Raw genomic sequence first — 57671 nt, 5'->3', positions numbered from 1 at the left:
TCGCGCCGATCATCTGGTCCTGGTCTACCCGGTTTATTGGTGGTCGATGCCGGCGCTGCTCAAGGGCTGGATCGACCGGGTATTCGTCTCGGGATGGGCCTTTGACGCCGACCCCGAACAGGGCCTTGTCAAGAAACTCGGCCGGTTGAAGGTGCATCTGATCGCACTGGGAGGCGCCGATGCCGCAACCTACGCCAAGCGTGGCTATCGCGAGGCGATGCAGGCCCAGATCGGCCGAGGCATCTTCGGTTATTGCGGTGCCACGGTTGCAACATCGAAATTGTTCACAGCGGATCACCCGGACTTCGCGTCTCTCCCTCGCACGGCAGCCCAATCCATCATCAAGCACCTGCCATGATGACGGAGCTGTCCAGTCGTGTGCCGAATGGGAACGAAGTTCAGGGAAGCGCGCAGTTGCGATGACGTGCAGCTGATGGACTGAGAGGCTGCCCCGCAACCGCTACCACCGTCGTTCAGCGAAGCGCCTCGGCCATGCGCAGCAGCATCGCGGCCACGGACTGTGGATCGAGCGGAGCCGAAGCCTCTCGCAGCCGCGCCTCCGCGCCGGCGACGATCCCGGTGGCCGCCGCCAGCACCTCGCGACCGCGATCCGTCAGCTCTGTCGTCTGGACCCGCTTATGATCGGGGTGCGGTGCCCGCACGATAAAGCCTGAACGCTCCAGCGCGACGACGATCCCCTGCATCGTCTGCGGGGTGACGAACGAACGGCGCGCCAGCGCCGCGTTCGAGGCGCCCGGCTCGACCATCAGAAAGTTCAGCACCGCATATTGCGGCGTCGTCAGCCCAATCCGCTGAAGCGCAGCGTCCATGTGCGTGCGCAGCGTCTGCTGCGCCATCTTGAGCGCGAACCCGATGGTGGCGAACGGATCATCCATCGCCGCAGCCGCTTCCTGGCTTGACATGTCAGGGCCCTTATATAGGTGTCAGCCCACTGATAACCTGCTGCTCCCTGAAAGGAAAGCAAGCCATGGCCCATCTGATCGGCCCCGACTTCATCAGCATCCAGACGCATGACCTCGACACGGCACGCGCCTTCTATAACGAGGTCGTCGGGCTGAAGCTCGCGGCCCACAGCCCGCCGGGTGCCGTCGTGTTCGATACCGGCCCGGTTTCGTTCGCCGTCCGCACGCCAATCGCGGAACTGAAGAACACGGATGCACTGGGCGAAGGCGTCGCCCTCTGGTTCGGCTGCGACGATGCTGATGCGCTGCACGCCCAACTGGTCGAGCATGGCACACCCATCGTCTTCCCGCCCAAGGACGGGCCGTTCGGGCGCTACTTCGCGTTCCGCGACCCGTTCGGTTACACGATCACGGCGCATACGGCCGGGTGAGGTCGAAGATGGCACGGGAGCAAGAAGCGGGCGGAAGCCTCCCGCGCCTGTTCGTCACCGGCTCGACCGGCGAACTCGGGCGCATCGTCATCGGCAAGCTGCTGGAGCGGGTGCCGGCAGACCGCATCGTGGCAGGCGTCCGCTCACCCGATCACGCGGTGGCAAAACAGTTCGCCGCGCAAGGCATCAAGGTTCGCGTTGCCGACTATACGCAGCCCGACACGCTGTCGGCCGCCTTCGCGGGCATCGGCAGGCTGCTGCTGATTTCGTCCAGTTCGACGGGCGATCGCGTGACCGAGCATGGCAACGTCATTGCCGCCGCCAGGTCGGCAGGCGTGACGCTGCTCGCCTATACCAGCCTGCTCCATGCCGACACCTCGCCCTTGGGGTTGCGCGAGGATCATCGGAGAACGGAAGCGGCGCTGAAAGCCTCCGGCATCCCGTTCGTGCTGCTGCGGCATGGATGGTATATGGAGAACCACATGGCCTCCGTGCCGCCCGCGCTTGCGTACGGCGCTGTGCTGGGGTGCGCTGGCGAGGGTCGTTTCTGGACCGCTGCGCGCATCGACTATGCCGAGGCTGCTGCCGTGGTGCTGGCGAGCGACGGTCATGCCGGCCACACCTATGAACTGGCCGGTGACCAAGGCTATACGCTGGCCGACCTTGCCGTGACGATCGCGGAGGTGGCCGGCAAGCCGGTGGTCTACAAGGACATGGCCGTGGCGAACTTCAAGGGCGCGCTCATCGGCATGGGCCTGCCCGACGAGGTGGCCGACCTCATCGCCGACGCCGACGTGAGCGCCTCGCGGGGCGGTCTGGAAGACGATGGCCGCCAGTTGAGCGCGTTGATCGGCCGCCCGACCACGCCGCTCCGCCAGATGGTCGAGCAAGCAATCTCCGGGGCCTAAGTCCGCGACGGGCGGGGGAGCGTGTCGCTCTCCATGCGCGCGTTCCCACAACGATGGTGTTTCGGGAACGGCTAATGAGCCCGCTTACCCCCCGAGGATCGACGTAGGCAGCAGCTTGTTATACCTGGTCATACGCGGCATGGGCTGGGTATGAACACGCGCAAATGTGTCACCACCTCATTGGGTACCGAGCTGCACGATGTCGCCGAGCGGATGCTTGCGTCTGGTCGCTGCGGCAATCTCAGCGAGGTCGTTTGCGCCGGTCTGCGGCTGCTCGAACGCGAGCTGCAATTCATCGAACATCGCAACCACATGCGACCAGCCCAGAGCGCATAAACCGTGGAAACCAACGAGATTACCCGGCTTCGGGCCGAGAACGCCGCTCTTCGTGCCGAGCTTGACGCCGGCAGGCACTTGCGAGTTATGGGCGACGCGGCACCCATCCTGATCTGGGAGACGGACGCCACCGGCGTGACCTTCGTCAACCAGCATTATCTCGACTTCTTCGGGGTCAGCTTCGGCGAGATCAAGGAGATGGGCTGGTCCTCCTTCGTCCATCCCGACGATCTCGAAGGGTACGTGGTCGCCTATGTCGAGGCATACACGTCGCGCCAGCCCTATGCCTATGAATGCCGGTTCCGCCGAGCCGATGGCTGCTACCGCTGGCTGCGCAACACCGGCCGTCCGGTGGGTGCGGATCGGCTCGCCGGCGGCAGCGTCGATGTCACCGATCTGATCGAGCTTCAGTCGGCTCTCAAGGAGAGCGAGGAACAGCTGCGTCTGGTCAAGGAGACCGGCCGGCATCTCGTTATTCTGACGACCGACGCGGCCGGGACGATCACGAGCTGGTCGCTCGGTGCCGAGACGGCGTTCGGCTGGTCGGCCGATGAGGTGATCGGGCAGAACGCTGCCATGCTCTTCGTCCCGGAGGATCAGGCGACCGGTGTGCCGGAAGAGGAGTTGCAGGGAGCGGCACGCGACGGCTGCTCCAATGACGAGCGGTGGCATCTGACCAAAAGCGACGGACGAGTCTTCCTGAACGGGTCGGTCCATCCGCTGTTGGCCGATCCCGAGGGCCGCAGCCGGGGCTTCATCAAGGTCGCCATCGACGACACGCGACGCCGCGAAAGCGAGGAGGAACTCCACACGCTCAACGCCGACCTGGAACGCACGGTCGCCCATCGGACGCAGGACCTGGAAGCCGCCCGCACCAGCCTCGAAGTCGCGCTTGCGGCGGCCGATATGGGCGGGTGGGATATCGATCTGGCGACCGGCGACGCCCGGCGGACGCTGCGTCACGATCGCATCTTCGGCTATAAGGCTCTGCTCGCCGACTGGAACGTCGAGGCGTTCCTGTCGCACGTCCAGCCCGGACACCGGAACCGGATCGCGACCACGTTCGAGCAGGCGGCCGAGACCGGCAACCTCGAGTTCGAGTGCCCGATCGACACCGTCGACGGCGACGAACGCTGGATCACCGCCAAGGGCCGGATGGCCTATGACGATGCCGGCACCCCGATCCGCATGTCCGGCGTCGTGTTCGACATCACCGAGCGCAAGGAAACGGAGGCCCAGCTCGCCCAGGCGCAGAAGATGGAGGCGGTGGGCCAGCTCACCGGCGGGGTGGCGCACGACTTCAACAACCTGCTGACCGTGATCCGCGGTTCCGTCGACCTGCTGCGGCGCCCCGGCCTCTCGGACGATCGACGGGCCCGCTACATCGACGCGATCGGCGAAACGGCGGATCGTGCGACCAGGCTTACCGCGCAATTGTTGGCCTTCGCGCGTCGACAGGCGCTGGCGCCCGCGACGTTCGACAGTGGTGCCAGTGTCGAGGAGGTCGGTACTATCGTGCGGACTCTGGTGGGCGCGCGCATCACCTTCACGATCGCAACGCCGGACGAGCCCTGCTTCGTTGTGGCCGATCGCGGCCAGTTCGACACCGCCGTCATCAACATGAGCGTCAACGCCCGCGATGCGATGGACGGGCAGGGCGATCTTACGATTTTGGTAGCGCCAGTGTCTGGGATACCCGCAACCCGCGCTCATCCCCCCGTGAGCGGGGACTATGTCGCCATCACGATCCGGGACACCGGCAGCGGGATCGATCTCAAGAAGATGGAGCGCATCTTCGAGCCCTTCTACACCACCAAGGGGCCGGGCCACGGCACCGGGCTGGGGCTCAGCCAGGTATTCGGGTTCGCCAAGCAGTCTGACGGCGACATCCGGGTGGAAAGTGTCGTGGGGGAAGGGTCGACGTTCACCCTCTACCTGCCGCGCGCGCGCCATGCCGAAGCGGAGATCGAACAGGAGGCGAAGCCGGAGCCCTTCGATGGCGAGGGTGCGCGTGTCCTCCTGGTCGAGGACAACGAGGAGGTCGGCGAGTTCGCCGCCCAGGCGCTCAAGGAGCTAGGCTACCGATGCGTGCTCGCCACGAACGCGGCGCAGGCGCTAAGCCTGCTGCGCAAGGATCGCAGTCAGTTCGACGTGGTGTTCTCCGACGTTGTCATGCCCGGCATGAACGGGCTGGAGATGGGGCAGGAGATAAGGCGGCTCCATGCCGATCTGCCCGTGATCCTCACCAGTGGCTACAGTCACGTGTTGGCGCAAAACGGCCAGCACGGCTTCGAGCTGCTGCACAAGCCCTACTCGGTCGAGCAACTTTCGCACGTGCTTCGGAAGAGCGTGCGACGGAGCAAGGCCGACTGACCGGATGATCGCGGAGACGAAGGTCAGCGACAGGACGAAGGCGCAGGCGAGCGCCACCATCAGCGTGGTCGCCATCGGCGAGAACGTCTTGCCCTGGACGCCGGGAAAGGTGAGCAGCGGCACGAAGACGAGGAAGATGATGAGCTGGTCGTAGACGGTCGGCCGGATCATCTCCCTGGCGGACGCCGTGGTGGTCTCCAGACGCTCCTCAAGCGTCACGAGGCGCCCTTCCTCCTGTTGCCGCTCGGTGAGGTGGCGTAGCGCATTCTCGACGATGATGACGGCACCGTGGACGATCACGCCGAAGTCGCCGCTGGCGTTCGGGTTGCGGATCACGATCCTCGTGCGCGACACGTCCGAACAGGCCCGGGCCGATGCGGTTGCGAAGGTTGACCAGATGGCCGCCGAGGCAAGCAGGGTGGATGAGCGGCGCCGGACTCCGGCAGCGGGTCAGCAACGGCCGCTCGATCTTCACGCGCGTGGCGAGGTGACCGGCGACACCCTCTACACCGCGCCAGGCCGCAGTGACCGCGGGGCGAACGACGTGGCTGGTAGGTCCGGCTGTCGAAGTCGCTAAGTCGCTTCGCCGGTGTCGCGACCCCGGCATTACACACATCGTGCTGTCCGACACGCCCTATCGGCGGGGATCGTACGGAAGGGCGGTCAATTGTTGTCGCTGCTGCGCGATGTGCCGGCGCGCCCTTCGGTGCGAGCCTGCTCCAGCCCGTCAGGTCGCCTGATGCTTTGCCTGCGTAGCCACAGGGCAGCAGGCAGCAGGCAGCGGGCAGCAGGCAGCAGGCAGCAGGAGGGGTCTGCTCGCCGGCATCACCATCGCGGGCTACTGGCCCCTTTGCGTCTGCCTGGTTCGACGATATCCACGGCTGATGCTGCGTCGGCGGCCACAGCGACCATCTGAAACCGACGAAAGCCACGGAGAATGCGTGTGAAGACTGCAATTGTAACCGGTGCCACCTCCGGCATCGGCGAGGCCACGGCACGGGCATTGGCGGGCGCGGGCTGGCAGGTGATCGCCACCGGCCGCCGCGCCGATCGGCTCGCCCCGCTGAAGGAAACCTATGGCGACCTGATCCATCCGGCCGTGTTCGACATACGCGACGAAGCCGCGCTGGCGGATGCGCTTGCTGCCGTGCCCGAAGCCTTCCGGGAGATCGACCTGCTCGTCAACAATGCGGGCCTGGCACTCGGTACGGTTCCGGCGCAGCGGGCCGACCTCGATCAGTGGCGGACGATGATCGACACCAACGTCACCGCTTTGGTGGCGATCACGCATCGGCTGCTCCCCGGACTGATCGAACGTAAGGGGGGTATCGTGAACATCGCGTCGGTTGCCGGCACTTATCCTTATGCGGGCGGCAATGTGTACGGCGCGACCAAGGCGTTCGTGCAGCAGTTCACGCTCAACCTGCGCGTCGATCTCCACGGTACCGGCGTGCGCGTCAGCGCGATCGATCCTGGTATGGTCGAAACCGAGTTCACATTGGTCCGCACCGGCGGCGATCAGCACGCGTCGGACACCTTGTATACGGGGGCCGATCCAATGACCGCCGAGGATATCGCCGCCACCGTGCTGTGGATCGCGAGCCTGCCGCCGCACCTCAACGTCAACCGGCTGGAGCTGATGCCCGTCAGCCAGTCCTTTGCGGGGTTCCAGGTCGCGCGCGCCTCCTGAGCCCTCGTCCGGGATCAAGGTTTTGCCGCTGACGCTCGGCACGGTGCTGTTCAGCGGGCGACCGACGAGGCGACCCTCCCACCGCATCATCGACCCGGACGCGCAGCAACAGCAGGTCGGGCGCATTCGCTGTTCAGCCTCTACTCGACCTGACAGCCTGGTGCGGCGAGGATGGGCGGGGTCACGCCGCACCTCCCCCCCGCACGCCGATAGCCGTTTGCGGCGGCGATCGTTTCGTAATGGGTCGCGCAACCTGGCTGGCGGCGATCAACTGCGCGGTATCCTGCTCATGGGTGGTCCGCAGCCGCGATTTCAGCAGCGGGCTTGTCTGGCTGCGCTGAAAACCCGAGGCGGCGGGTGTTGGCTGACCACCGGTCCTTGCCGGTCACAGGCCGGCCACGCGAGTGGCTGAGCGGTTTTGCGCGAGAAACCGAGCGCGGGACTGGCATCAGCCGTCTTCGGGCTCTTCCTGTCGTTCGTGCGACGGCTGCTCCGCGCCGGCTTGATGTCATCTGCGGCTAAAGCGCCATGGCAGCGCCGGGTACGGTTTGCAGGCGTTCGATGTCCTGCCGTGGCGGGGCACCGAACAGGCGTCGATATTCGCGGCTGAACTGCGAGGGGCTTTCATAGCCGACGGCGAAGCCCGCGGTGCCGGCCGTCGCGCCGTCCGCCAACATCAGGCGGCGCGCCTCCTGCAACCGCAACTGCTTCTGATATTCGAGGGGCGTCATGCGCGTGATCGCCTTGAAATGCGCATGGAGCGAGGAGGGGCTCATGCCCGCTTCCGCCGCAACTTCCTCGATGCGGATCTGTCCGTCGAAGCGTCGGCGGATCGCGGCAATCGCGCGGCTTACCTGGTTGAGGTGGCTGCCCGCAGTGGCGACGTGGCGCAGCATCGGTCCGTGCGGGCCGGTGAGCAGCCGGTAGAGGATCTCGCGCTCGATCAACGGGGCGAGTGCGTCGATGGTCTCGGGCCGGTCGAGCAGTCGTACCAGCCTGCAGGCGGCGTCGATCAGGTCCGGGTCGCCGGGGTAGGTGCCCAACACCGGCAGGTCGGTGCGCGCCACGGTGACGCCCTCCGCCATCATCAACTCGGTCAGGAGCGCCGGATCGAGGTCGATCTTGCAGCAGAGATAGGGCCGGTCCGGGCTCGCTTCCAGCACATGCCCCACCAGCGGCAGGTCGACCGAGACGAGCAGGTAACGCGATGCATCGTAGATCAGACTGTGCTCCCCGATCGAGACCCGCTTCGACCCCTGGGCAATCAGGCACAAAGATGCTTCATATACGGCGGGCGTCGGCGTGCTGGGTCGATCGGCGCGGATCAGCGACACGCGCGGCATTGCCGTGCTGCAAATACCCGATCCCCGCACCTGGCGGGCGATGACCTGCGCGAATTCGGCGATCTTTTCCATGGATGCGGTGATCGACCAGCTTGGCCGATCCCGCAAGCGGGCGGCATCCGGATCTGGAGGATCGTGCAACAGGTTCAGACGATCGCTCTACTGCCTGCCGCTGCCGGTGCGCCATGTGGATGTCGTCACACTCCACGTGAAAGGAAGCATCATGACGCGGATCATCGACAAGGTCGTTCTGGTCACCGGCGCATCGAGCGGCATCGGTGAAGCGACCGCGCGCGAACTGGCGACGGCGGGCGCGCGCCTGTTCATCGGCGCACGCCGCGGCGATCGGCTGAAGGCGCTGGCCGACGAGCTGGGCGAAACCGTCGCCTGGCGCGAACTCGACGTGACCGACGGTGCCGACTTCGACGCCTTCGTCGAAGCGGCTGAGGCGCGGTTCGGGCGGGTTGACGTGCTGGTCAACAATGCCGGCGTGATGCCGCTCTCCCCGCTGGCCGCGCTGAAGCGCGACGAGTGGAAGTGGATGATCGACGTGAACATTCACGGCGTGCTGAACGGCATCGCTGCGGTGCTGCCGTGCTTCGTTGCGCAGCAGACCGGGCACGTGATCAACGTCGCCTCCGTGGCGGCCCACCTCGTGCTGCCGACGGCCGCCGTATATTGCGGCACGAAGCATGCGGTGCGCGCGATCACCGAGGGTCTGCGGCAGGAGCATGACGAGATCCGCTCGACCCTTATCTCGCCGGGCGTCACCGCGACCGAACTCGGCAGCGACATCACCGATCCCGCGGTCGCCGCGGCGTTGAAGGACTGGCGGCGGAAATCCCTCACCCCCGACGCGATTGCGCGCACAATCCGCTATGCGATCGAGCAGCCCGATGGCGTGGACATCAACGAGGTGATCGTGCGTCCAACGGCCGCGGATATGTGAAGCCTACATGCTTGCTCTGCACGCCAGCCTCCGACCTCACCGACGGAGGGCTGGCGCTTGCCGGAGCGTTCGCCGGAAGAGGGTGGGTCGGCCTTCGGGTAGAATGTCGCCTCCCCCATCCGCGCCGCCGGGCCCAGCCTCTTCCGCCTGTCTCGCACTGCGCTCCGGAGCGGTCACCGCCCCGGAATGCGGGGATCATGCCGAGGCGATCGCCTTGTCGACATCGGCCGCGCTGTAGTCGGCCAGTGCGCGATGGTGGACGCTCGATGCGATGATGAAGCCGACATTCACTTTGGGGAAGTTGGCAGATCCAGGCATGAGCGGCCCAGAAAGCGATGGCCCTTTGAAGGAGGCTCGCGCGCGGTCGGATGCGCTGGCAGGAGCGTCAACAGCCGCTTGCTTCTCCCTCGACCGCCTCCGCGAAGGTCTTCCTGAAAAGGCCCGCCGAGAAGGGCTTGATCAGTATCGCGGATGAGCGCGGCAGGGACGGGATCCGGTCGGGCGTACCGGTAATGTAGATGACGGGTATTTCGCCCAACTCGTCCCGGATCTTGCCTACGGCTGCGGGCCCGTTCCCGTCCAGCAGGGTGACGTCGGCGGTGATGAGGTCGGGCTGGCGGGACAATGCCGAATGGACCGCCTCGTCTTCGGTGGCCGCTATGTCGACCGTGTCGACGCCCTGTTCTTCCAGCAAATCCTGGATGCCCAAGGCGATGAATGGTTCATCTTCGATGATCAGCGCATGGCACATGGTGACAATCCCCGTACAAAGCCGGGGCATCCGGCTCCTCCCGCGCTACAAAACGCCGCGCGCCTGCTCCGGGTTTCGGTAACAAATTGAAAAACCGTCGCATTCCGCAGCATGGCGGACGGCCCTTACGTCCACAGCGGCAAGGTCTTGCTCTTCCGAAGGCTTCGACGGGGGGCCCGGTGCGCAGCGGGCGCGATGTCGGTGATCGGGAGCCGTCCGCTGGGTCGGTGTTGCCAATAACATATTGAAAGGAAACAGTATCTACTCGCCGCCGCTAACAAGCCGGTAAGGATGGCCGGTGCATGTGACACGGATGATCACCTCCGAAGCGTTTGCACAACTGCACCGGCATCAGGCGGCCATCCTGGAGACTTTCGGTCACGCGATCCGCCTGGTCGAGGGCGAGCCCCAGCTTGTGCAGAGATCGCTCTCGATTGCGCGCTGGACGTTGGCGCAACAAAGCCGGGAATATCAGCTGTTCAAGCGTACCGAGATCTTCGAACCCACGATCCGCTACGGATCGGCCGAACGCGCCAGCCAGGCGAGCGAGTTGATGTGGCTCTGCACCGGGCGGCACGAGGCGTTGATCGACTATGTGCGGCATTGGACGAGCCGCGACGTCGTCGGCGAATGGGTGATGTTCAAGGCCGCGACGTGCGAGTTGGCTGTCACGCTGCGCCAAGCCCTCGCCCAGGAGCGCAAGGACATTACGGGGCTTCTCGCGGGCTGCGCGCGAACCCGGCAACTGGGGTGAGGGAGGCAGGCGCCGGCTCGGCTGGCTGCGATCCGGATCAGCGGTCGGGATCGCCGCCCACGCGCCTGCGGAGTTCATCCTCGCTGACGATCTCCAGCCCGGATCCGGCGGCACGCAGCTCCTCTGCCCGCCGGTGGGGGGCGCTTGCCTGGACGTAGTTGCCGAAAGGCTGGTTGCCGTCGATCACCAGCATGGTCGTGGTCGTCCCGACCGATGCCATGATGCGCGCTCCCGCTCGCGCCAGCCAGTGCGCGAGGTTTCCGTCGCGCGACCCGCCGAGGATCGCCACGCGCTGCCCACGCAGCGGCCCGTCCGGCGCGGGCTCGGGCGCGGGGCCGCTGCGGTCGTTTGCCGGCTTAAGCCAGCCAGCCAGATCGATCCCGGTATGGTCGATCGCCCGGACGATCACCATGCCGGCCGCGCGCGCGTCGCTGAGCGCATCGTGATGCTTGTGACGCAGCCCCAGGAAGCGAGTGAGCACGTTCAGCCGATGGCTGGCGAGGTGGGGCCATGCCCGCTTGGCGACGCGCACGCTGTCCAGCCAAGTCGTGTCGATAGTGCGTCGCGCATGAACATGGCAAGCGGCCGCCAGCGCGCCCTTGTCGAACAGGGAATGCGCCACCGTGACGCGGCCGGAAAGATGCCCGTGGACCACGTCGTGGATGTGGGCAAAGGTCGGCTTGCCCGCGACATGGTCGCAACTGATGCCATGGATCCGGGTGTTGAAGGGCGAGAACTCGTCGCACGGATCAACCATGGTCTCGTAGGCAAAAACCTCGCGACCGTCGCGAAAGCCGACGATGCCGATCTGGCAGATGCTGCTGACCCGCGCACAGGCGGTCTCCACATCGACGACCACGAAGTCGACGTCCGGCGTTGCACAGACACTGTTCTGGATTGCGGCCTGCACAGGCTTGAGGAGGTTCATTCCGCGCAACATACCACGTCCGGCATGTTGTGCCATCCTGACCAGGTGAGCGGCAGGCAGGGCGGCAAACGATGCCCGGGCGTGTCCGGGACGGCCCCGGATCAGGCGGAACGCAGGCCCATCAACGACGCACGGTCCATCACCGGCGCGTCGGCCAGCAACGGCAACGGGCGTGCGAACAGATAGCCCTGGCCAAATTCGCAGCCCAGTTCGCGCAGGCGCAGCCGCTGCGCCTCCGTCTCCACTCCCTCCGCAACGACCGTCTTGTGCAGACCTGTGCCCAGGCCGATGATGGCGCGCACGATCGCCTCGCTTTGCCCGCCGTCTTCGAGCAGGCCGAACACGAACGATCGGTCGATCTTGAGCGTGTCGACCGGAATCTGTTTCAGGTGGATCAGCGAGGCATAGCCGGTACCGAAATCATCAAGCGCGATACGCACGCCGGCTTCATGGAGCAGGTGCAACGCCGACGTGACATCCTCCGCCGGCAGGCCGAGCACGATCCCCTCGGTCAGCTCGATGCAGAGGGCCTCGGGCGGGATCCTGGCGGCGCGCAGCTTGTCGATCAGGCGTTGCGCGGCGGCGGTGCCGCGCAGCTGTGCTGCCGTGAAGTTAACCGACAGGAAAGTGGCGGCATGGGGCCGATCCTGCAATGCGGCGATGGCGAGAGTCAGCACATGTTCCTGCAACTGCTCGCCCATCCGACCCTCGGCCAGGATGTCGCCGAAGATCGCCGGCGTCAGCAGACCGTGGTCGGGATGTTGCCACCGCAACAGTGCCTCATGCCCGATCATCCGCCCGCTGCCCAGATCGACGATCGGCTGGTAATGCAGGCTGAACTCGCCGCGCTCCAATCCGGCATGGGCATCGCGGATGAAGGCTGCATCGCGGTCGATCATGGCGCGCAGGCTGGGATCATAGGCATGCCGCTGCTGCCGTCCGGCGCGCTTGGCGCGGTAGAGGGCCAGGTCGGCATTCTTGTAGAGGGTGTCGATGTCCGTGGCGTCGCAGGGAAAGCGCGCGGTGCCGATGCTGAGCGATAGCCACCAGGTACGGCCAGCATGATTCCATTCCGCATCCTGGATGCCGTCCAGGGCGCGATCGACCTGCTGCGCGCGCTCGGGCCGGTCGAGAGGGAGCAGCACCGCGAATTCGTCGCCGCCGATGCGCGACACCTGGCCCTCCGGCCCGGCCGCGGCCGCCAGGCAGGCGCCGACATGGCGGATCAGCGCATCGCCGCCATCATGGCCGAGCCGGTCGTTGACGGCCTTGAGGTGGTCCACATCGATCAGGAACAGCTTGAATCCGCTGGCGGCAGTGCGCTCCACCAGCGCCTGCAGCCCGATCTGGAACGCCGCGCGGTTGCCCAGCCCGGTCAGGAAATCCTTGTGGGCGGCACGGCGCAGCGTGTCGCTCTCAACTGCAGTCGCATGGGCCGCCTGTTCGGCGCAATCACGCTCGTGGCGGAGCAGGCGGAAGCGGTCCGCAATGGCCAGCGACAGGACCATGGACTCCAGCGCGATGCTGGCGAAGGTCGCCATGTCGACCAGGTCGCTCTTGGGCAGCCAACCAAAATTGCGGCCGAGCCTCAGCAGGAAAACGCAGATGACCGGCATCCACCCGGCCATGTAGAACCATACCGTGCGGCTGCCGCGCCGGATCGCATAAGCCAGGCAGGTCGCCGCGGACATTGCACCGCCGAGAACCGCATAGTTCATCCAGCGATCGGTCCGGCCGGCCGGCAGCAGGTGGTCGGCAGATGCCAGCAGCCCCAGCACGAGACCGGCAATGGCCAGGCCGATGCCCGTCCGCCGCAGCCAGCGCGGCAACATACCCGTTTCCAGCACGGACAGCAGGAACATGTTGCCCGCGCCGATCATGATGCCCACCAGCACGAAATTGGCCCGCACCGCCCATGGCCCCACGAAGCCGGGCAACAGATAGGCGGCGGCATTGGTCCACGTCAGGCCATAGACCAGGGTGGACGCCGCCCAGATCAGATACCAGCACTGGAACGCGTAACGCTGCCCCGTATAGATCAGCAGGTTGTAGGCGAAGGCCGAAAGCAGCGCGCCGACGAACAGACCGATCAGCAGCAGCCATCGGGCGTCGTCATGCGCGGCCTGGCGTGGGGTCGCCGCCGTCACCTTGCGCATCAGCCTCAGATCGTCGAGCCGGGAAAAGCCGATATACAAAGCGGTGAGATCGGCACCGGGCGCATCCACAGTGAAGCGCAGCAGCCCGCCCGGCGACCAATTGCGCGCAAGATCCTCCGCGCCACGCACGATCCGCTGGCTGTCGCCGTCGGCGGACACGGCTATGATGGCGATCCGGTCGAAGCGGGTCTGATCGACCAGCAACTGCCAGCCGGGAGGAAGGGCGCGCAGGGCAGATACGCCGTCGACCCGCAGCCACGTCCAGCCGTCGCGGCCGCCGGCAGGGGAGGGCTGACCTTTGCAGGCGAAGCGCAGGCCCGCCAGCGCGGCGGGAGAGGGGATGGCCAGACCCGGAGACGTCGCGACGCAGGTCGACGAACGCAGATCGATGCCCGCCGCATGCGCGGCCGACCAGGGGCCCAGCAAGAGCACCAGAAAGCCGCACAATAATCGCCAGACCAGCATCGCATTCCCCCCCGAGAACAACGTGGCCCCTGCACAGCAACCAATAACAAGTGCTTAACGCCGGCTCCTTCCTAGAGCATAATCGGCCCCGGCGCGAGTATTCCAGCCCTCATCCCCCGTTAGGCTGCCCAGACAGCCAACACGGCCTTTTCCCGGGCGAGTGGCGCCACCATCTAGGCGGGGAAGGAGCAGGATTTGATGGCGACCTACCAGAAGACCGACGAAGCGATCGCGCGCCTGACGCCCGAGCAGTTCCACATCACCCAGCGCAGCGGGACCGAGCGGCCGGGGACGGGCGAATATCTCCACAACAAGCAGGTCGGCATCTACGTCGACGTGGTGTCGGGAGAACCGCTGTTCGCCTCAACCGATAAATATGAATCCGGCTGCGGATGGCCGAGCTTCACGCGGCCGGTGGAGCCCGTCAACGTCACCGAACTGCGGGACGTGAGCCACGGCATGATGCGCACCGAGGTGCGTTCGGCGCATGGCGACAGCCACCTCGGCCATGTCTTCGATGATGGTCCGCGCGACCGCGGCGGGCTGCGTTATTGCATCAATTCGGCCGCCCTGCGCTTCGTGCCGCGTGAGGCGATGGAAGCCGAAGGCTATGGTGCCTACCTCGATCAGGTCGGCGGAGCCGCCTGATCCCGGTTGTTTCAACCGTGCGGCGGCGCCTTCCGCTGCACGGTCGATGAAAAAGTTTGTAATGGTTTGATCCAGTTGCCGAATTGTTAACAACCCTCAGCTATTTGCTCCGGAATGCCCGAGAACATCCATGATGCCGAAGCGGCCCGGTTGGACGCGCTGCGGCAGTTGAAGCTGCTGGACACGCCGCCGAGCGAGAGCTTCGATCGCATCACCCGCATGGCGGCGCAGATCTTCGGCCTGCCGATCGCGGCGGTGTCGCTGACCGATAATGACCGGCAATGGTTCAAGTCCCGGGTCGGCATTTCCCACGATCATATCGCGCGGTTCAAGGCGCCCTGCGCCGACGTGGCGATGACCCGCGAACTCGTGGTGTTGTCGGATCTGCCCAACCATCCCGATTATGCCGGCAGCAGGCTCGCCGGCGATGGTGTCCGCTTCTATGCCGGCGCGCCGCTGGTGACGCGCGACGGCTATGGCTTGGGCGCCCTGTGCGTGCTCGGCACCGAACCGCGTGAGATTACCGACCAGGAGGCAGCGTCGCTCCGCGATCTCGCGGCGATGGTGATGTCGCAGATCGAGCTTCAGCATGCCTATGGGCGGGTCGATCCGGTTACGAACCTGCCCAACCGGGTCCAGTTCCTGGAGGATCTGGACGATCTTGGGCGGGATCAGGGCGGTGAGCGGATCGCGGTCCTGGTCGATCTGGCCCATGCGGAGGAGGTGAGCCACCTGATCCGGGTGATGGGCGCGGCGCGGCTGGACGACATGATCCGCGGCGCCGCGCGCGAACTCCGCTCCGCCTTGGCCGGGAGCGTCCTGTATCATGTGGCAGCGACGCAATTCGCCTTTCTGGCACCGCCGGGGGCGGCCATGTCCGATTACCTGACCTTGCTGAGACGCGAGATCAGGGCGATGGGCCGGCGGTCCTCCTTGCGCTTCGTCACGACCGCCACGGTGGGCGTCATGCCCTTCACATCGGGCGGCACCACGCCCGCCGACGTGTTGCGCGGTGCACATAGCGCGGCGCAGGACGCGCGCGACGCCGGGTCCGAACTGGCGGTTTATTCGTCGCAGAGCGATGCCTTGTACCGCCGCCGGCTGCGCCTGATCGAAGCGTTCGGTCGTGCGCTGGAAAGCGAGGATCAGCTGTCGCTCGTCTTTCAGCCGCGCATAAACCTGTCCGACGGCGCCTGCATCGGGGTGGAGGCGCTGCTGCGCTGGCGGCATCCGGAACTGGGCGTCATCTCGCCCGCGGAGTTCATCCCTTTGATCGAACGCACCGGCCTTGTCCGGCCGGCGGCCGAATGGGTGCTGGACGCGGCGCTGGGCCGGGCCGGCGAGTGGTTCCGCGCGGGCCATCGCCGGGTCATGTCGATCAACATTTCGGCGGCCAACCTGAGCGAAAGCGACCTGGTCGATCGCCTCAAGCAACACATTGCGCGACACGGAGTACCCAGCCGCCTGGTGGAGGTCGAGCTTACCGAGACCGCGGTTATGGACGAGGGCAGTTCGGCCCACGACTGCCTGCAGGCGATCAGCGATGCGGGGATAGGCGTCGCCATCGACGATTTCGGCACCGGCTATAGCAGCCTGGCCTATCTCCAGCGGCTTCCTGCCAAGGTGATCAAGATCGACCAGTCGTTCATCCTGAACCTGGACAAGGATGAGCGTGATCGGGCCTTGGTGGTCAGCATGGTCCGCCTGTCCCACGAACTGGGCTATCGCGTGGTCGCGGAGGGCGTGGAGACGGAAGAGATCGGGGCATGGCTACGGGACATTGGCTGCGACGAGGCGCAGGGTTTCCTCTACGGCCGTCCCATGCCGGCCAAGCAGCTCCACCGGATGTTGATCCCGGTCGATCAGCCGGACGCAGGCGTGATCGCGGCCTGACCGGCGCTTGCCTCGCCAGCATGTCGGCGCGCGGAGGGAGGCTGTCACCCGAAGTAGTAACACTGCTGCCTGCTCCTGCCCGGTGACGGCAGTGGGTTAGCGTGCCTCCAGCGGGCCGTTGCGGAGCCTGCCGGGGGGACATGCATGGCTTGGTGGCATGAGGCGGGCGGGCGGCCGGGAGGAACCCGATCGTGAGCATTTCGGCGGTGCACGGGCGGTCCGTCGACGTCCAGCCGCCACCGGCGCGTTCGGGGGGCGTCGCCCGGTGGCGGCAGCATCGCGCCGCAACCCGCATCGACGTCGATTTCACCCTCGCGGTACATAACCGTACCGGGAAATATTTCATCGGCCGTGACCTGATCGATGGGGCGGCGGACCTGATCGGGCGGATCTATTATGGGCCGATGCATTTCGGCCGGTTGCCGCAGCGATGGGTCGGCCGGGTGCTGGCGCGGATCCAGTATCTCCAGACCCGACATCACTTCAGCAAGGGCCGCTGGGGCATTCCCCGGCGTCGCTCCGCGCGCGCGCTGCTGCATCTCGATCCGTTCACGGTGGGCTCGGTGGTGCTGCGGCCCGGGGACGTGGTGCTGTGCCACGATGTCGGCCCGATCACCCATCCGGACCTGTTCGAGCCGCATGTCTCCGCCGCCTATGACACGATCTACCGCGAGATTGCCGACGTGCAGCCGCGCCTGGTCTTCGTGAGCCAGGCCTCCCTGCACGCATTCCATCAGCGTTTCCCGCACGTGCCGCAATCGCGCAGCACCGTGATCTACCCTGCGATCCGCGCGCGGCGCGGTACCGGATCGTCGGCGCCGGCAGCCCTGAGCGCGGGACCGTTCCTGCTGACGGTCGGCAGCATTGGCAGCCGCAAGAACCAGCTTGCCTCTGTCCGGGCATTTGCGCGGTCGGGGTTGGCCGAGCGCGGCTATCTTTATGTCCTCTGCGGCGCACGGGAGCCGGGTTTCGAACAAGTCGCCGAGGCAGCCGAAGCGATCCCCGGCGTGCTGCTATTGCCCTATGTGGCCGAAGCCGAACTGGCGTGGCTGTACGAGCATGCCAGCGGCTTCGTGCTGGCAAGCAAGCTCGAGGGTTTCGGAATGCCGGTCGCCGAAGCGGTGGCTCACGGTCTGGTGCCCGCCGTCACCAGGGGCAGCGTGCTCCAGGAGGTAGCCGGTGACGACGCGTTGCTGGTCGATGCCGAGGATGAGGACACGATCGCCGCCGCCATGATCGCGCTGGCCGACATGCCGGACGCGGAACGCCGCCGTCGCCGGGCGGGCCTGACCCAGGCGATCGCGCGGTTCACACCCGAAGCGTTCGTGGCCGCATGGCGCGCAGCGTTGCTGGCGGTGCTTGCCGGGACGCCGGAGTAAGCGGCGGTGGCAGTGATCGCGCTGGTGGAAGCCTACCCCTACGCCACCATCTGCGGCGGCGATGGCGTGTACCTGGAACGGCTGCGGCATTATCTGCTGTTGCACGGCCATAACGTGGTGTCGATCGTGACCGATACGGCGCGCGGACGAGCCAATCCGATGGTGCGCCTGCGCGGCGCATATGGCGCGCATCACCGCTGGATGCTGCGCGGGTCGTTGAGACTGAGGCGGGGTGTCTACCTCTCGCTGCTCCCGGCTCTTGTCCGCAACGCGGCGCGGAGGATGCGCGGCATGGCGGCAGGGGACGGCGAGCCGGGCCGGGGCGAGCTGGCCTGGCTGCGACGGCGACTGGACCGGCTGCGCCCCGATGCGATCCTGCTGGGCATGGGTGCGTGCGCCTTTGCCGGCGATCTCGCCAAACGCGGCATCCCGCTGGTGGCCTTGCGCGGATTTCTGGTCGAGGTGGACAATGGTCTGGAGCGGGAAGCGCGCCTGCAACAGGACCTGCTGAGCAGGCGTTATGCGGAACTCGCGCCCGCCGACCTCGTCACGTTCAACAACAAGGCCGATGCGGCAGCCTATTCCCGCGCGACCGGCCGAGGGGCCGCAATCGTCGGCATGGGCTTTCCGACGCGCAGCAGCGGGCGGGACGGGGCCGATCCGGTGCTGCTATTCGTGGGTGCGGCGACCGCATGCAATATCCAGTCGCTCCGCTGGTTCCTGGATCGTTGCTGGCCGGCCATCGTGGCGGTGGTGCCGGAAGCCTGTTTCCGCATCATCGGCTCCGTTGCGACCGCGTTGGCGACGCTCCCCAACGGTGTCGTCGCGGTCGGTGCGGTGGACGATCTGGGGCCCGAATATGCAGCAGCGCAGGTGGTGGTGGCGCCGCTCGTATCCGGCAGCAACGGCGTCAAGACCAAGGTGATCGAGGCGCTGTCCTTTGGGCGCGCGCTTGTCACTACCAGCTTGGGGATCGAGCCGGAGGATCGCCCGCATCTCGCCGGCGGGCTGCTGATCGCCGACGACCCGGACCATTTCTCGGCATTGGTGGTGCGGCTGTTGAGCGACGCATCCGCGCGGCGGCAGGTGGAGCATGCCGCCGGGAGGTTGTTCCAGCGGCTATATGCCGAAGGGCAGGCTTACGGTGATCTCGCACAATTCCTCGATGCCCGGCTGCCCCAGCAAAGATCCCGCCCTGTTCAAGGCACGGTCCGGGGATGGCGTGCCGCCAATGTTCAGGCGGAGCGCGGTTACAAGGCTGGTGTCGATAACATAGGTTGAAGAACAAGCCTTGCCCGCGACTTGGTTTGTTAAATTAATTGTAACCGAATGTAGTAAGCCAGAGTTTGGCGTAATTAGTAACCTAAGCGATAATTATGCTCCCGGTGGAGTCATATAGACCATTTCAGGATGGGCGGAGGACGCAAGGGCGCACCAAGAGGTGGTAGTTCCAAGCACCGAAGTCCCATCGAAGCATTCCAACAGGGGGCACTGGAATGAATGCGACCTTGGCAATCGGGCTTGTCATTCCGAACGAAATCGTACGTGAGGGTATCTGCCACATCCTGTCGGATCGGCAGTTCCAGGTGGAGGTGTCGGTCTCGTCCGCTGCGGAGCTTGCGGAGCAGGACGTGGACGATCTCCACGTCGTGGTGATGAGCCTTGGCGCCAATGACAGCGTGCGCGATGCCTGTGCCGCGCTCAATCGCGCATGTCCCGGGACTCGCCATGTCTTGACCGCGCTGGATTTCGACATGGACGACATGGTGCTGGCGTTTGAAAGCGGTATCGACGGACTGATCCTGAGCGATGCGTCGTGCGACCTGTTCGCCGGCTCGCTCCGGCTGGTCGCTCTGGGCGAGCGTGTGCTGCCTGGCAAGGTGGCCGACTATCTGGTGGGCAACCGCACGGTCGCCATGGCCGAGCCGCGGGAGCCGCTGCAGCCGGCATCCGGGCTGTCGCATCGCGAGATCGACATCCTCAGGCATCTGGTGAATGGTGACGCCAACAAGGTCATAGCCCGCCGTCTCAACATCGCCGAAGCGACGGTCAAGGTGCATGTGAAGACGATCCTGCGCAAGTTGCAGCTCGCCAACCGGACGCAGGCCGCGATCTGGGCGACCCGGCATCACCTGAACGGCACCGCCTGTCACCCGGCAAACGGACATGCGGCGGGCGGGATCGGGCTGACCACGGCCGAGGTTCACACCGCGCACTGACAAGGGTGTCCCAAGTCGCAGCAGGGGACCGACGGTTCGGCCGCGCTCCGCTTGGCGGTACCGCTTGAGCAGAAGCCGAGCATAATGGCGCCAGTTCGGATGGTGTGCCTCCGATTTCCATGCATGATCGGGCTTGATCCGGACATACAAAGACAAAGCGGCCGCAAAAGGCCGTGAGGAGGGGGGAATTGCGGCAAACCAGCATCGGCATCGTCTGCCCGACGGACCTTGCCCGCGAAAGCCTGCGGGCCGTGCTGGAAGCGCGCAGCCTGTCGGTCGATGCGGCGGGCGCGAGCGTTTCCGACCTGCGCGGCATGGACGGCGTCGCGCGATCACTCGACCTCATCGTCGTGGTGGGGGAGCTTGACCGCGCAAGCCTGGACACCGCACGGGAGGCGAAGGCCAGTTTCCCGGACGCGCGCGTGGCGCTGACGCTCAACCCCCAGGCGCTGGACCTGGTTGCGGAGGCGTTGGGCGATGGGGTCGACGGCATCCTGCTGGAAGACATGTCGTGCGACCAGCTCGCCATCTCGCTCCGGCTGATCGCGCTGGGCGAACGCGTGTTGCCTTCGCGCATATTCCAGCATCTGCTGAACACACCCAACAGCAGGGCAGCGCCGCCGCCGACACTGGACGGGGTCGACGCCGATCTGTCCGACCGCGAGATGGCAATCCTGAAATGCTTGATGGCGGGCGAGGCGAACAAAGTCATCTCGCGCCGTCTCGGCGTGACCGAGGCAACGGTGAAGGTGCATGTGAAGGCGATCCTGCGCAAGCTGAACGTCGCCAATCGCACGCAGGCGGCCTTGTGGGCGCTGGCGCACGGCCTCAACCGGGCGGGCTGATCCAGAGCTACAAGGCGTCAGGCCGTGCTGCCGGCATCCACGGTCATGATGGTGCCCGTCACCGCCGCCGCGTCGGGCCCCAGCAGATAGACTACCGCACCCGCTGCATCCTCCGGCGTGGCAAGATCGCGCAGCGCGCTTCGGCGGGCGATGGACTCGAGCCTGTCGCCCTGCAGCCCGGCCGTCATCTCCGTCTTCATGAAGCCGGGTGCGACGGCGTTCACCGTTACGCCACGCCGGCCCAGCTCGCGCGCCAGCGACCGGGTCAACCCCTCGATCGCGGCCTTGGAAGCGCCATAAGCGGCCAAGCCCGAAAAGCCGGTCCGCGCCACGATCGAACTGATGTTGACGATCCGCCCTTCGCCGGCACCTGCCATTGCCCGCGAGACATACTTGGCCAGCACGATCGGCGACGTCGCATTGACCCGCATCACCTGCTCGATGTCGTTCAGGTGCATGGTGCCCAATATGCCGCTGACCCCCGCCGCGGCATTGTTGACCAGGCCGTAGAGCGGGCCATGCGCCTTCATCACCATCGCGGCGAAGGCGGGAATGGCGGCGGTATCCATCAGGTCCAGCGGTTCAAACAGCAAGGCACCGTCATGGCGCTCGCGGAGCATGGTCAGTGCCTCGCTCTCCGCGCGGCCCGATGCGATCACGCGATAGCCGCCGTCGAGCAGCCGGCGGGTGATCGCCAGCCCCAGCCCCCGTGTCGCGCCGGTGACCAGCACCGTCTTCATGCAGTGCGGCCGATCTTGCCGCTGGCGTCGGCGGCCACCTGCGGCACCAGCCGGATCGCGGCGGGGCATTTCCAGCGCGGCAGGTGCTGCGCGCAGTGTGTCTGCAACGTCCTGGTGAGCGTGCCGGCATGAGCGGCATCGTCCCGCGCCACCACCTCCGCGATCACGATCTGGCCGGTGATGGGATTGCTGCGGGCATGGATGCGGGCGAAGGCCACGTCCGGATGCGCCAGCAGCACCGCCTCCACCTCCTGCGGGTAGAGCTTGTCGCCGCCGACATTGATCGCGCCATTGGCCCGGCCGCGAAACAGGCAGCGGTCGCCGGCCTGTTCCACCATGTCGCCCGTATCGACGAAGCCCTCGTCGTCGGCATAGGCGGCAGTGCTGCCGACATAGGTGCGGCGGCCGCGTGCCGAGCGGATCAACAGCCGCCCATCGACCAGCTTGAGCGCCGGGCCGGCGCCTGGGCGGTCGAGCATGGCGGCGGGGAAGCCCGGCAGCCCATCGGTGATCGCGAAGGAGGCGCCAGCCTCGGTCGAGGCGTAGACATGGCTGATCCGCGCCTCGGGAAAACGCCGCTGCAACGCGGCCAGCACTCCGCCATCGGCAATCTCGCCTCCCAGCGTGATCTGGCGCAAGGCCAGCCCGTCACTTGCCGGGGTCATCAGGATCTTGCGCCACAGGGTGGGCGTGGCGGACATGGCCGTGCAGCCTTCGGCCTTGAGGAAAGCCAACCTGCGCGCCGGCGGCCAGTCCGGATCGGGCAGCAGCAGCACGCCTTGCGCCAGGGCCTGCACCATCACCTGCACGCCGGCGAAGCGCGCGGGTCCGTACATCTGGCCCCAGCGCCATGCTTCGCCCGGCCGCGTGCGCACACCGGTGCAAAGGCCGGACAAGTCATGGTCCACAAGCTTGGGCGATCCGGTCGTGCCCGATGTCGCGAAGATCCATCGTGTGGCGACCGTCCGGGCCGGGGTTGCAGGTGTTGAGGAAAGAGCGCGGTCGATCGGGTCGGTCCAGTGGATCGTCTCTCCGTCCGCCAGATCCTGCCGGTCGGTGAGGATGGCCCGCACCTGCGATCGCGCGGCGAGTTCGCTGACCATTGCGGGGGAAAGGTCGTCCGGCAGCAGCAGCAATCGCCCGGCAATTCCATCCAGCGCCGTCAGCGCGATCAGGAACCTGAGAGGGTCATGGCAGCAGAGCGCGACCGATCCGGCCGCCTTGGCCCGTTCCAGCGGCTCAACCACTGCCGCGGCGGCCAGCATGTCCGCCGACCATCCACCGCCCGGCGCAAGCACCGCGACCTCGCCCACGCCGCGCGCGCGGCGGATCAGGGCATCAAGGCTGGTTGGCTTCATAGAAGGCCACGAACTCGCCGAGACGGGTGGGGTAATACGGGGAGTCGGACAGGGTGAAGGGATCCCATCCCAATTCCTCCTCCAGTCGCGCGACCAGGATGGCGAAGCCGAGCGAGTCCAGCCCGCTTTCCAGCAGCACCATGTCGTCGGACAGCGGGTGGTGCAGGGTGGCACCCATGCCCTCCGCCACATCGATCAGCGTTTCGATGATCGTGGTTCGCAGCCCCGTGGGTGCGGTGGCGGGCTGCGCGATCGCCATGTCGGTCATGCGGCGTCCTCCTTCACTGATGGTGTGGAGCGTACGGCCCCGGCGCGCGGCATCAATCGCGACATGGGCGCCAGCACGGTGGTGTCTGCCGGAACGTCCGTCATCACCACGGCATTGGGACCGATATTGACGCGGTCACCGATCCGGACATTGCCGATGATGATCGCACCTACGCCGATATCCACATTGGCGCCGATCACGGGGCCGATCCCGGCCGCGAAATTGTCGCGACCGATCCCTGCCTCGCCGAGCGTCACGCCCTGGCGGATGATGCAATCGTCGCCGAACGTCGCAAAGCGGTGGATCACGATGCCGTGCTGATGCCCGATCAGCAGGCGCCGGCCGATCCGGGCACTGCTGTGGATCTCGATCCCGTAATGATTGCGGACGTAGCGGAACAGGATGCCGTGCAGCAGCAGCATCGGCACGCGGATCACGGCAGACCGCCGGGAGCGTGCCCATGCGCCCAGTCGATAGGTCGCAACCGCCCGGAAGCCCGGCGTCCGCAGGCCGAGATCGTGACGGCGAAGGTCCTCCCGCACCAGCCGCATCAGGCCGACCCGCGCAATCTCCGGATTGTCGACCTGTGACCAGTTGCGTCCCAGGCGCACCGCAATCCGGCCAAGGCGGGATGCCGACGGTGGCTGTCCCGCGTCCGAAACCAGCATCGGCTTTGCCCCCTGCCGTTTCCATCAGAGTGCGGGAGCGCGGTGGGTGCGGCAACGGTGATCGAAGGATAGGAGCTGGCGCATCCGGGGTAATCATGCAGACGGCCGCGCCTGCGGCGGGCCGAGCCGCGCCACCATTGCCGTCCCGAACGCGACCAGCCGCGCCTCCGCACCCGCCGGGCGACCGCTTGCACGCCACAGCAGCAGCATGGACAAGACATAGACGGTCGCGCCCCACGCCGCGCTCGCCATCAAACCTCCGGCGATCAGCAGCGGCGGCGCGGTGAGGGGCCCCGCCGGCCACAGGGGATGGAGGGCGGCTGCCATGACGATGCTGCTGAGCATGGCTCGCCACGAGCCCAACATTTGCCGCCGCATGGACAGGCCGATCATCGATCGCACGAGCCGCATCGCATAAAGCGTTATCAGCAGGGTGGCGGTGGCGCGTGCGGCGATCACGCCAGGGACGCCCGCCTGCATCGCCGCGGCGCAGGTCAGCGGCAGGCGCACCGCGAATTCCAGGCTGCTCAGGCGAAAGCCGGTATCGGTGCGGTTGATCGCCATGGCCAGCGCGCCCGCCGGAGCCACGAACAGCGCCGGAATGGTCGCCAGCGCCAGCCAGCGCAGCACGGTCGCGGTTTCCCCCCATTGGGGCCCGAGCGCCAGCATGGTCAGCGGACCCGCCAGCATGCTCATTCCCACGATCACCGGCAGGCAGAGCGCGACCAACGTCGCCGTTCCCAGCTGATAGGCGTTGGCCTGCCGTGCCGGATCGTCCTGAACCATGGCGAAGCCGGCCACCAGCGGACGGGAAATCTGCTGGATCACGATCTGGAACGGCAAAAAAGCGAGGGTGCTGGCGATGGTGAAAAGGCCAAGTTCCTGCCGCGCGACGAAGCGGCCGAGCGCCAGTTGGTCGACCTGCCAGCTGATCGCATTCAGCACCTGGCCGCCGCTGGCCCACCCGAGGAAGCGGGTGAAAGCCGGCCATTCCCGCAAGGTGAAGCGCGGCGACCAGGGCGCCATCGCATAGGCGATCAGGTTCATCGCCAACGGCCCTGCAATCGTTCCGGCTGCGATCGCCCAGTAGCTTCGCGTCGTCCAGGCGAGGCCGGCGGCCACCGTCAGCGAGCAAAGCTTCGTGCCGACCTCCACCAAAGTCTCCCGGCGGAAATCGAGGTTGCGCGCGAAGATGGCGAAACGGGGGTTGCAGATGCCGCGCAAGGCGGGCGCCAGCGCCAGTGCAGAGACCAGACCGACCAGTCGCACATCGTTGTAGAGGATCGCGAACGGCCACGCGGCGAGGCACAGCAGGGCCGCGATCGCGCCGCCCCGCATCACGCTGACGGTGAAGGCGGTGTCGAGATGGTCCTGGTCGATCACCGGCATCCGCACCACGGCTTGCGCGATCGGCAGATCGGACACCGCCTCGCAGATCAGCACCAACGTCATGGCGATCGCCACCAGGCCGAAGTCGGCCGGCGTCAACAGCCGCGCGAGCAGGATCAGCGCCACGAAATCGATCCCGCGCGTGACCAGCCGGGTTCCGATCAGGATACCCGCCCCGGCCGCGGTGCGGCGGGTCAGTCGTTCGCCATCCCCCGTCTTCAAACACGCCCCCTGTCTGCATGTGCGGGCAGAGTAAGGGCGGCGCCGAAACGGGCCCACCGCGCAACCGGACTAGGCCTTTCGGCTACAGCACCAGAAAGGCGGCCTCGCTCAGCTGCGGCCCGATCGGCGTGCGCCAGCCCAGTTTCCAGATCGCGTAAGCCGGCCAGGCGAGGACCGCGACGCAATAGTCCGCGCCGCGGAGCGGTGCCCCGATGCGGGCCAATTCCGACGTAAGCTCGCGATAGGCCATCCCGAACCGGCGAAGGCGCCAGAGCAGGGCCTTGCGGGCCATGTTGCGCCGGGCGAAGGTGACCGCGCGCGCATAGCCGCGCTCGGTCCAGCAGCGCTCGCCGAAGACCAGCATCATCTTGAAATAAGTCAGCAGCATCATGTTGATCTGGCGAGCATAAAGGGGGCTACGTCCGTCCGTCATCAGGCTGTTGGACGCGGCGCCGGCATGGCGTCGGCTGTAGACCAGCGGTTCGTGGAGATAGCCGAAATCGCCCCGCAAGGCCGCGCGCACCACGGCATAGGGATCGGCGCCATATTCGTGCGTCCCGAAAAAGGGCCGCGCGCGATCGGCGGGGTGCAGGCGTACGAACAGGTGCTGGAACGGCAACCAGGAGATGGTGCGGTCGAGAATGGCGCGGCTGGCGGCGACACCGTCCACGATCGTCTGCCCGGCTGGTATGTTGGCGCGGCGGACCAGGTCGCAATGCACGTCCTCGCACGACACGGTCTGCACCGATGGATGCGCCTCCGCCAGCCCGACGAACCTGGCGATGCAATCCGGGTGCATGATGTCGTCGGCACACAGCAACTTGGCATAGACCGCCTCCTCGGGGATAAGCGAAAAGGCTTTGTCCCAATTGTCGGTGAGCGGCAGCAGGTCCGGGTTGCGATACACGATCACCGGCACGGCCCGGTCGACATAAGAGCCCAGTATATCCGCCGTGCGATCCGTGCTGGCATTGTCGAGCACCAGGTGGAGCAGGTTGGGGTAAGTCTGCGCCTGGACCGACTCCATCGCCGCCCGCAGGAAGGCTTCGCCATTATAGACCGGCGTCACCACCACCGTCAGCGGAGCGGATTGGGGCCGGGCCGTCTTGCTGGTCACGCGGCCATCGCCTTGACCAATCGCCGCGCGGCCTGCTCCCCGCTGAGGAACGCCGCGTCGGTCCAGGTATAGCCCCACTGCCCGAACCGCCCGCACGATGCGATGCCGACATCCTCCAGGAACGCCTGCACCAGCTCCAGCGCGGGCCGCCGGTCATGATCGAAGATGACGTTGGCGAACGGGATCCAGATCGCGCTGCGGTGGATGATCTCGGATCGATCCCCGATCAGGCCGCAGCGGATCAGTGCGTCGATCGCCGGATCGATCCAGTCGTCGGGCGTGCCCTCCAGCGGGCGATATTTGTCGCTGAAATAGATTTCCGCCTGCATCGCGCCGCAGCCGGGCGGCGCGGAATAAGGCGACAAAGCGGTGCGGTAGCTGACCCGCGCGAACGGAATATCCTCGTCGTAGAAATAGGACCATTGCGCTTTGCTCTCGATCGGGCGGTTCAGGCCGATATTCACCACCACGCATTGCGAGCAGGCGAGCCGTGCGGCTGCGTCCACGACATCGGCGGGTGCGCCCTTGATCAGCGGCACCAGCACCGGCAGCGGCAGCGAGGAGATGAGCTGGTCGTAGCCCGCCGATGCGCCGGTGGCGAATTGGATCCGCCGGGCGGCGGGGTCGATCCCCGTCACCCGGTGGCCGCAATGCACGTCCGCCTTCGGGAAAAGGCCATGCATGAAGCCTTCGAACCCGCCGAAGCTGGGATAGCGGAAATCGTCCACATAGAAAACGTCGAGCGGTTCATGCTCCAACGCGCCGCGCAGCACTTCGCCCAACTCCGGCCGGTACAGGCGTGGGCCGAGCCAGTCGGTGGTCATGTTGGTCGCATCCGTGGTATGGTATTTGCGCGTATAGACCATGGGAAAGGTCTCGGCGAAGGTCGTGCCGAAGGCGGCGATCAGCCAGTCGTGGTAGTTGTCGATTGCGGGCTCCTGCATCTGGCTGGCCGCCACGAAGTCGCGGATGCAGTCGACCACCAGCGGCGTCGGCAGACCGTGCAGGTTCACTTGCGCCGGATGCTTGATCCAGTGACCCTTCCAGTAATTGTTGCAATATACCTTGCCGGTCTCGAACTTGCCGGCGACCGAGGATGCGAAGACCTGCTTTACCCGGTCACTCTTGGTAAAGGAGATGTGCACCCCTTCGTCGAACACGAAGCCGTCACCATGGTCGAAGCTGGAGGTCAGCCCGCCGGGACGGGGACGCTGATCGTACATGCGCGGGCGGATGCCATATTCGGCCAGCTGGTTCGCCGCCCCGAAACCGGCCATGCCGCTGCCAAGGATGACGAAGCCAGTATCCCCCGTCACGCCGCCACCTGCGCGCCGGCCAAGGGGTCAGCCACAAGCGGAACACGGCTCCACCGCAGGTTCCCCGTCAGCCGTCCGCTGGCGAGATGCTCCTCCAGCGCGCGGAGCCGGGTGGCGCCTGCGCGCAGCAACGGCTCCGACGTGTGACCCGACGCGATCAGGCCGTGGAGCAGGCGCTGGATCGATTGTTCCAAAGTCACCCGTGGCTGATGATCGGGCGCCAGCCTGGCATACAGGCCGAAATCGACCTTGTAGGATCTCCTGTCCGGCGGTGCGCTGCGATTGATCGACACGGTGGTGTGCGACACGATCCGCGCAACGGTCTCCGCAAGCGTGCTGACCTGGCGATTGCCCTCCGCGCTGCCGGCATTGACGACCAGGAACGGGCCGCCCTGGTCGGGCTGGCGGGTTGCGGCCCATTCCATCGCCAGCGCCATGTCGGCAACGTCGATCAACGGCCGCCACGGCGTCCCGTCGCTCAGCACCTTGATCTCGCCATTGAGCAGCGCCGAGGCGACGAAATCGTTGAGGACCAGGTCCAGTCGAAGCCGCGGCGACATGCCGCAGGCGGTAGCGAAGCGGAGGCAGGTGATGATCATCCCGCCCGCCGCGCCGAGTTGCGCCAGTTCCTCCTCCGTCCCGATCTTGGAGCGGGCATAGGCTGTCAGCGGGTTGAGCGCGTCGTCCTCGCGCCGCGCGCCGCTTTCGGCAAAGCCATAGACGCTGCAACTCGATGCGAAGACGAAGTGCGATACGCCCGCGTCCGCCGCCAGCCGGGCCAGCCGGACGCTTGCCTGCTGATTGATCTCCAACGTTGCGTGCTCGAAGCGATGGCCCATGGGATCGTTGGAGATGGCGGCCAGGTGGATCACCGCATCCACCCCGGCCAGCAAAGCGGGTGGCAGATCGCGCACGTCGCCGAATTCCTGCCGGGCCAGCACATGCTCGGGCAGCGTGCCGCCGCCGATCAGGTTGGCGGCGAAGAAGCCCGCATCATAGCCGATCAGCTCGGCATCGGGCAGGCGTTGGCGCAGATGGGCGACGACGACGGGCCCCACATAGCCCATGTTTCCGGTGATCAGAATGCGCATCGGCAGTCACCTTGGTTGGAGGGAGGTCGAGCGACAGGCGGTTCAGGCCGGCAGCGCCTGCGGAAAGGGAATGGCGACCAGGAACGTGCCGCCGCCATCGGCAAAGGCCTGCTGCTGCTGGACGATCTCGTCCGCGAAGTTCCACGGCAGGATCAGCAGGTGGGTGACGGGATCGTCCGCAAGGGCGTCCACCGCGCGGATCGGCAGCATCACGCCCGGCATCAGCTTGCCGACCTTGTGGGTGTTGCGATCCACCACATAGCGGATCGTGCCCCGGGGCAGGTCGGCATAGTTCAACAGGGTCGCCCCCTTCGCCGCCGCGCCGTAGGCGGCAATTGTCCCGCCCGCCGCGACGATGTCGTGCAGCATGGCGCGCAGCCCGTCGCGCACCGCAGCGACGCGGGTGCCGAAATCCTCGAACGCGGCCAACGTGTCGAGCCCGCGGGTGCGCTCCTCCGCCATGAGGCGCGCCAGGCGAAGCGAACGGCCCGGCTGGCGGCTGACCCGCAGCCGTAGCGATCCGCCATGTATGTCCAGCGGCAGGGCATCGTTCATGTGCAGGCCATGCCGCTCGAAGATCGGCTCCAGCGCCCGCAGCGAGTAATAGAAGACATGCTCGTGATAGATCGTGTCGAATGCGCAGCGGTCGATCAACTCGCGGACATAGGGAAACTCGAACTCCGCAATCCCGTCGTGGGCGAGCAGGATTGAGAAGCCCTCCACGAAGTCGTTGATGGACTCCACATGCGCCAGCACGTTGTTGGCGAGCATGACGGAGGCATGGTGGCCATGCGCCGTCAGCTCGCGCGCGAGATCTGCGTTGAAGAAGGCGTTCAGCGTCGGCACCCTCCGCGCGATAGCATCCCGCGCCGGGCCCTTGGCCGGATCGATCCCCAGCACCCGCGCGCCCGAGCCGCGAAAGGCCTGCAGCAGGTAACCGTCGTTGCTTGCCACCTCCACCACCAGATCGGCGGGGCCCAGCTTGCGTTCGGCGATCAGTGCCTCGGCATGGGCGCGGCTATGATCCAACAGGGCTGGGATGAACGAGGAGAAATAGGGATAGTCGCCGCCGAACAGGGTGCCGGGCGGGATCGTCTCGCTCACCTGGCAAAGGCTGCACGCGCGGCAGACCATCAGTTCGAGCGGAAACAGCGGCTGCTCGCCATCCTTGTCCGCCGGATCGACCAAGGCATTGGCGATGGGCTGCCGACCGAGGTCGAGCACCATCACCAGGTCGGCGCTGCCGCAGGACCGGCAGGCGGACAGCCGGGCCGAGGCGTCCGCCATCCCGCCCGGCGCGACGATTTGGATACTGGCCATGATCACGCAACCTCCCGCAAAAGTCCGGCCTGCTCGGCCACGTCGGCAGCGGCCTTGATGTGGGCGAAGGGACGTTCGGCCTGCTCCGCCATGTCGAGCAAGCTGTGGCGTCCATCCGCCAGATTCAGTACCCACAGCAGGTCCATCTGGGTCGCGCCGCCGGCCTCGCTCTGACCCGCAATGGCGCGGTACAGGCCGCGCCGTCCCAGCTGGGGCTCGCCCCGCCCGTCGATCCGGACCAATGTGCGGTCGGCGTCCAGAAGGTCGATCACGTCGGCGACCAGCCGATAGGATTGCTCCAGCGCCGCCGGGGTCACGAAGTCGCAATCGTCCAGCGACGTATGATATTCGGGAAAGGTGCCGTGGACCGCGCGCATCAGGCAGCCGAACGGCAGGTCATAGCCGGGTGAGCAGAATTGCCGCTCGTCATAGCCGTAAGGCGTGAAGGGCAGCAGTGCGTGGGGATGGCCCCCATGGCGCAGCACATGCCCGACCGCGCGGTCGATCGGCGCGCCGCGCCGGCTGTTCTTGTAGTGAAACGGTCCCGGATCGCCCACGCAGGTCAGCACCAGCCCGTGGCGGATACGCGGCAGCACGTCCTCGTTGCGGGCGAGCCAGGTGATCGCGCCGATCGTCGCCGGCAGGAACAGGATCCTCAGCCCCAGCCGATTGCGCCGGCCCGCCGCCTGGCGCGCGGCGAGCGCGGCCGCCACCACCATGCCCGACAGATTGTCGTTGGCGAGGCTGGGATGGCAGACGTGGACGCTGACCACCACCTCTTCCGCGCCGTGGCCGGGTATGAACAGCTCTCCGTAGGTCAACGATCCCGGCGCCAGTTCGCTGTCGATGTCGACGCGATAGGCGTCGTCGGTCATCGTCGCCCACAATCGATCCGGGATGCAGAAGCCCCAGCTTTGTGCATGGTAGGCGGTACGGTACGGGATCGCGTCCGGCTGTTCGGGCAAGGTGTGGATGTGGCCGGCCAGATCCTCCCGCGTGACCGTGCCGTGAACGGGTGTGCTGTAACCCATCACATGCAGGTTGTTGCCCGCCCAGTCGACGATCGTGTCGCCATCCAGCGAGCGGATCGATCCGCCGCGCATGGTCCATTCGGGCGGCACCCGCCAGTCGAGCACCGGCGTGCCGCTCGGCACCTCATGGATGCGCAGGCGGACGTGGCGCCCGATCTCACGCAGGGTTTCGCGCACGCCGTCGCCCGTCAGGCTGCGCGGCAAGGGGTAGAGCTTGCGCACCAAAGTATGCAGGTCGAACGGCGGTTCGGGGTCGATCGCGCGAAAGGCGTCGGGCGCGACCAGGTTCATCGCACACCCGCCAGGAAACCGGGCACCCTGCCGGCCAAGGCAGGCCAGGCCAGGTCGCTCGCCGACACGGAGGTGACCGGCTCCGGCCAGTCTATCCCGACATGCGGATCGTCGTAGCGGAAGCCGTCATAGACGGTGGGAACGTAGCGTTCGCCCATCAGATATTCGACCACCACGTCATCGCTCAACGTCTGGAAACCGTGGGCGAAGCCGGGCGGAACGTAGAGCATCGTCCAGTCCGTCTCCGACAATATGCGCGCGTGCGGCTGCCGGTAGCAGGGCGAGCCGGGGCGGAGATCGACGATCACGTCCCAGATGCGGCCCCGGCTGCAACGCACGATCTTGGCATCCCGCCAGGGCGCGCGCTGGAAGTGCATGCCGCGGATGCTGCCGCGCGCGCGGGTCAGGGAGGTGTTGCCCTGCACCGGAGTGAACAGGATGCCGGCCGCCGCGAACAATTCCGTGCACCAGGTCCGCGCGAAAGCCCCGCGTTCGTCATCATGGACCTTGAGCTCGATCAGGCGCGCGTCCGTGCCTGCGATCTGGGTCATCCTCACGCGCGTTCTCCCGCCGAAACGGGAAGCGGGCTGCGCGGGCGCGCCGTCACCATGTCCGCCACGGGGCCGCGCCCTTGTTCCACATGTCGTTCAGCACGGTCTTGTCGCGCAGCGTGTCCATCGGATGCCAGAAGCCCGGATGGCGATAGGCGACCAGTTCGCCCGCATCGGTCAGGGCGTTCATCGGCCCGTGTTCCCACACCGTGTCGTCGCCGTCGATCAGGTCCAGCGCCCGCGGCTGGAGGATGAAGAAGCCGCCGCTGATCCAGGTCCCGTCGCCCTCCGGCTTTTCCTTGAAGGCGCGGACGTGCGGATCCTCCTCCGTCAGGTACATCGCGCCGAAGCGCCCGGTCGGCTGTACGGCGGTGACCGTCGCCAGCTTGCCATGGGCGCGGTGAAAGGCCGTGAGCGAGGTGATGTCGATATTGCCGACGCCATCGCCATAGGTCATCAGGAACGGCTCGCCATCGAGCAAGCCGGCGGCACGCTTCAGCCGCCCGCCGGTCATGGTGTTCAGGCCCGTATCCAGCAGGGTGACCCGCCAGTCCTCCTCATGGGGCTGGTGATATTCGGCGGAGGACGTCGCCAGGTCGTAGGTGACGTTCAGCGCGCGCAGGCGATATTCCTCGAAATACCGCTTGATCAGCAGGCTCTTGTAGCCGCAGCAGACGATGAACTCACGGATGCCGTGCGAGCGCAGCATCTTCATGATGTGCCACAATATCGGCTCGCTGCCGATCTCGACCAGCGGCTTTGGAATAATGGAGGTCTCCTCGGCCAGTCGTGTGCCGAGTCCTCCTGCCAAGATCATTGCCTTCAAGGCGAAGTCCCCCTGCGATCGTCTCCCCCGATCGCCCTGGCAGGGTCTCACCAGTGGCGGATGGGGACAAGGGAACAATCTGAATAATACCAAAGGTGTCTGGCCTGTATGCTCACAACAACTCTGGTTATACCGTACCACTTTGGAGGGGGGCGGGGCGGATTAACGCAATTGATCGCAGACCAGATCGGCCAGTGCCAGCGACGCGGTAAGGCCGGGGGACTCGATCCCGAACAGGTTGACCAGCCCGTCCAGCCCATGATGCTCGGGCCCATGCACCATGAAGTCCGCCTCCGGCGATCCCGGACCGTTCAGCTTCGGGCGGATGCCGGCAAAGCCCGGCCGCAGGCGGGCAGGGTCCAGAGCCGGCCACACCCGGCGCGCGGCCGCGGCGAAGGCGGCATGTCGCCCCGGATCGACGCCATAATCGACCGCATCGATCCACTCCACATCGGGGCCGAAGCGCGCCCCGCCCGCAAGGTCCAGCGTCAGGTGGGTGCCCAATCCGCCCGGCACCGGCACCGGATAGATCAGGCGCGAGAAGGGAACCCTGCCGGCGTAGGAGAAGTAATGCCCCCGCGCGAGGTGGAGCGGCGGGATGGACGCCGGATCGCACGCCTCGATCCGGGCGGCGAGCGCCTGTGCGCCCAGTCCCGCTGCGTTGACCAGCATGGGTGCTGCCACGACCGGCTCCCGCTCGTCACACAGCCGGATCGTCCATGCTCCGCCGCGTCGCTCGACCGCTTCGATGTCCACGCCGCAGACCAAGGAGGCGCCGCCCGCCTCCGCACCGCCCAACAGCGACTGCATGTAGGCGTGCGAGTCGATGATGCCGGTCTGTTCGGACAGCAGCGCGCCGACGCAATCGAGCGCGGGCTCAAGTGCCTCCGCCTGCGCCGCGCCGAGCTGCACCAGTTCGACCCCGGCGGCACGGGCATGATCGACGATGGCCTCTAGAGCCGCAAGCTCGTCGGCATGCGTCGCAACGATCAGCTTGCCGATGCGGCGGTGGGGGACGCCATGCTCCGCGCAGAAACGATAGAGTTGGTGACGGCCGGTCACGCAGGACCGCGCCTTCAGCGAGCCGCTGCGGTAATAGATGCCGGCGTGAACGACTTCGCTGTTGCGCGAACTGGTGTGCGTGCCGAATTGGCTTTCACGTTCGAGGATCAGGACCTCGCAACCCCGTTGTGCCAGCGCGCGGGCAATGGCCAGGCCGATTACGCCCGCACCGCAGACGATCGCATCGACCTCATGCACAGCGACGATGCCCGGCCCGCCTGTGACATGGACGGAGCGCGGCCATATCGCCGACGCGCCTCACCCCGCCGATGTCACCAGGAGTGGCTCCAATAGGTCACCACCGCCGATCGCGGGAACAGCGATCGGGCGACCTCCGAAGACAGCAACTGCCGCTTGCGGATCAACTGCTTGCGCAGCAGCTTGTGTACCGGATTGGTCCAGTCGAGCGGATACCAGGCGCGAGGGGTCAGGACGGTGATCGTCCCATGGTCCAGCATCGCCCGCTGATCGGGGTGTAGCCGGCTGCGGACAGGCTCCACCGCGGCCCAGGCGGCGGCGCCGTCCATGCGTGAAAATGCGTCAAAGGCGCGCTTGAGCAGCACGGGACCGGTCATCTCCTCGGGCCCGCCGTCGCTGCCGGCCGCCTCCATCATCAGCCGGATGACGTAGAGCCAGAAGATCTGCCCGGGCCGGGATGCCATCACCGCGTTCGGCACCGAATGGGCGAAACGGCGGTTCCGACCCATGCGGCAGAGCACCACGTCGCCGCTCCCGAGCGTGTCGCCCACCGGGCGCAGGCATTCCGTGTCCATGTCGGCGTACAGGCCGCCATGATGGAGCAGGAAGAAATAACGCACCGCATCGGCGCGAAAGATCTCGGCCGGGTAGGCGTCATAGGTCTTGAGGAACCACGGAAACTGTTCGCTGATGAAGCGGCGATTGTCGTCGTCGTCCCACAAGATGACGGCATGATCCGGGTTGCGATCGACAAAGGTCTGCCGCCAGTAGCGATAATTGTCGGGAATGATGGACCTGCTCTTCCACGTTTGGAAGATGATCCTGGGAAAGCCCCGCGCGGGCGGGCGGGGTGGAGCCAGGTCCGGATTGACCACGACGGGCCTCTGCCGGTCCTGCCAACGCGACACCGGGCATGGCAGCGGCAGGCCGCGATGGTTGCGGAACACGAACCGGGCCAGTCGGGGCGTAGCTTCGTCGCCGATCGCATGGACGATGCGCAACAATCGCATCGTCCACGGATCGCGCCGGCCGCCAGTCACCGCAAACCGCCCGACTGGCGCGGCCCGGCCAAGCTGAAAAGCCCGGCGCGTGCATCCAGTGCCGCCGAGATATGCGCAAGTAAATGGATCATGCTTCTTGCCCCTGCATTGCGGTCGCGTTGCATCCCCGTTTCGGCCGACAGCATCGCGCAAGACCTCGCCGTAAATCTCCTGCACGGGATGACTAGTCCGCTTGTGCCGGCTTTACCCACTCCGGGGCATGGAGTGCGGGCCGATCTTGGCCGATCCTGAGCGTGCATTGGTGGATGGGGGCAATCATCCGGCAGGCGCGCGTCGGAGGCGCTAGGGGGAATGGGCATTCGTGAAGCATCGTGCGATGCCTGGTCGGCATGGCGGACGCCTGGGCTGCGCCACGCTGGGCCTGCTGGTTGTGGCGCAGCCGGCCTGTCCGCAAGTCAGTTCTGCCGTGCAGGGGAATGCAGTGCTGTCCCGTGATCGGCCGGGCCTGGGCCCGGTGGGTATCCCGATCGGCGGATTCCGGCTGTATCCCGCGCTGAACGGCAGCGTCGGCTATGACGACAATATCTACAATGTGCGGACCGACATCCGCAAAAGCCCGATCGTGGCGGTGCAGCCGAAGCTGGCGGTGCGCTCCAAGTGGAGCAACCATCGCCTCAACCTGGATGCCGAGGCGCTGATCGAGCGCTATCCCGACCTGCGCACGGAAAACAACAATCAATATGGCGCCACGCTGTCAGGTCGGCTGGATGCGACCCGCGCGATGCAGGTAGAGGGCGAGGCTCGCGCCGCCCGCGCGATCGAGCAGCGCGGCACCCCCGGCGACCTGTTCACCCGGGGCGAGCCGGTGCGGTTCGATCGGGTCGGTGGAACGCTGTCGGCACGGATGCTGCTTGGACCGGTGTTGCTGCAGGCAGGCGGCGCGCGGGACTCCTATTCCTACAAGGACGCCCGCGTCGGTCCGGCGCTGCTGGACCAGAGCTACCGCAACCATGATTCCACCGTCTTCACCGGCCGGCTGGGCTATCAGCTGGGGCCGAGCGTCACCGTATTCGCACAAGGCGGTTTGCGGCGGGAGCGGTACGATCAGGCCGAGGCCGCCCGCTTGCTCGACGCCAACGAAATGTCGGTGCTGGGTGGTGTCCGCTTCGAGATTACGGAACTGATGTCGGGCGAACTGGGCGTCGGTTATCTGCGCCGCCGCTACCGATCGGGTGCCTTTGGGCGAACATCCGCCTTCGCCTATGACGGTGCGCTCACCTGGAACCCGACGACGTTGCTGACCGTCACTGCACGGGCGCGCAAGTCGATCGAGGAGAGCCCGTTCCTGTCCGCATCGGGCATCGTCACCGATGCGGCCAGCGTGGAGGCGGATTACGAGCTGTTGCGCAACCTGTTGGTAAATGGGCGGCTTTCCCGCGTTAGAGAGGATTATCGCGACCTGGACCGGCGTGACCGCCGGATCGAAGCGCGGGTGGGCCTGCGCTACCTGTTGAACCGCTTGGTGGAGCTTGGCGCAAGCTACGACCGGCGGCGCCAGCGCGGCTCCGGTATCGCCGGGCGCGATTATGGCGGCAATGCGATTCGCCTGAGCGTGACGGTGCAGCGATGACGCGCGGCGGCACGGCCGGGGGCAGGGACGTCCCATGAATCATCATCGCGCCATCATCCGCGCACAAGGCTTGCGCCTGCCGAGCGGCGTGTCCGCCACGGCGGAGCCGGAGGCGGGCGACCGGCTGGACCTGCGCGCCTTGCTGACGACGTTGCGGCGGCGGCTGGGCCTGTTTCTGGCGGTGTTCGCGCTGGTGGTGGCGGGCGCGGCCTATCTCACCTCGCGTCAGCCCACGCTTTATACCGCCATGGCGGCCATCGTGCTCAACCTGCATCAGGAGCAGATCGCGCCCAAGGACACGCTGGGTCCGGTGACCAGCCCCGCCGACCGCGCGGATACGGAGGTCGAGGTGTTGAAGTCGCGCAACCTGGCGGACCGGGTAGCGCGTTCGCTGAAGCTGGCGGAGGATCCCAGCTTCAATCCGGCTCTACGGTCACGACCGCGAGGGGCAAGCTGGTGGCGCAAGCTGCTCGGCAGGGACGACGCGCCGCCGCTGCCGCCCAGCCCGGAGGATGTGCGCCGGGAGATGATCGACCTGCTGCAAAATGCGCTGTCGGTCACCCGCGTCGGCCAGACCTATGCGATGGAGGTGGCGATCACCACCGGATCGGCGATCAACGCCGCCCGCATCGCCAACGAATATGTGCGGCAATATACGCAAGGGCAGCTTCAGGAGAAAGTGGACCAAGGCAGTGTCGCCACCACATTCCTGGCTGGGCGGCTGGAGGAATTGCGGGCGCAGGCGCAGGCCGACACCGCCCGCGTGCAGCAATATCGCATCGCCAACAACCTGCTCAGCACGTCCGGCGCGTCACTGACCGAGCAGGAGATTGCCAGCTACAGCCAGGCCGTCTCCGCCGCGCGGGCGCAGACCTCCGAGGATCTGGCGCGGCTGAAGACCGCCAAGGACCAGATGCGGCAGGGATCCACCGGCGACGATGTCGGCGAGGCGCTGCAATCCGGGGTCGTGTCGGGACTGCGCGCCCGCCAGGCCGAGGTGAGCGGACGCCTCGCCACGCTGCGCAGCCGCTATGGCCCGCGCCACCCCGAAGTATTGCGCGCGTCCAGCGAACTGGAGGACATCAATCGCCAGATCGAAGCGGAGATCGGTCGCGTCATCTCCAACCTCGACGCGCGTACCCACGTCTCGCGCGAGCGTTCCCACTCCATCTCCGCCAGCCTGACGCAGGCACGGGCGGCATTGGCGCAGAGCAACGCGGCGATGACGGGCCTGGACGACCTCCAGCGCCGCGCGCAGGCATCGCAGTCGCTCTACGAAAGCTACCTCAACCGCTACAAGGAAGCGGTGGCCGAAGGCGGCACCGAGCGGCCGGATGCCAGCGTCATCTCCCGCGCGTCGATCCCGTTGGGGCCGACCAGCCCACGGCCCAAGCTGAACATGCTGCTGGGCTGCGTGCTGGGGCTGGGCGCGGGGCTGGTGGCGGCGTTCCTGACGGAGATGCTGTTTTCCGGCCTGACCACCGGCAACGAGGTCGAGCAGAAGTTCGGGCTCCCTTACCTGGGCGGCATTCCGCTGCTGTCCAAGGAGAACCGCGCGATCCATGGCGCCGACGAGGCGGTGATCAACTCGCCCCGGTCCAACTTCGCCGAAGCGTTTCGCAGCCTGCTGACCTCGCTCTATCAGGTGAACGAGGTACCGCCCAAGGTGATGCTGGTTACCTCCGCTCTGCCGCGTGAGGGCAAGACCACCATCTCCATCTGCCTTGCCCGCACCATGGCACGGCAGGGCGAGCGGACCCTGCTGATCGATGCCGACTACATGCAGCCGGTGATAAGTCGTAAACTGATCCCGGACGCGGTCGGGCATGGGCTGCTGGACGTGCTGAACGGCGATGTTGCGCTGGATCAGGCGCTGGTCGCGGACGGCACGCCGGGGATGGACATCCTGCCGGTCCGCGATCGTCCGGTGGATGTGGGCGAACTGATGGCGGGGCCTCCGATGCAGGCTTTGCTGGACGACGTGCGGCAGCGTTACGACGTGATCATCATCGATGCCGCGCCGGTGCTGCCGATCGCGACCAGCCGGGTACTGGCCGCGCTGGCGGATGCGGTGATCTTCGCCGTCCGCTGGCGCCATACGCCTGACCATGCGGTGGCGGCGGCATTGCGGCTGTTGCCGGCGCGACGGGTCAAGATCGCCGGCATGGTGCTGAGCCAGATCGACATGCGCAAGCAGGTCCGCGTCGGCCATGGCGACCCCAGTTTCTACTATCGCAAATACAAATCCTACTACAGCTGGTGAGGCTCGGGCTGGTGCGTCAGACAGGCTTGCGATGTGACGGGCGCGACACCTGCCGTCGGGTGGAGGCGCGGCGTGCCTAAGCGCGTGGCGATCATCCATTATTGGCTGGTCGGCATGCGCGGGGGCGAGCGCGTGCTGGAACGGCTGCTCCACCTGTTCCCGGATGCCGACATCTTCACCCACGTCTATGTGCCGTCGGCCGTGTCGGCGACGATCCGGTCACGCACGATCAAGACCAGCTTCATCCAGAAGCTGCCCGGCGCCGCGCGGCATTATCAGAAGTACCTGCCCTTGATGCCGATGGCGTTGGAGCAGATCGACCTGCGCGGCTACGACCTGGTGATCAGCAGCGAGGCGGGACCGGCCAAGGGAGTGATCGCCGCGCCCGATGCGCTGCACCTGTGTTACTGCCACTCGCCAATGCGCTATTTGTGGGACCATTACCATGATTACGCGGCATCCTCCGGCGCCGCCGCGCGGCTGATCATGCCGTGGGCGTTTCACCGGATGCGGCAGTGGGACGTGTCCTCCGCCGCGCGGGTGGACCGGTTCGTGGCCAATTCCTCCTTCATCCAGCGGCGCATCCAGCGGGTCTGGGCGCGCCAGTCCGACATCGTCCACCCGCCCGTGACCGTGGATCTGTTTCGACCGACGCGGGACGTGGGCGACCATTATCTGTGGGTCGGCCAGATGACGCCCTACAAGCGCGCGGACATTACGGTGGATGCATTCAACCGCCTGGGGCTGCCGCTGCTGATGATCGGCACGGGCGCGCAGGCGGCGGAGCTACGCCGGCGTGCCGGACCCAATATCCGCATCGTGCCGCGCCTTCCGTTCGACGAACTGCGCCGGGCCTATGCGCGCTGCCGCGCCCTGATCTTCACGGCGGAGGAGGATTTCGGGATTGTGCCGGTGGAGGCGATGGCGGCCGGCCGCCCGGTCCTGGCTTTTGCCGGGGGCGGCACACGCGACAGCGTGGTGCCGGGCGAAACCGGCCTGCTGTTCGCGCCGCAGACGGCAGAAGGGCTGATCGAGGGAGTTGAGGCGATGGAGCAATGGCTGCCCCATTTCGACCCCGACGCGGCGGTGTCGCGTGCCGCGCAATTCGCGCCCGAGCGGTTCGATGCCGGCATCCGCTCCGCGCTGGCGGGTGTCTGATGCGCCGGCGGGCGGACCTGTTGCTGCTGCTGGCCCCCGTGCTGCTGGGCGGCAGCAGCACGCTGCCCGCCGCCACTCCGGTGCCATCCGGTCCGCTCCGCGTCGGGGTGGCGACCCATTTCGACCAGGGCTGGTCGCTGTCGCTGATGGACCGGCTGGGCGGTCTGCGGCTGCGCGCCATCCGCGACGACTTGCCCTGGGGCAAGGTGGAGCATGCGCCCGGCGAGTATGACTTCTCCGGACCATCCGCCGCTTATGTCGCACGTGCCTGTGCCCAGGGCGTCAAGCTGCTGCTGATGATCGACCCGCGGCACCAGGCCTATGATGGCAATGCCAGCGTCTACTCGCCTACGGCCCAAGTGGCCTATGCCGCCTATCTCAGCGCCGTTCTCGACCATTATGGCTCCAATTGCGTGGCGGCGATCGAGGTCGGCAATGAGATCAATGCCGGCGATCCCCGCCTGCCGCCCGGCGTGTCCATCGCGCGGGTCCATGCGTCGCTGCTGAAGACCGTCAGCCAGCTGGTGAAGCCGCGCTATCCCGAGGTGCGGATCCTGGGCGGGTCCAGCAACATGGTTGCCACCGGGTTCGAGGACGAACTGTTCGCGCACGGGGCGCTCGCCCATCTCGACGGGGTGGCGGTGCATCCCTATCGCGATCACCCGGAAGGGCTGGACGACGAACTGGCGCGGCTGGTGGCGGTAATGCGCCGCCATGGTCAGGTAAAGCCGATCTGGGCGACCGAGATCGGGGACGAGGTCGATGATCCCCGCGCCGCGGCGAGCCTGCTGGTGCGAATGCTGTGCCTACTCGGGGCCGAGCCCGATCTCGCCGCGATCTACTGGTATGCGCTGATCGACGAACCCTATTTCCGCAACACCGGGCTGATGACCCCGCAGGCACGGATCAAGCCGGCGGGGGAGGCGATGCTGGCCGTCAACCGCCACCTGCTGCCGAAGGGCCGGCCGGTGCGGCTGCATGGGCAGGACCGCAGCGTCTATGTCTATCGCTTCGGCCGCGACAGCTATGTCCTGTGGGGTGTCCCGCGCGCGGTGCGGATCGAGGGGCCGGGGCGGATCTTCGATGCGCAGGGCCGTCCGCTTCCCGCGCTCACCAGCCTGTCGAGCGATCCCGTGATCGTCGTCGGCGCGACCCAGGTGGTGGTGGGCGACGGCCCGGTGCTGGCCGACAGCCTGTATCAATATGGCGCGCCGCCGTGGCATTATTATGGACGCCGCCGTTCGGGCGAGATGCTGCCGCTCCGGTCGATCGACTGGACGTGGAGCTCTTACTGGGGCGATCCCGATCTGCGTCCGCTGGCGATCGGCGGAACCTCCGCCACGCCGGCCGGCGACCCCGGCAACCCGCTTGCCGCAACCGTGCGCTACACCGCCGCCGCAAGCGGTCCGGCGGCGATCAGCGCCTGCTTCGCCAAGGCACCGCGCGGGGATGGCGTGACGGTGGCGATTTTGCACAATGGCCGCCCGCTCCGCGCGGCCGTACTGCGCGACCGTCTCGCCATTGCCGCCTTGCCCGTCCGGCTGGCGGCGGGCGACCGGCTGGACTTCGCCTTCGGTCCCCACGGCACGGCGGACGGCGACGCGCTCACCTATCGTATCCGCCTGCTCAAGCCGGGTGCGGGAGAGGGGGCCGCGGCGCCATGCGCGTGAACGGCACGGTTGCAGGGCGCGCGCGATGATCCCGACCGTGTTCGGCATCGTCATCGCGGGCATCGGCCTGGTGCTGCTGGTGCGGGCGCAGGTGCCGGCCATGTATGTGTTCGTGCTCGTCTGTTCGCTGATGGGTGGATCGGCGGCGTTGCAGCTGCCGGCCCTAGGCGGCTCCTCCATCCCGCCGGTGCAGTTCGCGCTGGGCTTCCTGATCCTCCGCCTGCTGCTGCCCGGCAGCGGGGCGGGCGAACTGGTCAAGCAGGGCATCCGGGCCAACGGCCTGCTGGTCGCCTATGCGCTTTACGGCGTGACCATGGCCTTTGTCGGCCCGCGCATCTTCGCCGGCCGGATCATGGTCGTGCCGATGAAGGTCACGGCGGTCTACATGTTCGCGGTGTTCAAGCTGGTGCCGAGCAGCCAGAACATCACAGCATCCGTCTACATGATCGGCACCATGATGCTGGCGGTCGCCTCCTATGCGGCCTGCCGGCACGAGCGCGGCGGCCGGGCGCTGGTGAAGACCGGGGTGGTGCTGTGCTGGATCCATATCTTCTTCGGGGTCAGCGGGGTGGTGCTGTCGGGTACGCCGTGGAGCGACGTGCTCGATTTCTTCCGCAACGGCAGCTACGCGCAACTCGACCAGCGCATCGGCACCGTGGTCCGCATGAACGGCATCCATCCCGAGCCGTCCTCCTTTGCCGGCTTCGGCTATGTCTGGTTCCTGTTCATGGCCGAATGCTGGTATCGCGACGTCAGCTCCAAGGCGACCGGCTGGGCCGCGTTCGCGATGGGGCTGACGCTGGCGGCGTCCACCTCGTCCACCGCCTATCTGGGCCTCGGCGCCTATTTCCTGATACTCGGCCTCAGGGTCGTGTTCGTGCCCGACAACATCCCGTCGCCCAAGCTCGTCCGGCTGGGGATGGTGGCGCTGGCGCTAGCCGTGCTGGTGTGTCTGATCTTCCTGCTGCAACCCGGCCTGGTCGCTACCGCCAGCGACGTCTTTACCTCCATGACGGTGGGCAAGAAGGACAGCGATTCCGCGCTGCAACGGTCCTTCTGGGCGAAGCAGGGCGTGAATGCCTTCGCCGCGTCCATGGGCCTCGGCATCGGTCCGGGCAGCTTCCGCTCGTCCAGCCTGCCGACCGCCGTGATCGGCGCCACCGGGCTGTTCGGGGCCATCATGCTGCTGCTCTACGTGCTGCACGTTCTGAAGCCCTGGCGCGCGTCGACCTATAATCGCGTGCGGACGACCACCGACGCGTCCGGCGTGGCGGCGGCGTGGACGGCCGTGTGCATGCTGATCCCGGCCAGCTTCGTCAGCCCGACATCCGACCCCGGCGGAGACTTCGCCATCTTCGCGGGCGCGGCACTGGCGCTGCGGCTGCCGGCCGGACGCAAGCGCCTGTTCCGGCCGGAAGCGGCCCGGGCCGACCATGTGCGGCGGAGTGTAGTCCCCGCATGAGCCGCTCTTACACCCCGCAACGGAGACTGTGGATGAGGATATATGTGGCGATCCCCACCATCGGCCGGCCGGAAACGGTGCGCCAGATCGTGGGCAACTTGGCCCGCCAGCGCCGCCGGCCGGACGGCATCGTCGTGGTCAGCGTGCGGCCGGGGGACGTCGCCGGGCTGGAGGGGTCGCCGATGCGGCCGGAGATCCTGTTCTCCGACCTTGGCCTGTGCGTGCAGCGCAACCGGGCGCTGCGCCATTTGGCGGGGCGAGCCGACATCGTCCTGTTCCTGGATGACGATTTCGTCCTCGCCGATGATTATCTGGAGGCGCTTGAGCGGCTGTTTGCCGCCCAGCCCGACGTGGTCGGAGCGACCGGTCGGGTGATCGCCGACGGCATCGGCCATCAGGGCTACAGCTTTGCCGAAGCCGTGGCGTTGGTGGAGGCCGACATGCCCCCGCCCGAACCGCAGGAGTTTGCGGAGCGTGCGCTCTATGGCTGCAACATGGCGATCCGCCTCTCCGCACTGGGGGAGCTGCGCTTCGACGAGGCGCTGCCGCTTTATGGCTGGCTGGAAGACATCGACGTCACCTACCAACTCGGCCGCAAGGGCCGGCTGGTGCGATCTCAGCGGCTGGCCGGTGTCCACATGGGCGCCAAGGGGGGGCGGACTTCGGGCGTGCGGCTGGGTTACTCGCAGATCGCCAACCCGGTCTACCTGCTCCGCAAGCGTAGCGCGCCGCCGGCGCTCGCCTGGGAAATGATGGCTCGCAACATCGCGTCCAACCTCGTGCGCAGCTTGGCGCCGGAGAGGCATGTGGACCGGCGCGGCCGGCTGCGCGGCAATTTGCTCGCGCTGGCGCATCTGCTGACCGCCCGGCTCGATCCGCGCCATATCCTCAGGATCGTGTGATGGGCGGGGGCTTGCGCACCATCACCTTCAACGGGAAATTCTACTGCGGCGCACTGAACGGCGTGCACCGTGTCGCCGATCGCCTGATCCGCGAAGTGGACCGCCAGGTCGCGGCCATGCCGGAGGGCGATCGGCCGCGCCTGCGGCTGGTGCTGCCGGAGGCGCGCGGCTGGACGCCCGAACTGCGCGCCACGCGGCTGGACCAGCAGCGGCTGGGGCATACCCAATGGTGGGAGCAGGGGTTGCTGCCCGGTGTGGCAGAGGGCGAGGTGCTGGTGAACCTCTGCAACCTCGCGCCGCTCCGCCACCGCCGGCAGCTGTTGCTGCTGCACGACGCGCAATTCCTGTTTCCCGACTGCTCCTATCCGTTCCGCCAGCGCTGGGGGCACCGCCTGCTGGCGCCGCGCATGGCACGGCATAGCGCGCGGGTGCTGACCGTTTCTCAATATTCGCGCCAGATCCTCGACCTCGCCGGCATCGCCGCAAGGGAGCGGATCGGCATCCTCTACAATGGCGTGGATCACATCCTGGACGCGATGCCGGACGACCACGCGCTCGACCGCTACGCGCTTGCGCCGCAAGGCTATGTTCTGCTGTTCGGCAGCGCCAAGCGGTACAAGAATGTCCAGTTGGTGTTCGATGCGTTCAGCCGGCCGGATCTGTCGCACCTGACCCTGGTGGTGGTCGGAACGGACCGCGCCGCGCACGAAGCGGCCGCGATGGTGCCGCCTGCCAACGCCGTCTTCACCGGCGCGATCGAGGATACGGTGTTGCGCGCCCTCTATGCGGAGGCGCTGTGCGTCGCGCTGCCGTCGCGGACCGAAGGGTTCGGGTTGCCCCCGGTGGAAGCGATGCTGCTCGGCTGCCCGGCCGTGGTGGCGCCGGCGGGAGCGCTGCCGGAAATATGTCGCGACGCCGCCTGCTATGCCGACGTGGATCGACCGGACGAATGGGTGGCGGCCATTCTACGGCTGCAATGTGACCCGGCATATCGGACGGCCAAGATCGCGGCGGGGCGGGCGCGGGCGGCGGATTTCACCTGGGCGCGGGCGGGTGCGCGCCTGCTGGACGAACTGCTCGAACTCGCCGCCGGTTGATAGGGGGGGAGCGGCTACAGCTTGCGCAGCCACAGGCGATCGACCTTGTGGTCCGATCCCTTGCGGACGATCACGTCGGCGCGCTGCCGGCCGGGCAGGATGTTCTCCGTCAGGTTGAGTTCGTTCACGTCGCGCCAGATCCTGCGCGCGATCCCGCGCGCTTCCTCCTCGTCCAGCACGGCCAGGCGATGGAAGAAGGCGGTCGGATCCTGGAATGCCGTGGCGCGGAGCAGCATGAACCGCTCCTCGAACCAGCGGGCGATGTTGGCCGGTTCGGCATCGATGTAGATGGACAGGTCGAAGAAGTCGCTGGCGGTGAAAGGCGCGCGCGCCGCATCGGGGCCGGCCCCGATCTGCAGCACGTTGAGCCCTTCGAAGATCAGGATGTCGGGCGCATCCACATGGTCCATCTGCCCAGGTATCACGTCATAGACATGGTGCGAGTATACCGGCGCTTCGCCCCGTCCGGTCCCGCGCACATTCGACAGGAACTGGATCATGCGGCGCATGTCGTAGCTTTCGGGGAAGCCCTTGCGCTGGGTCAGTCCACGCTCTTCCAGGATGGCGTTCGGGTAGAGGAAGCCATCGGTGGTGACCAGGTCCACGCGCGGCGTATCTGGCCAGCGCGACAGCAGCGCGCGGAGCAGGCGGGCGGTGGTGCTCTTGCCCACCGCAACCGATCCGGCGATCGCCACCACATAAGGGCGCTTGGCGGGCGGACGGCCCAGGAAATCGTCAGTGACGCGCGCCAGCCCGTGCGCCGCATTGACGTGGAGGTTGATGAGCCGGGTGAGCGGCAGGTAGATGTCCTCCACCTCCTTCAACGAAGTCGGCTCGTTCGCGCCGCGCAGCTTCAGCAGGTCTTCCTCACCCAGCGTCAGCGGGACAGCCGAACGCAGGCGCGCCCATGCGGCGCGGGAGAATTGCGTGTGGCTTTCATCCACGGTCGGGATGGCGTCCGGAGCGCGACGGCGGGACGGCTTGCCCGGCGATGTGGCAATGGCGGCATCCTCGCGCTGGCCGGCGTCCACGAAGTCGAGCGGCAATAGCTTTTCGCCCTCTACCAGATTGCCCGGCACCTGCGCCGCGTCCAGGATCTCCGTATGATAAGCGCCGTCGATGTAGCCGCGCACCAGCCAGCGGTGTACGGTGGACGGGGACTTGCCGATCGCCGCGGAAAAGCGGGACAGGCCGCCGAACTTGGCGGCCACGATCGATGCAGGCGCGGTCCGATTGATCGGTCGCTTGGGAGTGTTTCGCGTCACGGTCACGATGTCCCATTATGACGCGCGCCGTGCAACCGTGATCCTGCAAATTGGCGATTTGCGAAATATCCCCTTGCGAGCCGAGCCAAATAGTCTCATACGATTTTGCACAATGCGAAATCGAGTCCTGGTCTCCGCCGTCCGCCCGCGGGCAATTCTGATCCCGATCGCCGTGGCGACGCTGGCGTGCCCCGCCATGGCACAGCAGGCGGACGACACAGGTGTGCCCGATCTGGTCGTCACGGCGCAGCGGCGGCCGGAACAGGCGCAGGATGTCGGCATCGCCTTGTCGGTGATCGACGGATCGACGCTGGCCGATCGCGGCGTCTCCACCATCAACCAGCTGCAATATCAGACGCCTGGGCTGGAGGCGGTACCGGCTTTCGGGGGCGGGCAACCGCAATTTCGGCTGCGTGGCGTCGGCTTCGACGATTATGCGTCCAACAACACGTCCCCGGTCGGGGTTTATGTGGATGACGTGGCCAAGCCCTTTCCGATCCAGACCCAGGGGTTGCTGTTTGATCTCGACCGGGTGGAGGTGCTGCGCGGGCCGCAGGGCACGCTCTACGGGCGTAACACCACCGCTGGCGCGATCAACTTCATCACCGCGCGGCCGAGCGAAACCACGTCAGCCGGTTTCTCGGGCGAATATGGCCGCTTCGACCTGTTCCGCGCGGAAGGTTTCCTCACCGGGCAATTGGGCGAGGGACTGACCGGCCGCATCGCCGCCGCCACGGAACAGGGCGGCGGGTTCCAGCGCAACCGCGTGGACGGGCGGCGCCTGGGCGATGCGGATCGCTGGGGCACGCGTGGGCAATTGGCTTATGACAACGGGGCGTTCGACCTGCTGCTGGAGGGGCATTATGCCCGCGACACGTCGGAGGCGACCGGCCTGTACCTGTTCCGGGCGCTCGGCACCCTGCCGGCGGACACCAGCCGGCGCGCGACGGGGTGGGGCGGTTCCGCCGCCTTCCAGGCCCAGACGGGCATCGCGCCGTCCGCCAAGCCGTTTCGCGACAACGACACGGCCGGCGGGCACGCCACCGCCACGCTCGATCTGGACGGCGTGTCCCTGACCAGCATCACCGCCTATGAGCATTTTCGGCGGCGGGAATATAATGACTGGGATGCGTCGGCGGCGGCGCTGGCCGGCACCTATTTCAACAGCCGCGCCAAGACCTTTTCGCAGGAAGTGCGCCTCGCGTCCGACGGGGTTGGCGATGTTAAGTGGGTGCTGGGGGGATATTTCGCGGACGAGCGGCTGAAGGATCGATTCCTGTCCGACTTCCAGGACTCGCTCGGCTTCGTGGCGCGCACCGGCTATCGGCAGAGCGCCCGCACCGCCGCCGGTTTCGGCCAGGTCGATGTGACGCTGGCGCCGCAACTGACCGTGACCGGCGGCGCGCGGGTCGAGCGGGAGGTGCGCCGCCTGCGCGACTTCACCACCGTCACCAGCCCCGTGCCGGAACCCGGCGCGGGCGCGCGGCTCGGCACCACGCAGGTCAGCGGCAAGCTCGCCGCCGACTACCGCCTCAGCCCCGACGTGCTGTTCTATGCCAGCGCCAGTCGGGGGGTGAAATCGGGTGGCTTCACCGCCTACAACACGCTGACCGTGGACCAGCTTGCGCCGTTCAAGCCGGAAATCCTCTACGCCTATGAAGTGGGTGCCAAGAGCGACCTGGCCGGCCGCCGCCTGCGCCTGAACGGATCGGCATTCTACTACGATTACCGGCGGCAGCAGGTGCAGTCCGCCATCTACGACACGGTCTATGGCGCGGTGGGCAAGATCGTGAACGCGCCGCGTTCGCACATCTACGGCGCGGAGGCCGAACTGACCTGGCGCCCGCTGGCGGGGTTGGAGGTGACGCAGGGGATTGCCTGGCGGAAGGGCAAATATGACCGCTTCACCGATCTCGATATTGCCGCATCGGCGGCGGCGGGGCAGGCGGTGGCGATCGACCGCAAGGGGCAGGATCAGGGCTTTCCGCGCTGGAGCTATACCGGCTCGCTCGCCTACACCGCTCCTGTCGCCGACGATCATGCGGTCACGGTGGAGACGGACTATAGCTATCGCGACACGCTCCAGCCCGTGCTGCTGGGGCCGGTCTATCGCGTGCAATCCTATTGGATCGTCAACGGCAGCATCGGCTTCGGTCCCCGCGACGGGCGCTGGAACATCGGCGTCTACGGCCGCAACATCCTCAACGACCATTACGACCTGACCCGCAACTTCTTCCTGGGCGGGATCGACATTGCGTCGCCGGGACGGCCGGCCAGCTATGGGGTCAAGGCACGGGTGCGCTTCTGAGCCATGGCGGAGCGCGAGGAGCCGGACGGATGCTGACACGCGGGCGGGATGCGGTCCGTGCCGTGCTGGCCTCCCTCGCGCTGTTGTGCGTGCTGGCCTGTGCCGCGCCGGCATCGGCCCGCGACCGGATCGTGGTGGCGCTCCAGCTGGAGCCGCCGACCCTGGATCCGACGGCAGGCGCGGCCTCCGCAATCGACGAGGTGACGTACCGCACCATCTATGAAGGGCTCACCCGGCTGGACGCGACGGGGGCGCCGATGCCGCTGCTCGCCACGGGCTGGACCATGGCGCCGGACGCGCGCAGCTACGTCTTCCGATTGCGCGGTGGCGTGCGCTTCGCCGATGGCACGCCGTTCGATGCGCGGGTGGTCGCCTTCAGCCTGCTTCGCGCCGGCGCACCCGGATCGGCCAATGCCCAGGCGGAGGCGCTCGGCAACATTGCGGGCGTGGACATGCTCGATCCGCTCACCGTCCGCATCCGCCTCAAGCAGCCCGATGCGGGCCTGCCGGCGTTGCTGGCCTGGGGCGATAGCGTGATGGTGTCACCCCGTGCCGTTGCTGCCCTCGCCACCACGCCGGTCGGCACCGGGCCGTTTCTTTATGCCTCATGGGTCCGGGGGGATCGGCTGACGCTGTCCCGCAACGAGGGTTATTGGGGGGTGAAGCCGTCGCTGAAGGCTATCCAGTTCCGCTTCGTTGGCGATCCGGCGGCCGCTTATGCCGGGGTGAAGACGCACGAAATCGATCTGTTTCCGGATTATCCCGCACCGGAAAACCTGGCGCAGTTGCGGGCCGATCCCTCGCTCGCCGTGTCGGTCAATCCCAGTCAGGCGGAAGTGATCGTGGCGCTCAACAATGCGCGCGGGCCGTTTCGCGATCTGCGGGTGCGGCGCGCGATAGCCCATGCGATCGACCGGCGGGCGATCATCGACGGGGCGATGTCCGGCTATGGCACCCCGATCGGCAGCCACTTTCCGCCGCAAAGTCCGGACTATGTGGACCTGACCGGACGTTATCCGCACGATCTCGGTCGCGCGCGGGCGCTGCTGGCCGACGCGGGCTACCCCAATGGCTTCACCACGGTGCTGGCTTTGCCCCCGGCACCCTACGCGCATCGCACGGGCGAGATCGTCGCCGCGCAGCTGCACGCGATCGGCATCACCGTGCGGATCGTGCCGCTGGAATGGGCGCAATGGCTGGATCAGGTCTTTGCGCGCCACGATTACGCCATAACCATCGTAGCCCATGCCGAGCCCGCCGATTACGCCATCTATGGCCGCTCCGATTATTATTTCGGCTACGACGGGCGCGGGGTGAAGGCCTTGCTCGATCGCCTGCGCGCGACCTCCGAACCGGCCGAGCGCCATGGCCTGCTTGGCGCGGTCCAGCGCAGGATCGCCGACGATGCGGTGAATGCGTTCCTGTTCCAATATCCGCACATGGCGGTGGCCGATCGCCGGCTTACGGGGGTGTGGATCAACACGCCGCTGCAATCGGTCGATTTTTCCACGGTCCGTTTTGCCGGAGACGATGGAGCCGGCCTCGTCCGGGCCGATCGGGCGGGGCGCTGGCTGATCGGCGCTTCGGCGCTCTTCGCGGCGCTGATCGTGGTCCAGATCGTACGCGCGGGCGGCGCGGCGTGGCTGATGCGCCGGGTTACCATTCTTGCGCTGACGCTAGCGGGCGCAAGCCTGTTCGTGTTCGCGCTGCTGCAACTCGCGCCCGGAGACCCCGCACAATATATGATGGGGCTGGAGGCGAGCCCCGCCGCCTTGACCGGCCTGCGGGTGCAATTGGGCCTCGAAGGGTCGGCCGTGCAGCGTTATGTCACATGGGCGAGCGGGCTGCTGCACGGGGACTTCGGCATCAGCTACACCTACCGCATACCGGTCGCGGCGTTGATCGGGCCGCGGATCGGCCTGTCGCTGGCGCTGGCGGCGCTGGCGATTCTGGTGTCGGTTGCGCTGGCGCTGCCGGCGGCGATCCTGGCGGCGCGACGTCCGGGCGGGTGGGGCGATCGCCTGATCGGGGCGGCCGCACGCCTCGGCCTTGCCCTGCCGAGCTTCTGGCTGGCGATGCTGTTGCTGCTCCTGTTCGCGGTTCGGTTGCGCTGGTTGCCCGCCAGCGGCTTTTCCGGCTGGGATGCGGGCGTTTCTTCCATCCTCGCGTCCCTGCTGCTGCCCGCATCCGCGCTCGCCCTGCCCCAGGCGGCGGTGATCGTGCGGGTTGCGCGCAATGCGCTAGGTGCGGAACTGACGCGCGATTATGTCCGCACCGCCCGCGCCAAGGGGCTGCGCCGCGACACCGTCCTGTGGCGTCATGTTCTGCCCAACGCGGCCGCGCCGATTGTGGCGGTGATCGGCCTGCAATTCCCGTTCCTGCTGGGCGGCAGCGTGATCGTGGAAAACATCTTCTACCTGCCGGGTCTGGGACGCCTGCTGCTCCAGGCGATTACCGGCCGCGACCTGATCGTGGTGCAGGGGGTGGCGATGGTGCTGGTGGTGGCGACGGTGCTGGCGAGTTTGCTGACCGACGTGGCGCAGGCCTTGCTGGACCCGCGCGCGGAGGGGCGGCAATGAAGGGACCAATCGGCCTGATCCTGCTCGGCGCCATGATCGCCGTGGCGCTGGTGGCGAGCCTGTGGACGCCGCAGTCGGTGCAGGCGATCGACGTGGCGGCGCGGTTTCAGCCATCCTCCTGGGCGCATCCGCTCGGCACCGACCAACTGGGTCGCGACCTTCTGTCGATGCTGGCGGCGGGCGCAGGGCCGTCGCTGGGCGTGGCGGCGCTGGCGGCGGTGATCGGGATCGTGTTCGGCGTGCCGCTCGGCCTCACCGCCGTAGCCTGTCCGGGTTGGGTGGACGAGGCGATTGCGCGCGCGGCCGACATCCTGTTCGCCTTTCCGGCCTTGGTGCTCGCCATCCTGATCGTCGCGATCCTGGGTCCGGGCGCCGTCAATGCCGGCCTTGCGATCGGCCTGTTCAACATTCCCGTCTTCGTTCGGGTCACCCGCGCGGCGGCGCGTGGCGTCTGGGCGCGCGACTTCATCCTGGCCGCGCGCGTGACCGGGGCGGGGCGGGTCCGCATCTCCGTGGATCATATCCTGCCCAACATCGCCGCCGTGCTGATCGTGCAGGCGGCGGTGCAGATGTCGCTCGGCCTGATCGCCGAGGCCGGTTTGTCCTTCCTGGGCCTGGGTGCGCAGCCGCCGCAGCCGAGCTGGGGGCGGATGATGGCGGATGCGCAGACGCTGATCGCCACCGCGCCGCGGCTGGTGCTGCTGCCCGGCCTTGCCATGGCCGGAACCGTGCTGGCGATCAACCGCGCCGGTGAGGAGCTTCGCGCGCGATGGGTGAAAGGCGCGGCATGACGTTGCTTTCCTTCGAGAAATTGTCGCTGTGCTATGATGGCAGGGCCGTGCTGCGCGACGTATCGCTGGCGGTGGGCGCGGGCGAGATCGTGGCGTTGGTCGGTCGGTCGGGATCGGGCAAGAGTTCGCTCGCCCATGCGCTGCTCGGCCTGCTCCCCGACGGCGCACGGATCGGCGGACGGATGCTGCTGGACGGCGAGGATCTGGCCGTGCTGGACGAGCGTCGTTTCAGTCAGGTCCGGGGCGGTCGCATCGGCATGGTGTTTCAGGAACCGGCCACCGCGCTCAACCCGGCCCTTACGATCGGCCGCCAGATCGAGGAGGTGCTGGCCCGCCACACGGCGCTGGACCGGGCGGCGCGGCGGCAGGCGGCAACGACCCTCCTCGCGCAGATGGGGCTGGACGTCGCCCCTTCGCGTCATCCGCACAGCCTGTCCGGCGGGCAGCGCCAGCGCGTCGCCATCGCCATGGCTTTGGCCGGGGAGCCGGCGCTGCTGGTCGCGGACGAACCCACCGCCTCGCTGGACCCGCTCGCCCAGGCCAAAGTGATCGAGGTGCTGGTCCAAGCGGTGCGGGAGCGGGGCATGGGCCTGCTGCTGGCTACGCACGATCTGCCGCTGGCCACCAACATTGCCGATCGGCTGGTGGTGCTGGAAGACGGGCAGGTGGCGGAGCAGGGGCCGCCCGCAACCCTGATCCGCCAGCCGGCATCCGCCTTCCTGCGCGCCAGCGTCACGGCCGCTACGCCCCCGCCCGCACCACCGCCGTCCCTCCGATCGGAGCCGATCGTCGGGATCGAGGGGGTTTCCTGCTCCTTCCGGAAGCCCGGATTGGTCGCGCGCGGGCGCTTGCCGGCGTTGTCGTGCATCACCGCCGCCCTGCATCGGGGGGAAACGCTGGCGGTGATCGGCCCGTCCGGCTCTGGCAAGTCGACGCTGGCCCGCTTGGTGCTGGGCCTCGATCGTGCGGAGCAGGGCGTCATCACGATCGGCGGACAAGATTGGCGGCACGCACGCGGTGCATCGCTCCGCGCCATGCGGCGGCGGGTGCAGGCCGTGTTCCAGGATCCGGCGGCCAGCTTCGATCCCGCCTGGACCGTCGCGCGGATCGTCGGCGAACCGCTGCGCCTGGCCGCCACGCCCCCCAGCGATGCGGAGCGCACTGCCATGGTAGTGGAGACGCTGGGCCAGGTCGGGCTGGAGGCGGATGCGGCGATGCGCTTGCCCCGGCATTTTTCGGGCGGGCAGCGCCAGCGGATCGCGATCGCGCGTGCCCTGATTCTGCGGCCGAACGTGGTGGTGCTGGACGAGGCGTTTACCGCGCTGGATCCGCCGCTCAAGGCGGAGATGGCGGCATTGCTCCAACGCCTGCAATCCGACCTCGGTCTGGCCTTTCTGTTCGTCAGCCACGATCTCGCGCTGGTGCGCGGCCTGGCGCATCGCGTGATCGTGCTGAAGGATGGGGAGATCGTGGAGCAGGGCGACGCCGCGCAGGTGCTGGCGGCGCCGCTCCATCCCTATACCGCCGCCCTGCTGGCCGCGACGCCGGAAGTGCGGCGGAGCGGCCTCGGCCCCAAGGATTAACGCAGCAGGATCTCGGCCGTGCGATCCCACATTCCGGGTGTCGCTGCCGCCAACATGCCCGTGCCCGACTGCGCGGGCGCATAAGGCGTTCCGTCGAAGCGGGCGATGCGGCCGCCCGCCTCCGTCAGGATCAGCGCGCCCGGCGCATGATCCCACACGAAGGTCCGCCAGAACAGGGCCAGGTCATTGGTCCCCAGGATGACGCGCGGATATTGCTCCGCCGCGCAACGGGGGATGTTGACGCATTGCAGCTTGCCGACCGCGCGCGCCTCCATGTCGTCGCGCAGGTCCGGCGGCAGGTAGCGGGTGGAGAGACCGGCGACGGGGATCGCCTGCCCGCTGGTGCGCGACCGCACCCGCTCGCCATTGATGAAGGCGCCGCCGCCCAGCGTGGCGTGGCACATCCGGTCCGCCACCGGATCCAGGATCCACGCGCCCTGGGTGACGCCCCGGTCGACCAGCGCGACCATGATCCCGAACGGCGTCTCGCCGGCCGCGAAATTGGCGGTGCCGTCGATCGGATCGACGATCCAGACCGTGCCGTCGGCCACCGTGTCGAGCAGCCCCGGGTTCACGGCGCAGGCCTCTTCCCCGATCACGCGCGATCCGGGCAGCAACCGCATCAACCCTTCGGTCAGCGCATCCTCGCTCTGGCGATCGGCGACGGTGACGAGTTCGTCGGGGGCCTTTTCCTCGATCTCAGCGGCGTCGAGCTGGCGAAAGCGCGGCATCACGATCCGGCGGGCGACGTCGTGGATCAAGTCCGCGACCGGCTGGGTGAGTTGGGTATCCATCAGCTGCGATAATCCGCGTTGATCGAGATATATCCGTGGGTCAGATCACACGTCCACACGGTGGCGCGGCCCTCGCTTAGGCCAAGGTCCACATCCACCTCGACCGCCTGCCCCTTCAGGTGGGCGGCAACCGGGGCTTCGTCATAGCCGTCCACCGCCAGCCCGTCGCGTGCCACCTGCACGCCGCCGAAGCGGATCGACAGTTTGTCGCGCTCCGCCGGCTCGCCCGCCTTGCCGACGGCCATCACGATCCGGCCCCAATTGGCATCCTCGCCCGCAATGGCGGTCTTCACCAGCGGGGAGTTGGCGATCGACATGGCGATGCGATGCGCGCTGCCGTCGCTTTCCGCGCCAGCGACGGTCACGGTGATGAACTTGGACGCGCCCTCCCCATCGCGGACGACCAGTTGCGCCAGCTGGCGGCAAAGATCGGTCAGCGCCGCCTGGAACGCATCCGCCCCGGCATCGTCGAACGATGCGAGCGGCGCATTGCCCGCCTTGCCCGTGGCGAAAGCCAGCACCGTGTCGGAGGTGGAGGTATCGCCATCGACCGTGATGCAGGAAAAGGTCGGCGCATTGGCCGCGTCCAGCATCCGCTGGAGCAACGGCGCCTCGACCGCCGCATCGGTGAAGAGGAAGCCCAGCATCGTCGCCATGTCGGGCGCGATCATGCCCGATCCCTTGATGATCCCCACCAAAGTCACGGTGCGGCCATCGACGATGGCGGTGGTGCTGGCTCCCTTGGCGAAGGTGTCGGTGGTGCCGATCGTCTGCGTCGCGTCGAGCCAGTCGGCGGCGGGTGCCTGCATCACGGCGTCGATCCCCGCCTCCGCCTTGTCGATTGGGAGCGGTACGCCGATTACGCCGGTCGAGGAAACAAAGACATCCGACGGCCGGCAACCGACATGGCCGGCCACCCGTGCCGCGATCGCCTCCACGGCTGCGCGGCCGCGATCGCCGGTGAAGGCATTGCTGTTGCCCGCATTCACCACAAGGGCGCGTGCCTGACCGAGCGTCAAGGCGGCGCGGCACCATTCGACTTCGGGCGAGGGGCACCTGGACCGGGTCGTCACACCCGCGACGGTCGTGCCCTCCTCCAACGCCGCATAGGTCAAATCGGTGCGGTCCCACGCCTTGTACCCTGCACGGGCCACGGCCAATCGCACGCCGGCGATCGGCGGCATGTCGGGGAAGGGCGAGGCGAGGGGAGAGATGCTGTGGGACATGATCCACGCCTAGCAGCGCAATCATGTCACGCTCAAGGCATGGACGACACCAGCACCTTCACCTACATGGGTCGACGATGCGCTTCCTTCTCCTCCTGTCAGCCCTGCTTGCATCGCTATGCGGCGTGATCTCGGGCACGGCGTCGGCAACGGCGCAGGTGGAAGCGAGCGTCACCGTCAGCGCGCAGGCCGATGCGGCCGCCGCCGACGCCGGTCAGCGGTTCAAGGATGTCGATGGCCCGCGTGATCTGCCACGCTGGCATGTCGCGGCTCCGGGCCGGGATGCCTCCGCTTTTCCGCTCTATCTGGATCGCCCGCGCGAATAAGCCCGCGCCTGCCTTCTTCTCGTCACATCCATTGCGCGCCGCACCGGGCTTCGTCGGCGCGCCCCCCGCATAGACAAGGGTTTCATCCATGTTCGCCGGCATCGCCAAGGCCATTTTCGGCTCGTCCAACGATCGTTACGTCAAGTCGCTCGGCCCCGTGGTCAAGAAGATCGCCGCGCTGGAGCCCGCGATCCGGGCGCTGTCGGATGAGGAATTGTCCGCTCAGACCGCCAAGTTCCGGTCGCTATTGGACCAGGGCGAAACGCTGGAAAGCCTGATGCCCGAAGCGTTCGCCACCGTGCGCGAGGCGGCATGGCGCGTGCTGGGCCAGCGCCACTACGACGTGCAGATGATCGGCGGCATCGTGCTGAGCCGGGGCGAGATTGCGGAGATGCGGACGGGCGAGGGCAAGACCCTCGTAGCGACGCTCGCCACCTACCTTGCGGCGCTGCCGGGCAAGGGCGTGCACGTCGTCACGGTCAACGACTATCTCGCTGCACGCGACGCGGAGTGGATGGGGCGGGTCTATCGGTTCATGGGGCTGACGGTCGGCATCATCGTGCCCAATTTGTCGGACGAGCAGCGTCGCGCCGCGTATGAAGCCGACATCACCTATGCCACCAATAACGAACTCGGCTTCGACTATCTGCGCGATAATATGAAGTACGACCGTGGGCAGATGGTCCAACGGCCGTTCGCCCACGCCATCGTGGATGAGGTGGACTCGATCCTGATCGACGAGGCGCGCACCCCGCTGATCATCTCCGGCCCGACCGAGGACAAATCCGAACTCTACATCGCGGTGGATGCGGTCGTGAAGCAGATCGCACCCGCCGATTACGAGTTCGATGAAAAGCAACGCTCCGTGATCCTGACCGAGGACGGCACGGAAAAGGTGGAGCGCATGCTGGAGGCGGCCGGCCTGCTGGAAGGCGCCAACCTGTATGATTTCGAAAACACCCAGGTGGTCCATCACCTGAACCAGTCGCTGAAGGCCGTCGTCGCGTTCAGGCGGGATGCGGACTACATCGTCAAGGACGGCAAGGTCGTTATCATCGACGAATTCACCGGCCGCATGATGGACGGCCGCCGCTGGTCGGACGGCCTGCACCAGGCGGTCGAGGCCAAGGAAGGCGTGAATATCGAGCCTGAGAACCAGACGCTCGCCTCCATAACC

The 57671-nt window shown here is 67.1% G+C and carries 50 protein-coding genes and 2 pseudogenes (1 of these 52 running past the window's edge); 27 read left to right on the top strand and 25 right to left on the bottom strand.

From position 1 onward, the window contains the following. Window positions 1–358: the 3' portion of an NAD(P)H-dependent oxidoreductase gene (locus Q0D93_RS10510; RefSeq protein ID WP_294393744.1), read on the top strand. 251 nt of this gene lie to the left of the window's left edge; the window shows 358 of its 609 coding nt (coding positions 252–609); the start codon falls outside the window, past its left edge; the stop codon is at window positions 356–358. Window positions 359–473: 115 nt separating this feature from the next. On the opposite strand, the gene Q0D93_RS10505 is transcribed toward Q0D93_RS10510, so the two are convergent. Then, on the bottom strand, window positions 474–923 hold the full coding sequence (locus tag Q0D93_RS10505; protein WP_294393741.1) for a MarR family transcriptional regulator: 450 nt from the start codon (window positions 921–923) through the stop codon (window positions 474–476). Between the two features lie 65 nt (window positions 924–988). On the opposite strand from Q0D93_RS10505, the gene Q0D93_RS10500 reads away from it, so the two are divergent. Both Q0D93_RS10500 and Q0D93_RS10495 read left to right on the top strand, forming a co-directional pair. Next, window positions 989–1354: a VOC family protein gene (locus Q0D93_RS10500; protein ID WP_294393739.1), complete on the top strand. Its 366-nt coding sequence runs from the start codon at window positions 989–991 to the stop codon at window positions 1352–1354. Window positions 1355–1362: 8 nt separating this feature from the next. Beyond that, window positions 1363–2262 (top strand): SDR family oxidoreductase, encoded by a 900-nt coding sequence (locus Q0D93_RS10495; protein WP_294393737.1) that lies wholly within the window; start codon window positions 1363–1365, stop codon window positions 2260–2262. A 177-nt stretch (window positions 2263–2439) separates the two neighbouring features. Here the strand turns inward: Q0D93_RS10495 and Q0D93_RS10490 are convergent, their stop codons facing one another. Next, window positions 2440–2820 carry a hypothetical protein gene (locus Q0D93_RS10490; RefSeq protein ID WP_294393807.1) on the bottom strand — a complete coding sequence of 127 codons (381 nt, stop codon included), beginning with the start codon at window positions 2818–2820 and terminating at the stop codon, window positions 2440–2442. Between Q0D93_RS10490 and Q0D93_RS10485 the strand changes: the two genes are divergently transcribed. Further along, window positions 2734–4971 carry a PAS domain S-box protein gene (locus tag Q0D93_RS10485; RefSeq protein ID WP_294393800.1) on the top strand — a complete coding sequence of 746 codons (2238 nt, stop codon included), beginning with the start codon at window positions 2734–2736 and terminating at the stop codon, window positions 4969–4971. The two genes, Q0D93_RS10490 and Q0D93_RS10485, sit on opposite strands and share 87 nt — an antisense overlap. Before the next feature lie 3 nt (window positions 4972–4974). Here Q0D93_RS10485 and Q0D93_RS10480 read toward each other — a convergent pair. Beyond that, window positions 4975–5280 (bottom strand): annotated as a pseudogene (locus Q0D93_RS10480) (efflux RND transporter permease subunit); the annotation flags it as partial. On the opposite strand from Q0D93_RS10480, the gene Q0D93_RS10475 reads away from it, so the two are divergent. Beyond that, window positions 5246–5548, top strand: coding sequence for a hypothetical protein (locus tag Q0D93_RS10475; protein WP_294393804.1), 303 nt, complete (start codon window positions 5246–5248; stop codon window positions 5546–5548). The pseudogene Q0D93_RS10480 and the gene Q0D93_RS10475 sit on opposite strands and share 35 nt — an antisense overlap. A gap of 360 nt (window positions 5549–5908) precedes the next feature. Further along, complete coding sequence (locus Q0D93_RS10470; protein ID WP_294393732.1) at window positions 5909–6661, top strand: SDR family NAD(P)-dependent oxidoreductase; 753 nt, start codon at window positions 5909–5911, stop codon at window positions 6659–6661. A gap of 518 nt (window positions 6662–7179) precedes the next feature. Here Q0D93_RS10470 and Q0D93_RS10465 read toward each other — a convergent pair. After that, complete coding sequence (locus Q0D93_RS10465; RefSeq protein ID WP_294393730.1) at window positions 7180–8076, bottom strand: AraC family transcriptional regulator; 897 nt, start codon at window positions 8074–8076, stop codon at window positions 7180–7182. Between the two features lie 151 nt (window positions 8077–8227). On the opposite strand from Q0D93_RS10465, the gene Q0D93_RS10460 reads away from it, so the two are divergent. Further along, a complete protein-coding gene (locus Q0D93_RS10460) occupies window positions 8228–8953 on the top strand; it encodes an SDR family oxidoreductase (protein ID WP_294393727.1) in 726 nt (241 codons plus the stop codon). A 195-nt stretch (window positions 8954–9148) separates the two neighbouring features. On the opposite strand, the gene Q0D93_RS10455 is transcribed toward Q0D93_RS10460, so the two are convergent. Beyond that, a complete protein-coding gene (locus Q0D93_RS10455) occupies window positions 9149–9271 on the bottom strand; it encodes a hypothetical protein (protein WP_294393724.1) in 123 nt (40 codons plus the stop codon). 67 nt (window positions 9272–9338) lie between these two features. After that, entirely contained in the window at window positions 9339–9704 is a 366-nt protein-coding gene (locus Q0D93_RS10450; protein ID WP_294393721.1) for a response regulator, read from the bottom strand. 304 nt (window positions 9705–10008) lie between these two features. Here Q0D93_RS10450 and Q0D93_RS10445 point away from each other — a divergent pair, with 304 nt between their 5' ends. Beyond that, on the top strand, window positions 10009–10458 hold the full coding sequence (locus Q0D93_RS10445; protein ID WP_294393719.1) for a hypothetical protein: 450 nt from the start codon (window positions 10009–10011) through the stop codon (window positions 10456–10458). 37 nt (window positions 10459–10495) lie between these two features. Here the strand turns inward: Q0D93_RS10445 and Q0D93_RS10440 are convergent, their stop codons facing one another. Both Q0D93_RS10440 and Q0D93_RS10435 read right to left on the bottom strand, forming a co-directional pair. Further along, window positions 10496–11386, bottom strand: a complete 891-nt coding sequence (locus Q0D93_RS10440) for an exonuclease domain-containing protein (protein WP_294393717.1) — start codon at window positions 11384–11386, stop codon at window positions 10496–10498. Window positions 11387–11487: 101 nt separating this feature from the next. After that, window positions 11488–14007, bottom strand: coding sequence for an EAL domain-containing protein (locus Q0D93_RS10435; RefSeq protein ID WP_294393712.1), 2520 nt, complete (start codon window positions 14005–14007; stop codon window positions 11488–11490). Window positions 14008–14205: 198 nt separating this feature from the next. On the opposite strand from Q0D93_RS10435, the gene msrB reads away from it, so the two are divergent. The 6 genes from msrB (at window position 14206) to Q0D93_RS10405 (ending at window position 20991) form a co-directional block, all read left to right on the top strand. After that, window positions 14206–14655 carry a peptide-methionine (R)-S-oxide reductase MsrB gene (gene msrB / locus Q0D93_RS10430; RefSeq protein WP_294393709.1) on the top strand — a complete coding sequence of 150 codons (450 nt, stop codon included), beginning with the start codon at window positions 14206–14208 and terminating at the stop codon, window positions 14653–14655. A 114-nt stretch (window positions 14656–14769) separates the two neighbouring features. Next, window positions 14770–16548, top strand: a complete 1779-nt coding sequence (locus tag Q0D93_RS10425; RefSeq protein WP_294393707.1) for a GGDEF and EAL domain-containing protein — start codon at window positions 14770–14772, stop codon at window positions 16546–16548. Window positions 16549–16739: 191 nt separating this feature from the next. Beyond that, a complete protein-coding gene (locus tag Q0D93_RS10420) occupies window positions 16740–17927 on the top strand; it encodes a glycosyltransferase family 1 protein (RefSeq protein ID WP_294393704.1) in 1188 nt (395 codons plus the stop codon). A 6-nt stretch (window positions 17928–17933) separates the two neighbouring features. Further along, entirely contained in the window at window positions 17934–19208 is a 1275-nt protein-coding gene (locus Q0D93_RS10415; RefSeq protein WP_294393701.1) for a glycosyltransferase family 4 protein, read from the top strand. 227 nt (window positions 19209–19435) lie between these two features. After that, window positions 19436–20146, top strand: coding sequence for a response regulator transcription factor (locus tag Q0D93_RS10410; protein WP_294393698.1), 711 nt, complete (start codon window positions 19436–19438; stop codon window positions 20144–20146). A gap of 188 nt (window positions 20147–20334) precedes the next feature. Next, a complete protein-coding gene (locus tag Q0D93_RS10405; protein ID WP_294393697.1) occupies window positions 20335–20991 on the top strand; it encodes a response regulator transcription factor in 657 nt (218 codons plus the stop codon). A 17-nt stretch (window positions 20992–21008) separates the two neighbouring features. Here the strand turns inward: Q0D93_RS10405 and Q0D93_RS10400 are convergent, their stop codons facing one another. The 14 genes from Q0D93_RS10400 to Q0D93_RS10335 all read right to left on the bottom strand — a co-directional run bounded on the left by Q0D93_RS10400 (window position 21009) and on the right by Q0D93_RS10335 (window position 35479). Beyond that, a complete protein-coding gene (locus tag Q0D93_RS10400; protein ID WP_294393696.1) occupies window positions 21009–21731 on the bottom strand; it encodes an SDR family oxidoreductase in 723 nt (240 codons plus the stop codon). Further along, window positions 21728–23089: a fatty acid--CoA ligase family protein gene (locus Q0D93_RS10395; RefSeq protein WP_294393694.1), complete on the bottom strand. Its 1362-nt coding sequence runs from the start codon at window positions 23087–23089 to the stop codon at window positions 21728–21730. The genes Q0D93_RS10400 and Q0D93_RS10395 overlap by 4 nt, the downstream gene beginning before the upstream one ends. Continuing rightward, a complete protein-coding gene (locus Q0D93_RS10390; RefSeq protein ID WP_294393690.1) occupies window positions 23070–23357 on the bottom strand; it encodes an acyl carrier protein in 288 nt (95 codons plus the stop codon). Before Q0D93_RS10390 ends, Q0D93_RS10395 begins: the two co-directional genes overlap by 20 nt. Then, window positions 23354–24025, bottom strand: coding sequence for a serine acetyltransferase (locus Q0D93_RS10385; RefSeq protein ID WP_294393687.1), 672 nt, complete (start codon window positions 24023–24025; stop codon window positions 23354–23356). Before Q0D93_RS10385 ends, Q0D93_RS10390 begins: the two co-directional genes overlap by 4 nt. A gap of 93 nt (window positions 24026–24118) precedes the next feature. Continuing rightward, window positions 24119–25636, bottom strand: coding sequence for a lipopolysaccharide biosynthesis protein (locus Q0D93_RS10380; protein ID WP_294393685.1), 1518 nt, complete (start codon window positions 25634–25636; stop codon window positions 24119–24121). An 82-nt stretch (window positions 25637–25718) separates the two neighbouring features. Then, on the bottom strand, window positions 25719–26753 hold the full coding sequence (locus Q0D93_RS10375; protein WP_294393681.1) for a glycosyltransferase: 1035 nt from the start codon (window positions 26751–26753) through the stop codon (window positions 25719–25721). Then, a complete protein-coding gene (locus tag Q0D93_RS10370; RefSeq protein WP_294393678.1) occupies window positions 26750–28069 on the bottom strand; it encodes an NAD(P)-binding protein in 1320 nt (439 codons plus the stop codon). The genes Q0D93_RS10375 and Q0D93_RS10370 overlap by 4 nt, the downstream gene beginning before the upstream one ends. Further along, window positions 28066–29160, bottom strand: a complete 1095-nt coding sequence (locus Q0D93_RS10365; protein ID WP_294393676.1) for an SDR family oxidoreductase — start codon at window positions 29158–29160, stop codon at window positions 28066–28068. Before Q0D93_RS10365 ends, Q0D93_RS10370 begins: the two co-directional genes overlap by 4 nt. A 42-nt stretch (window positions 29161–29202) precedes the next feature. Further along, window positions 29203–30480: a class I SAM-dependent methyltransferase gene (locus Q0D93_RS10360; RefSeq protein ID WP_294393674.1), complete on the bottom strand. Its 1278-nt coding sequence runs from the start codon at window positions 30478–30480 to the stop codon at window positions 29203–29205. 2 nt (window positions 30481–30482) lie between these two features. Beyond that, window positions 30483–31802, bottom strand: a complete 1320-nt coding sequence (locus Q0D93_RS10355; RefSeq protein ID WP_294393672.1) for a DUF4910 domain-containing protein — start codon at window positions 31800–31802, stop codon at window positions 30483–30485. Next, window positions 31799–32353, bottom strand: coding sequence for a dTDP-4-dehydrorhamnose 3,5-epimerase (gene rfbC, locus Q0D93_RS10350; RefSeq protein ID WP_294393669.1), 555 nt, complete (start codon window positions 32351–32353; stop codon window positions 31799–31801). The genes Q0D93_RS10355 and rfbC overlap by 4 nt, the downstream gene beginning before the upstream one ends. 52 nt (window positions 32354–32405) lie before the next feature. After that, on the bottom strand, window positions 32406–33170 hold the full coding sequence (gene rfbF, locus Q0D93_RS10345; RefSeq protein WP_366510274.1) for a glucose-1-phosphate cytidylyltransferase: 765 nt from the start codon (window positions 33168–33170) through the stop codon (window positions 32406–32408). A 171-nt stretch (window positions 33171–33341) separates the two neighbouring features. Continuing rightward, entirely contained in the window at window positions 33342–34439 is a 1098-nt protein-coding gene (locus tag Q0D93_RS10340) for an NAD(P)/FAD-dependent oxidoreductase (protein ID WP_294393665.1), read from the bottom strand. Between the two features lie 74 nt (window positions 34440–34513). Then, on the bottom strand, window positions 34514–35479 hold the full coding sequence (locus Q0D93_RS10335) for a glycosyltransferase (RefSeq protein WP_294393663.1): 966 nt from the start codon (window positions 35477–35479) through the stop codon (window positions 34514–34516). Between the two features lie 337 nt (window positions 35480–35816). Between Q0D93_RS10335 and Q0D93_RS10330 the strand changes: the two genes are divergently transcribed. The 7 genes from Q0D93_RS10330 (at window position 35817) to Q0D93_RS10300 (ending at window position 45622) form a co-directional block, all read left to right on the top strand. Further along, window positions 35817–37070: an outer membrane beta-barrel protein gene (locus tag Q0D93_RS10330; protein ID WP_294393661.1), complete on the top strand. Its 1254-nt coding sequence runs from the start codon at window positions 35817–35819 to the stop codon at window positions 37068–37070. 34 nt (window positions 37071–37104) lie between these two features. Continuing rightward, window positions 37105–39333: an AAA family ATPase gene (locus Q0D93_RS10325; protein ID WP_294393658.1), complete on the top strand. Its 2229-nt coding sequence runs from the start codon at window positions 37105–37107 to the stop codon at window positions 39331–39333. A 114-nt stretch (window positions 39334–39447) separates the two neighbouring features. Then, the gene (locus Q0D93_RS10320; RefSeq protein WP_294393797.1) at window positions 39448–40491 is read left to right on the top strand and encodes a glycosyltransferase; all 1044 of its coding nucleotides are present in this window, start codon (window positions 39448–39450) and stop codon (window positions 40489–40491) included. Further along, window positions 40491–42161 carry a hypothetical protein gene (locus Q0D93_RS10315; RefSeq protein ID WP_294393655.1) on the top strand — a complete coding sequence of 557 codons (1671 nt, stop codon included), beginning with the start codon at window positions 40491–40493 and terminating at the stop codon, window positions 42159–42161. The genes Q0D93_RS10320 and Q0D93_RS10315 overlap by 1 nt, the downstream gene beginning before the upstream one ends. Before the next feature lie 25 nt (window positions 42162–42186). After that, window positions 42187–43623, top strand: a complete 1437-nt coding sequence (locus Q0D93_RS10310) for an O-antigen ligase family protein (protein WP_294393652.1) — start codon at window positions 42187–42189, stop codon at window positions 43621–43623. Window positions 43624–43655: 32 nt separating this feature from the next. Beyond that, window positions 43656–44525, top strand: a complete 870-nt coding sequence (locus Q0D93_RS10305) for a glycosyltransferase family 2 protein (RefSeq protein ID WP_294393649.1) — start codon at window positions 43656–43658, stop codon at window positions 44523–44525. Then, the gene (locus Q0D93_RS10300) at window positions 44525–45622 is read left to right on the top strand and encodes a glycosyltransferase family 1 protein (RefSeq protein WP_294393647.1); all 1098 of its coding nucleotides are present in this window, start codon (window positions 44525–44527) and stop codon (window positions 45620–45622) included. The genes Q0D93_RS10305 and Q0D93_RS10300 overlap by 1 nt, the downstream gene beginning before the upstream one ends. 14 nt (window positions 45623–45636) lie before the next feature. On the opposite strand, the gene coaA is transcribed toward Q0D93_RS10300, so the two are convergent. Continuing rightward, window positions 45637–46893: a type I pantothenate kinase gene (coaA, locus tag Q0D93_RS10295; protein ID WP_294393644.1), complete on the bottom strand. Its 1257-nt coding sequence runs from the start codon at window positions 46891–46893 to the stop codon at window positions 45637–45639. 106 nt (window positions 46894–46999) lie between these two features. On the opposite strand from coaA, the gene Q0D93_RS10290 reads away from it, so the two are divergent. The 4 genes from Q0D93_RS10290 to Q0D93_RS10275 are packed head-to-tail and all read left to right on the top strand — an operon-like array spanning window position 47000 to window position 54148. Continuing rightward, on the top strand, window positions 47000–49195 hold the full coding sequence (locus tag Q0D93_RS10290; protein ID WP_294393641.1) for a TonB-dependent receptor: 2196 nt from the start codon (window positions 47000–47002) through the stop codon (window positions 49193–49195). Window positions 49196–49224: 29 nt separating this feature from the next. Continuing rightward, window positions 49225–51774: an ABC transporter substrate-binding protein gene (locus Q0D93_RS10285; protein ID WP_294393639.1), complete on the top strand. Its 2550-nt coding sequence runs from the start codon at window positions 49225–49227 to the stop codon at window positions 51772–51774. After that, window positions 51771–52565, top strand: coding sequence for an ABC transporter permease (locus tag Q0D93_RS10280; protein ID WP_294393636.1), 795 nt, complete (start codon window positions 51771–51773; stop codon window positions 52563–52565). The genes Q0D93_RS10285 and Q0D93_RS10280 overlap by 4 nt, the downstream gene beginning before the upstream one ends. Further along, window positions 52562–54148, top strand: coding sequence for an ABC transporter ATP-binding protein (locus Q0D93_RS10275; RefSeq protein ID WP_294393633.1), 1587 nt, complete (start codon window positions 52562–52564; stop codon window positions 54146–54148). The genes Q0D93_RS10280 and Q0D93_RS10275 overlap by 4 nt, the downstream gene beginning before the upstream one ends. On the opposite strand, the gene Q0D93_RS10270 is transcribed toward Q0D93_RS10275, so the two are convergent. Together Q0D93_RS10270 and argJ are read right to left on the bottom strand one after the other, a co-directional pair. Next, window positions 54145–54942 carry an inositol monophosphatase family protein gene (locus Q0D93_RS10270; RefSeq protein WP_294393630.1) on the bottom strand — a complete coding sequence of 266 codons (798 nt, stop codon included), beginning with the start codon at window positions 54940–54942 and terminating at the stop codon, window positions 54145–54147. The two genes, Q0D93_RS10275 and Q0D93_RS10270, sit on opposite strands and share 4 nt — an antisense overlap. Beyond that, on the bottom strand, window positions 54942–56168 hold the full coding sequence (gene argJ / locus Q0D93_RS10265) for a bifunctional glutamate N-acetyltransferase/amino-acid acetyltransferase ArgJ (RefSeq protein ID WP_294393628.1): 1227 nt from the start codon (window positions 56166–56168) through the stop codon (window positions 54942–54944). Before argJ ends, Q0D93_RS10270 begins: the two co-directional genes overlap by 1 nt. Before the next feature lie 77 nt (window positions 56169–56245). Here argJ and Q0D93_RS10260 point away from each other — a divergent pair, with 77 nt between their 5' ends. Together Q0D93_RS10260 and Q0D93_RS10255 are read left to right on the top strand one after the other, a co-directional pair. Next, complete coding sequence (locus Q0D93_RS10260) at window positions 56246–56494, top strand: hypothetical protein (protein WP_294393622.1); 249 nt, start codon at window positions 56246–56248, stop codon at window positions 56492–56494. Window positions 56495–56582: 88 nt separating this feature from the next. Then, a pseudogene (locus Q0D93_RS10255) lies at window positions 56583–57671 on the top strand (preprotein translocase subunit SecA); the annotation flags it as partial.

This window comes from uncultured Sphingomonas sp., assembly GCF_934560975.1.
Lineage (GTDB): Bacteria > Pseudomonadota > Alphaproteobacteria > Sphingomonadales > Sphingomonadaceae > Sphingomonas_I.
This window is presented reverse-complemented; position numbering and strand designations above follow the sequence as displayed.

Coding starts and splice junctions, on each gene's coding strand:
- Q0D93_RS10465 (WP_294393730.1), bottom strand. CDS start 8,076: ATGGAAAAGATCGCCGAATTCGCGCAGGTCATCGCCCGCCAGGTGCGG.
- Q0D93_RS10355 (WP_294393672.1), bottom strand. CDS start 31,802: ATGAACCTGGTCGCGCCCGACGCCTTTCGCGCGATCGACCCCGAACCG.
- Q0D93_RS10400 (WP_294393696.1), bottom strand. CDS start 21,731: ATGAAGACGGTGCTGGTCACCGGCGCGACACGGGGGCTGGGGCTGGCG.
- Q0D93_RS10320 (WP_294393797.1), top strand. CDS start 39,448: ATGCGCGGGGGCGAGCGCGTGCTGGAACGGCTGCTCCACCTGTTCCCG.
- Q0D93_RS10260 (WP_294393622.1), top strand. CDS start 56,246: ATGCGCTTCCTTCTCCTCCTGTCAGCCCTGCTTGCATCGCTATGCGGC.
- Q0D93_RS10490 (WP_294393807.1), bottom strand. CDS start 2,820: ATGGACGAAGGAGGACCAGCCCATCTCCTTGATCTCGCCGAAGCTGAC.
- Q0D93_RS10270 (WP_294393630.1), bottom strand. CDS start 54,942: ATGGATACCCAACTCACCCAGCCGGTCGCGGACTTGATCCACGACGTC.
- Q0D93_RS10460 (WP_294393727.1), top strand. CDS start 8,228: ATGACGCGGATCATCGACAAGGTCGTTCTGGTCACCGGCGCATCGAGC.
- rfbC (WP_294393669.1), bottom strand. CDS start 32,353: ATGACCCAGATCGCAGGCACGGACGCGCGCCTGATCGAGCTCAAGGTC.
- Q0D93_RS10475 (WP_294393804.1), top strand. CDS start 5,246: ATGATGACGGCACCGTGGACGATCACGCCGAAGTCGCCGCTGGCGTTC.
- Q0D93_RS10305 (WP_294393649.1), top strand. CDS start 43,656: ATGAGGATATATGTGGCGATCCCCACCATCGGCCGGCCGGAAACGGTG.
- Q0D93_RS10330 (WP_294393661.1), top strand. CDS start 35,817: ATGCCTGGTCGGCATGGCGGACGCCTGGGCTGCGCCACGCTGGGCCTG.
- Q0D93_RS10310 (WP_294393652.1), top strand. CDS start 42,187: ATGATCCCGACCGTGTTCGGCATCGTCATCGCGGGCATCGGCCTGGTG.
- Q0D93_RS10385 (WP_294393687.1), bottom strand. CDS start 24,025: ATGCTGGTTTCGGACGCGGGACAGCCACCGTCGGCATCCCGCCTTGGC.
- Q0D93_RS10315 (WP_294393655.1), top strand. CDS start 40,491: ATGCGCCGGCGGGCGGACCTGTTGCTGCTGCTGGCCCCCGTGCTGCTG.
- Q0D93_RS10280 (WP_294393636.1), top strand. CDS start 51,771: ATGAAGGGACCAATCGGCCTGATCCTGCTCGGCGCCATGATCGCCGTG.
- Q0D93_RS10505 (WP_294393741.1), bottom strand. CDS start 923: ATGTCAAGCCAGGAAGCGGCTGCGGCGATGGATGATCCGTTCGCCACC.
- Q0D93_RS10435 (WP_294393712.1), bottom strand. CDS start 14,007: ATGCTGGTCTGGCGATTATTGTGCGGCTTTCTGGTGCTCTTGCTGGGC.
- Q0D93_RS10275 (WP_294393633.1), top strand. CDS start 52,562: ATGACGTTGCTTTCCTTCGAGAAATTGTCGCTGTGCTATGATGGCAGG.
- Q0D93_RS10360 (WP_294393674.1), bottom strand. CDS start 30,480: ATGGCCAGTATCCAAATCGTCGCGCCGGGCGGGATGGCGGACGCCTCG.
- argJ (WP_294393628.1), bottom strand. CDS start 56,168: ATGTCCCACAGCATCTCTCCCCTCGCCTCGCCCTTCCCCGACATGCCG.
- Q0D93_RS10325 (WP_294393658.1), top strand. CDS start 37,105: ATGAATCATCATCGCGCCATCATCCGCGCACAAGGCTTGCGCCTGCCG.
- Q0D93_RS10495 (WP_294393737.1), top strand. CDS start 1,363: ATGGCACGGGAGCAAGAAGCGGGCGGAAGCCTCCCGCGCCTGTTCGTC.
- Q0D93_RS10455 (WP_294393724.1), bottom strand. CDS start 9,271: ATGCCTGGATCTGCCAACTTCCCCAAAGTGAATGTCGGCTTCATCATC.
- msrB (WP_294393709.1), top strand. CDS start 14,206: ATGGCGACCTACCAGAAGACCGACGAAGCGATCGCGCGCCTGACGCCC.
- Q0D93_RS10300 (WP_294393647.1), top strand. CDS start 44,525: ATGGGCGGGGGCTTGCGCACCATCACCTTCAACGGGAAATTCTACTGC.
- Q0D93_RS10470 (WP_294393732.1), top strand. CDS start 5,909: ATGCGTGTGAAGACTGCAATTGTAACCGGTGCCACCTCCGGCATCGGC.
- Q0D93_RS10425 (WP_294393707.1), top strand. CDS start 14,770: ATGCCCGAGAACATCCATGATGCCGAAGCGGCCCGGTTGGACGCGCTG.
- Q0D93_RS10390 (WP_294393690.1), bottom strand. CDS start 23,357: ATGACCGACATGGCGATCGCGCAGCCCGCCACCGCACCCACGGGGCTG.
- Q0D93_RS10395 (WP_294393694.1), bottom strand. CDS start 23,089: ATGAAGCCAACCAGCCTTGATGCCCTGATCCGCCGCGCGCGCGGCGTG.
- rfbF (WP_366510274.1), bottom strand. CDS start 33,170: ATGATCTTGGCAGGAGGACTCGGCACACGACTGGCCGAGGAGACCTCC.
- Q0D93_RS10450 (WP_294393721.1), bottom strand. CDS start 9,704: ATGTGCCATGCGCTGATCATCGAAGATGAACCATTCATCGCCTTGGGC.
- Q0D93_RS10290 (WP_294393641.1), top strand. CDS start 47,000: ATGCGAAATCGAGTCCTGGTCTCCGCCGTCCGCCCGCGGGCAATTCTG.
- Q0D93_RS10500 (WP_294393739.1), top strand. CDS start 989: ATGGCCCATCTGATCGGCCCCGACTTCATCAGCATCCAGACGCATGAC.
- Q0D93_RS10285 (WP_294393639.1), top strand. CDS start 49,225: ATGCTGACACGCGGGCGGGATGCGGTCCGTGCCGTGCTGGCCTCCCTC.
- Q0D93_RS10440 (WP_294393717.1), bottom strand. CDS start 11,386: ATGAACCTCCTCAAGCCTGTGCAGGCCGCAATCCAGAACAGTGTCTGT.
- Q0D93_RS10365 (WP_294393676.1), bottom strand. CDS start 29,160: ATGCGCATTCTGATCACCGGAAACATGGGCTATGTGGGGCCCGTCGTC.